The 57068-nt window shown below is 68.8% G+C and carries 49 protein-coding genes (1 of these 49 only partly in view); 12 read left to right on the forward strand and 37 right to left on the reverse strand.

All coding sequences use genetic code 11. From position 1 onward, the window contains the following. Positions 1 to 865: 865 nt before the first annotated feature. A complete protein-coding gene (locus tag ACZ6YV_RS38570; RefSeq protein WP_465514337.1) occupies positions 866 to 4276 on the reverse strand; it encodes a M28 family peptidase in 3411 nt (1136 codons plus the stop codon). 304 nt (positions 4277 to 4580) lie between these two features. Between ACZ6YV_RS38570 and ACZ6YV_RS38575 the strand changes: the two genes are divergently transcribed. Continuing rightward, entirely contained in the window at positions 4581 to 5480 is a 900-nt protein-coding gene (locus ACZ6YV_RS38575) for a hypothetical protein (protein WP_465514338.1), read from the forward strand. A gap of 61 nt (positions 5481 to 5541) precedes the next feature. Here the strand turns inward: ACZ6YV_RS38575 and ACZ6YV_RS38580 are convergent, their stop codons facing one another. The 4 genes from ACZ6YV_RS38580 to ACZ6YV_RS38595 all read right to left on the reverse strand — a co-directional run bounded on the left by ACZ6YV_RS38580 (position 5542) and on the right by ACZ6YV_RS38595 (position 8309). After that, the gene (locus ACZ6YV_RS38580) at positions 5542 to 6351 is read right to left on the reverse strand and encodes an ESX secretion-associated protein EspG (RefSeq protein ID WP_465514339.1); all 810 of its coding nucleotides are present in this window, start codon (positions 6349 to 6351) and stop codon (positions 5542 to 5544) included. A gap of 67 nt (positions 6352 to 6418) precedes the next feature. Continuing rightward, a complete protein-coding gene (locus ACZ6YV_RS38585) occupies positions 6419 to 7456 on the reverse strand; it encodes a proprotein convertase P-domain-containing protein (protein ID WP_465514340.1) in 1038 nt (345 codons plus the stop codon). Further along, the gene (locus ACZ6YV_RS38590) at positions 7453 to 7629 is read right to left on the reverse strand and encodes a helix-turn-helix domain-containing protein (protein WP_465514341.1); all 177 of its coding nucleotides are present in this window, start codon (positions 7627 to 7629) and stop codon (positions 7453 to 7455) included. Before ACZ6YV_RS38590 ends, ACZ6YV_RS38585 begins: the two co-directional genes overlap by 4 nt. A 107-nt stretch (positions 7630 to 7736) precedes the next feature. Next, positions 7737 to 8309, reverse strand: a complete 573-nt coding sequence (locus ACZ6YV_RS38595) for a snapalysin family zinc-dependent metalloprotease (protein WP_465514342.1) — start codon at positions 8307 to 8309, stop codon at positions 7737 to 7739. Between the two features lie 380 nt (positions 8310 to 8689). Between ACZ6YV_RS38595 and ACZ6YV_RS38600 the strand changes: the two genes are divergently transcribed. After that, complete coding sequence (locus ACZ6YV_RS38600) at positions 8690 to 9694, forward strand: phage baseplate protein (RefSeq protein WP_465514343.1); 1005 nt, start codon at positions 8690 to 8692, stop codon at positions 9692 to 9694. A gap of 34 nt (positions 9695 to 9728) precedes the next feature. After that, on the forward strand, positions 9729 to 10709 hold the full coding sequence (locus ACZ6YV_RS38605) for an RNA-binding protein (RefSeq protein ID WP_465514344.1): 981 nt from the start codon (positions 9729 to 9731) through the stop codon (positions 10707 to 10709). An 11-nt stretch (positions 10710 to 10720) separates the two neighbouring features. Here ACZ6YV_RS38605 and ACZ6YV_RS38610 read toward each other — a convergent pair whose 3' ends face one another. The 3 genes from ACZ6YV_RS38610 to ACZ6YV_RS38620 are packed head-to-tail and all read right to left on the reverse strand — an operon-like array spanning position 10721 to position 13828. Further along, positions 10721 to 11488: a hypothetical protein gene (locus ACZ6YV_RS38610; RefSeq protein WP_465514345.1), complete on the reverse strand. Its 768-nt coding sequence runs from the start codon at positions 11486 to 11488 to the stop codon at positions 10721 to 10723. An 18-nt stretch (positions 11489 to 11506) separates the two neighbouring features. After that, positions 11507 to 12274: a class I SAM-dependent methyltransferase gene (locus ACZ6YV_RS38615; RefSeq protein WP_465514346.1), complete on the reverse strand. Its 768-nt coding sequence runs from the start codon at positions 12272 to 12274 to the stop codon at positions 11507 to 11509. Positions 12275 to 12304: 30 nt separating this feature from the next. Further along, entirely contained in the window at positions 12305 to 13828 is a 1524-nt protein-coding gene (locus ACZ6YV_RS38620; protein ID WP_465514347.1) for a nucleobase:cation symporter-2 family protein, read from the reverse strand. 165 nt (positions 13829 to 13993) lie between these two features. Here ACZ6YV_RS38620 and ACZ6YV_RS38625 point away from each other — a divergent pair, with 165 nt between their 5' ends. The 4 genes from ACZ6YV_RS38625 (at position 13994) to ACZ6YV_RS38640 (ending at position 17088) form a co-directional block, all read left to right on the forward strand. Beyond that, positions 13994 to 14434 (forward strand): hypothetical protein, encoded by a 441-nt coding sequence (locus ACZ6YV_RS38625; RefSeq protein WP_465514348.1) that lies wholly within the window; start codon positions 13994 to 13996, stop codon positions 14432 to 14434. 125 nt (positions 14435 to 14559) lie between these two features. Next, on the forward strand, positions 14560 to 15300 hold the full coding sequence (locus tag ACZ6YV_RS38630; RefSeq protein WP_465514349.1) for a hypothetical protein: 741 nt from the start codon (positions 14560 to 14562) through the stop codon (positions 15298 to 15300). 231 nt (positions 15301 to 15531) lie between these two features. Then, positions 15532 to 16407, forward strand: a complete 876-nt coding sequence (locus ACZ6YV_RS38635; protein ID WP_465514350.1) for a hypothetical protein — start codon at positions 15532 to 15534, stop codon at positions 16405 to 16407. Between the two features lie 168 nt (positions 16408 to 16575). After that, positions 16576 to 17088: a hypothetical protein gene (locus ACZ6YV_RS38640; RefSeq protein WP_465514351.1), complete on the forward strand. Its 513-nt coding sequence runs from the start codon at positions 16576 to 16578 to the stop codon at positions 17086 to 17088. Here ACZ6YV_RS38640 and ACZ6YV_RS38645 read toward each other — a convergent pair. Continuing rightward, complete coding sequence (locus ACZ6YV_RS38645; protein ID WP_465514352.1) at positions 17078 to 18295, reverse strand: cytochrome P450; 1218 nt, start codon at positions 18293 to 18295, stop codon at positions 17078 to 17080. The two genes, ACZ6YV_RS38640 and ACZ6YV_RS38645, sit on opposite strands and share 11 nt — an antisense overlap. Before the next feature lie 202 nt (positions 18296 to 18497). On the opposite strand from ACZ6YV_RS38645, the gene ACZ6YV_RS38650 reads away from it, so the two are divergent. Then, positions 18498 to 19067 (forward strand): VOC family protein, encoded by a 570-nt coding sequence (locus ACZ6YV_RS38650; protein WP_465514353.1) that lies wholly within the window; start codon positions 18498 to 18500, stop codon positions 19065 to 19067. 14 nt (positions 19068 to 19081) lie between these two features. Here ACZ6YV_RS38650 and ACZ6YV_RS38655 read toward each other — a convergent pair whose 3' ends face one another. The 15 genes from ACZ6YV_RS38655 to ACZ6YV_RS38725 all read right to left on the reverse strand — a co-directional run bounded on the left by ACZ6YV_RS38655 (position 19082) and on the right by ACZ6YV_RS38725 (position 41432). Beyond that, positions 19082 to 19744 carry a hypothetical protein gene (locus ACZ6YV_RS38655; RefSeq protein WP_465514354.1) on the reverse strand — a complete coding sequence of 221 codons (663 nt, stop codon included), beginning with the start codon at positions 19742 to 19744 and terminating at the stop codon, positions 19082 to 19084. Between the two features lie 23 nt (positions 19745 to 19767). Continuing rightward, positions 19768 to 23019: a hypothetical protein gene (locus ACZ6YV_RS38660; RefSeq protein WP_465514355.1), complete on the reverse strand. Its 3252-nt coding sequence runs from the start codon at positions 23017 to 23019 to the stop codon at positions 19768 to 19770. Then, positions 23016 to 23981, reverse strand: a complete 966-nt coding sequence (locus tag ACZ6YV_RS38665) for a hypothetical protein (protein WP_465514356.1) — start codon at positions 23979 to 23981, stop codon at positions 23016 to 23018. Before ACZ6YV_RS38665 ends, ACZ6YV_RS38660 begins: the two co-directional genes overlap by 4 nt. Continuing rightward, the gene (locus tag ACZ6YV_RS38670) at positions 23978 to 24898 is read right to left on the reverse strand and encodes an AAA family ATPase (RefSeq protein ID WP_465514357.1); all 921 of its coding nucleotides are present in this window, start codon (positions 24896 to 24898) and stop codon (positions 23978 to 23980) included. Before ACZ6YV_RS38670 ends, ACZ6YV_RS38665 begins: the two co-directional genes overlap by 4 nt. Then, positions 24895 to 26208, reverse strand: a complete 1314-nt coding sequence (locus tag ACZ6YV_RS38675) for a toll/interleukin-1 receptor domain-containing protein (RefSeq protein ID WP_465514358.1) — start codon at positions 26206 to 26208, stop codon at positions 24895 to 24897. Before ACZ6YV_RS38675 ends, ACZ6YV_RS38670 begins: the two co-directional genes overlap by 4 nt. Positions 26209 to 26211: 3 nt before the next feature. Further along, positions 26212 to 27099 carry a DUF4231 domain-containing protein gene (locus tag ACZ6YV_RS38680; protein ID WP_465514359.1) on the reverse strand — a complete coding sequence of 296 codons (888 nt, stop codon included), beginning with the start codon at positions 27097 to 27099 and terminating at the stop codon, positions 26212 to 26214. After that, positions 27090 to 28802 carry a hypothetical protein gene (locus ACZ6YV_RS38685; RefSeq protein ID WP_465514360.1) on the reverse strand — a complete coding sequence of 571 codons (1713 nt, stop codon included), beginning with the start codon at positions 28800 to 28802 and terminating at the stop codon, positions 27090 to 27092. Before ACZ6YV_RS38685 ends, ACZ6YV_RS38680 begins: the two co-directional genes overlap by 10 nt. Then, on the reverse strand, positions 28799 to 29995 hold the full coding sequence (locus ACZ6YV_RS38690; protein WP_465514361.1) for a TRAFAC clade GTPase domain-containing protein: 1197 nt from the start codon (positions 29993 to 29995) through the stop codon (positions 28799 to 28801). The genes ACZ6YV_RS38685 and ACZ6YV_RS38690 overlap by 4 nt, the downstream gene beginning before the upstream one ends. Then, complete coding sequence (locus ACZ6YV_RS38695) at positions 29992 to 31017, reverse strand: hypothetical protein (protein WP_465514362.1); 1026 nt, start codon at positions 31015 to 31017, stop codon at positions 29992 to 29994. The genes ACZ6YV_RS38690 and ACZ6YV_RS38695 overlap by 4 nt, the downstream gene beginning before the upstream one ends. 2 nt (positions 31018 to 31019) lie before the next feature. Then, entirely contained in the window at positions 31020 to 33191 is a 2172-nt protein-coding gene (locus tag ACZ6YV_RS38700; RefSeq protein WP_465514363.1) for a hypothetical protein, read from the reverse strand. Beyond that, on the reverse strand, positions 33188 to 36346 hold the full coding sequence (locus ACZ6YV_RS38705; protein WP_465514364.1) for a tubulin-like doman-containing protein: 3159 nt from the start codon (positions 36344 to 36346) through the stop codon (positions 33188 to 33190). Before ACZ6YV_RS38705 ends, ACZ6YV_RS38700 begins: the two co-directional genes overlap by 4 nt. Positions 36347 to 36370: 24 nt before the next feature. Further along, positions 36371 to 38677: a vWA domain-containing protein gene (locus ACZ6YV_RS38710; RefSeq protein ID WP_465514365.1), complete on the reverse strand. Its 2307-nt coding sequence runs from the start codon at positions 38675 to 38677 to the stop codon at positions 36371 to 36373. Between the two features lie 723 nt (positions 38678 to 39400). Continuing rightward, entirely contained in the window at positions 39401 to 39802 is a 402-nt protein-coding gene (locus tag ACZ6YV_RS38715) for a hypothetical protein (RefSeq protein WP_465514366.1), read from the reverse strand. 75 nt (positions 39803 to 39877) lie between these two features. Continuing rightward, positions 39878 to 41086 (reverse strand): peptidoglycan-binding protein, encoded by a 1209-nt coding sequence (locus tag ACZ6YV_RS38720; protein WP_465514367.1) that lies wholly within the window; start codon positions 41084 to 41086, stop codon positions 39878 to 39880. 34 nt (positions 41087 to 41120) lie between these two features. Beyond that, on the reverse strand, positions 41121 to 41432 hold the full coding sequence (locus ACZ6YV_RS38725; protein WP_378242078.1) for a hypothetical protein: 312 nt from the start codon (positions 41430 to 41432) through the stop codon (positions 41121 to 41123). A 241-nt stretch (positions 41433 to 41673) separates the two neighbouring features. On the opposite strand from ACZ6YV_RS38725, the gene ACZ6YV_RS38730 reads away from it, so the two are divergent. After that, complete coding sequence (locus ACZ6YV_RS38730; RefSeq protein WP_465514368.1) at positions 41674 to 42291, forward strand: C39 family peptidase; 618 nt, start codon at positions 41674 to 41676, stop codon at positions 42289 to 42291. Here the strand turns inward: ACZ6YV_RS38730 and ACZ6YV_RS38735 are convergent. After that, positions 42288 to 42965: a DNA-binding response regulator gene (locus ACZ6YV_RS38735; protein WP_465514369.1), complete on the reverse strand. Its 678-nt coding sequence runs from the start codon at positions 42963 to 42965 to the stop codon at positions 42288 to 42290. The two genes, ACZ6YV_RS38730 and ACZ6YV_RS38735, sit on opposite strands and share 4 nt — an antisense overlap. Positions 42966 to 43060: 95 nt before the next feature. On the opposite strand from ACZ6YV_RS38735, the gene ACZ6YV_RS38740 reads away from it, so the two are divergent. Beyond that, on the forward strand, positions 43061 to 43969 hold the full coding sequence (locus ACZ6YV_RS38740) for an oxidoreductase (RefSeq protein ID WP_465514370.1): 909 nt from the start codon (positions 43061 to 43063) through the stop codon (positions 43967 to 43969). 7 nt (positions 43970 to 43976) lie between these two features. Here ACZ6YV_RS38740 and ACZ6YV_RS38745 read toward each other — a convergent pair whose 3' ends face one another. Beyond that, positions 43977 to 44528, reverse strand: coding sequence for a PadR family transcriptional regulator (locus ACZ6YV_RS38745; RefSeq protein WP_378242074.1), 552 nt, complete (start codon positions 44526 to 44528; stop codon positions 43977 to 43979). Positions 44529 to 44574: 46 nt separating this feature from the next. On the opposite strand from ACZ6YV_RS38745, the gene ACZ6YV_RS38750 reads away from it, so the two are divergent. After that, positions 44575 to 45147, forward strand: a complete 573-nt coding sequence (locus ACZ6YV_RS38750; protein WP_465514371.1) for a peptide deformylase — start codon at positions 44575 to 44577, stop codon at positions 45145 to 45147. A gap of 5 nt (positions 45148 to 45152) precedes the next feature. Here the strand turns inward: ACZ6YV_RS38750 and ACZ6YV_RS38755 are convergent, their stop codons facing one another. Continuing rightward, positions 45153 to 45731, reverse strand: coding sequence for a hypothetical protein (locus ACZ6YV_RS38755; RefSeq protein ID WP_465514372.1), 579 nt, complete (start codon positions 45729 to 45731; stop codon positions 45153 to 45155). A 46-nt stretch (positions 45732 to 45777) separates the two neighbouring features. Between ACZ6YV_RS38755 and ACZ6YV_RS38760 the strand changes: the two genes are divergently transcribed. Further along, positions 45778 to 46161, forward strand: a complete 384-nt coding sequence (locus ACZ6YV_RS38760) for a winged helix-turn-helix transcriptional regulator (protein ID WP_378242071.1) — start codon at positions 45778 to 45780, stop codon at positions 46159 to 46161. Here ACZ6YV_RS38760 and ACZ6YV_RS38765 read toward each other — a convergent pair whose 3' ends face one another. From ACZ6YV_RS38765 to ACZ6YV_RS38810, 10 genes are all read right to left on the reverse strand, one after another. Next, positions 46162 to 47238: a 3-deoxy-7-phosphoheptulonate synthase gene (locus ACZ6YV_RS38765; RefSeq protein WP_465514373.1), complete on the reverse strand. Its 1077-nt coding sequence runs from the start codon at positions 47236 to 47238 to the stop codon at positions 46162 to 46164. A gap of 219 nt (positions 47239 to 47457) precedes the next feature. Continuing rightward, entirely contained in the window at positions 47458 to 48255 is a 798-nt protein-coding gene (gene dpgD / locus ACZ6YV_RS38770) for an enoyl-CoA-hydratase DpgD (protein WP_465514374.1), read from the reverse strand. Then, positions 48252 to 49478, reverse strand: coding sequence for a (3,5-dihydroxyphenyl)acetyl-CoA 1,2-dioxygenase DpgC (gene dpgC, locus ACZ6YV_RS38775; RefSeq protein WP_465514375.1), 1227 nt, complete (start codon positions 49476 to 49478; stop codon positions 48252 to 48254). The genes dpgD and dpgC overlap by 4 nt, the downstream gene beginning before the upstream one ends. Next, the gene (dpgB, locus tag ACZ6YV_RS38780) at positions 49475 to 50104 is read right to left on the reverse strand and encodes an enoyl-CoA-hydratase DpgB (protein ID WP_465514376.1); all 630 of its coding nucleotides are present in this window, start codon (positions 50102 to 50104) and stop codon (positions 49475 to 49477) included. The genes dpgC and dpgB overlap by 4 nt, the downstream gene beginning before the upstream one ends. A gap of 26 nt (positions 50105 to 50130) precedes the next feature. Continuing rightward, entirely contained in the window at positions 50131 to 51231 is a 1101-nt protein-coding gene (dpgA, locus tag ACZ6YV_RS38785; RefSeq protein WP_465514377.1) for a 3,5-dihydroxyphenylacetyl-CoA synthase DpgA, read from the reverse strand. A gap of 273 nt (positions 51232 to 51504) precedes the next feature. After that, positions 51505 to 52122, reverse strand: coding sequence for a dTDP-4-dehydrorhamnose 3,5-epimerase family protein (locus ACZ6YV_RS38790; protein ID WP_465514378.1), 618 nt, complete (start codon positions 52120 to 52122; stop codon positions 51505 to 51507). Positions 52123 to 52145: 23 nt separating this feature from the next. Then, a complete protein-coding gene (locus ACZ6YV_RS38795; protein ID WP_465514379.1) occupies positions 52146 to 53255 on the reverse strand; it encodes a DegT/DnrJ/EryC1/StrS family aminotransferase in 1110 nt (369 codons plus the stop codon). Then, complete coding sequence (locus tag ACZ6YV_RS38800; protein ID WP_465514399.1) at positions 53252 to 54223, reverse strand: NAD-dependent epimerase/dehydratase family protein; 972 nt, start codon at positions 54221 to 54223, stop codon at positions 53252 to 53254. Before ACZ6YV_RS38800 ends, ACZ6YV_RS38795 begins: the two co-directional genes overlap by 4 nt. Before the next feature lies 1 nt (position 54224). After that, complete coding sequence (locus ACZ6YV_RS38805; protein WP_465514380.1) at positions 54225 to 55631, reverse strand: NDP-hexose 2,3-dehydratase family protein; 1407 nt, start codon at positions 55629 to 55631, stop codon at positions 54225 to 54227. Positions 55632 to 55850: 219 nt separating this feature from the next. Beyond that, a protein-coding gene (locus ACZ6YV_RS38810) for a cation:proton antiporter (protein ID WP_465514381.1) crosses the window boundary here: on the reverse strand, positions 55851 to 57068 show its 3' portion. 132 nt of this gene lie beyond the right edge of the window; the window shows 1218 of its 1350 coding nt (coding positions 133–1350); the start codon falls outside the window, past its right edge — the gene reads right to left on this strand; it ends in the stop codon at positions 55851 to 55853.

The raw sequence follows: 57068 nt of genomic DNA on the forward strand, positions 1-57068 counted from the left end.
CACGAAATCTCCCATGTGGAGCACTCCACAGGCCGAGACGATATAGCCGATTTCCGGCAACAGCTACGCGACGAAGAAGCGCAGCACCACGGACACGGCAATCGGGGTCGTGTCTGGCCAGCGCTCCCGTCGCCGCTATTCGACAACGCCCCAGAACGGTGACGGTTCGCCGACAAGGTCACTAACGGACGCAGCCCTGCCAGGCACGAAATCTCCCATGTGGAGCACTCCACAGGCCGAGACGATATAGCCGATTTCCGGCAACAGCTACGCGACGAAGAAGCGCAGCACCACGGACACGTCGACCGAAGCGTGCCTGGCCAACGCTCCTGTAGCCGTCTTTCGGCAACGACCCAGTACAGCGGCGATTCGCCGACGGTCCCTAGCGGACGCAGCGCTACCAGGCGCGAGATCTCCTCGCAGGGACTGCACAGGCCGAGACGGTGTAGCCGATTTCCGGCAACCGTTCACGACGAAGAAGCGCAACACCGCGACCGAGATCGTCTCCAACCAGCACTCCCGTCGCCGATTTCCGGCAACAACCCAGCACAGCGGCGGTTCATCGTCCTGGGGTGCCGTCGGGGGCAAGGGTGCAGATCCAGCCGGGTCCGCCTTCGAGGCGATGGTCACGGCAGCAGAGGTCAGCAGCGTCGGTATGGCCACCGAACTGCCACGTCACCGAATGATCGAGATCGCAGACCTGCGCGACGCGGCGGCCACCGGTTCTTCGGCACTACCGGTCCCGCCCGAGGTCGAGGACCTGCCCGATGATGCGCCGCAGCACCGTGTCCGCGCCCGTCTCCGGGACACCGAAAAGAGCCGGCCGCACGAAGCGACCGGCTCTCTTCCCCTCCCCTGGGGAGCCCTACAGCGTGATCGACCAGGTGTCGAGAACTCCGTAGTCACCAGGGCCGTAGTCGGTGATTCCCAGCCGCCAAACGCCGCCGGCGGCGGAGTTGATGTTCGGCACGGTGAAGGTCTTCTGACCACCGAACTCGGTGCACTGGTAGTTGCCGACGCCGGAGGTCTTCAGGGTGTAGGCCATGCCGTTGGGTGCGAGCAGGCTGATCCCGAGGTCTTCCGAACAGGTGTGGTTGATCGTCACCGAAACCTGCACCGGCCGGGCGGCGGCGCCACCCGCGTTGGACATGATCGGGCTGACGATCTGGTTGTCGCGGATCTGGTAGTCGGCGCCGTTGGTGAACGTGCGCCCGGTCGGCGGGGTGCCGTTGACGGTCAGGGTGTAGGTCGTGGTGTGCGCCACCGATCCGGTGCCGGTGACGGTGATCGTGGAGGTGCCGGGGGTCGCGTTCGACGCCACGGCGAAGGTCACCGTGGAGCCGGATCCGGACTGCACCGACGACGGGCTGAACGACACGGTCACGCCGGACGGCGCTCCCGAGGCGGTCAGGTTCACCGTCTGTGCGTTCCCTGCAGTGGTGGCCGTGCTGACGGCGGCCGTCACCGAGGAGCCCTGGTTCACGTTGCCGGAGACCGGGCTGACCGACACCGAGAAGTCGTTGACCGGCGTGGTCGTCCCGACAGCGAGTTTCCAGATGGCGTAGGCGATGCCGTCCGCGCCGCGGTCGAGGGCCGTGGCGTTGACGTTGCCGGTGGTGTCGCAGGACTGGTGGTAACAGGGGTCGTACGCCGCTTGCGAACCGCCCCATTTGCTCACCTGCGCGGCGGTTTTCCGTGCGCTGGCACCGGTGGCGTACCCCGACGTCGGGATGCCCGCGTTCTTGAACGAGGCGTCGTCGGAGCGGCCCTGGCCTTCGACGTTCTCCTCCGGCGAGAGGTTGAGGGAGTCCCAGTACGCCTTCAACGGGGCCGCGGTGGCCGTGGTGACGTTGTTGATGAAGTAGCCGGCGTTCTTGGACGCGATCATGTCGAAGTTGTAGTAGCCCTTGATCGCGCTCTTCTGGGCGGCGGACAGGGAATTGACGTAGAACTTGGAGCCGTTGAGGCCCTGCTCTTCGTCCGTCCACCATCCGAAGCGCACGTGCTTCGTCATGGTCGGGGCGGCCGCCGCGAGCGCGAGGGCGTTCTCCAGCAGCGCCCCGGAGCCGGTGCCGTTGTCGTTGATACCCGGACCCGCGGACACGCCGTCGAGATGCGCGCCGAACATGACCGTGTTGTTCGTGTCACCGCCCGGCCAGTCGGCGATGAGGTTGTTCGACGGATAGGTGCACGAGGTGCAGTTCTGTTCGGACACCGTGAAGCCCGCCGCCTGGAGCTTGCCCTTCACATAGGCCAGCGACTGGGTGTAGCCGGCCGAGCCCGCCCGGCGGTTGCCGCCGTTCTGGGTGGCGATGGTGTTGAACTGGGTCAGGTGCGCCTGCACCTTGGCGACGTCGATGTCGGGGACGCCCGGGTTCGGGCCGGTACCGCCGACGGTCAGGTTGTAGGTGGCGGTGTGGCTCGCCGAGCCGGCCCCGGTCACCGTGATCGGGTAGCTGCCCGGCGGGGTGCTCCCCGAGGTGGAGATCGTCAACGTCGACGAGGAGCCGGACTGGACCGAGGACGGGCTGAAGTTCGAGGTCGTCCCGCTCGGCAGGCCCGAGGCGGTCAGGTTCACCGTCTGCGCGCTGCCCGAGGTGGTGCTCGTGGCGACCGTGGTGGTGACCGCGGAGCCGGGCTGGACGTTCCCGGAACCGGGGTTCAGGCTGAGGGTGAAGTCGTTTCCGGGCGTCGAGGTGCACGTCGTCTCGCCGGACTGGGCGGGCAGGGTGACAGCGTCCCAGGCGGCCTTGGTCTTGGCGAACAGGCCGCAGGTGCTGTCGAGGTTCTTCGCTGCCTGCAATGTGGCGATCCGGTACTTCTGGTACGTCATGCCCGAGGTCTTGAGCAGCATGGCGTTGTAGAAGATCTTTCCGGCGTTCTGGATGCCCACACCGGTCAGCGAACTGCTGTTGCAGGTCGGGGAGGTCGGCTTGCCACCGCCGGGGGCGTTGCCCTCGGCCAGCAGGTAGAACCAGTGGTTCAGCGGACCCGCGGCGATGTGCGTCTCGAGGTTCGGCACGGACGACGAGTAGCAGTTCGGGCTCGATCCGTCCTTCGACGGCTCGTACATGTACCGCAAGGGTTTGCCGTTGCCGGTGAAGCTGATCAGCTCACCGGTTTCGTAGTCGGGTACGTCCACCGAGCTGTTGATGTAGTGCTCGGTCAAGGCGCCGAAGATGTCACCGGTGCCCTCGCCGAGCCCCTTTCCCGTGGCGGTGCCGCCGGGGGTGTTCTCGTCGAGACCGTGGCCGTTCTCGTGTCCGATGACGTCGATCTCGGTCAGCCACTGTTTGGCCGAGTTGTAGCCGTACAGCGCGGCATTGGGCACGTAGTCCCAGTACGCGTTGTTCTCGGTCAGCCCCACATACGACGGCCAGCCACCGCCGTTGCCGTCGAAACCGTTGCGGCCCAGCCAGTTCTTGAGCATGTCCCACTCGCCGGCCTTGGCGTACATCACGTCCACACAGCCCGAGACCTTGTCCGTCTTGGACGAACTGCCCCACACGTCGTCGGTGTCGGTGTAGATCGCTCCGGCACTTCCCGAGTAGTTGCCGCAGCTGATGTTTCCGCGGGTCGGGTCCTGCAACCGGTAGTTACCGCTGGAGCCCGACGTCGGGATGTTCAGGTTCGGCCCGCTCCACACCCCGGTGCCGGTGCCCGCGTGGATCTCCTCCTCCGCGTGCGCGACCTTGCCGTTGGCGGCGTCGACGTAGACGTTCTGCCGGCTCCGCTGGGTCGCGGACGTGCCCGAGACCTCCACGTGCCAGGCGAGTACGGGCTTCGGCTGGTTCAGCGTGAGCACCACGAGGTCCGGATCCATGGTCTTGTCCACTTTGGTCAGCAGAGCGCGGGCGGCCGCGGTGGCCTGCCCGGCGCTGATCCGCGGGCTGGTGCCCACGGTGATCGTGGTGTCGCTGCCGGACACCGTGCTCAGCACTTTGCCGTCGGCGTCGGTGGCCACGACGGCGTCGCCGCCGACCACCGGCAGTCCCCGGTAGGTGCGGTCGTAGGACACGTAGTACAGCGTGTTCTTGCCAGGGTTTCCCCCGGTGTAGACGGCCTTGCGGTCGAACTGTTCGTCCGGGCCCTTGCGCAACGCGTCCAGTCCGCTGGAGGCGGCCTTGTCTGCGGCGGCGACGGCCGAATCGACGGGATCGGCCAGTTCGGCGAACGCTCGCGTCACGGGCGTCCAGGGCAGCGCGACGGCCGTCCCGGCGAGCAGGGCGAGGGCGAGCCCTGCCACCGCGACCGATAAACCGGTTCTGCGTTTCATGGGTACTCCATACAATGCGGGGGGACACATCCATGGGGAAATGGGCCGGAATACCGGCACTTTCAGATCTGTGTGATTTCACCGAAGCGCTTCAGTGTCCGGCTGAGCGTAATGACGGTTTCCGCCACGACAAGAGACTGAATGATCACTGCCGGTAATCTCTGAACGGCCAGCGCGGTTCACCCCGGTCAGACGTCCCGATCGTGGCCGAAAAGTGCCACATCGGGACTTCGGTTGAAAAACTCGGGAATTTCAGAACCCGACGAACCCGACATGTGCGACCATCACGGACTGGAGGTCGACCATGCGATCACGGGCACACATCACCTTCGAGACCGCGCTTCGAGCCGCGGTCGTCGACAGCGGATTGACCCTGCATGCCCTTCAAAGCCGCCTCGCCCGCCGTGGCATCCAGGTCGCGATAGGCACCTTGAGCAACTGGCAGACCGGCCACAACCGCCCGGAACGACCGGAGTCCCTGCGGGCGGTGGCCGCGCTCGAAGAGCTGTTCACGCTGGCCCCCGGCGCACTGACCACCCTGCTCGGCCCGCGCCGCCCTCGCGGCAGGCTGCCCGCCGGAGGCCTGGAGAACCTGCGGTTCGACGCCGTACCGGGCGGTCCGGCACTCGCGAAGATCATCAGTGAGATCTGCCCCGAAATACCGAACGACGTCAAGGTCCTGCATACCGAAGAAGAGGTGGTCCTCGCACCCGGACGGGTTTTGCGTGAGATCCGGACCCGGTTTCTCGCACAGGCGGGCGTGGACGGCGTGGACCGGTGTTTCGCGGTGAATCTCGCCGACCGCGCACACGACCTCGACACGGTTCAGGTGAAAGCCCTTCAGAATTGCCGGCCCGGCCGGGTCCGCAGGGACTATTCCCGCTGGCTCGTCGCCACCGAACTACTTCTCGACCAGGTCTTCAACACGGGCGAGACATTCCTGATCGAGTACACGGCGGTCATTGACCAACCGGTCGACGAAGACGAATACTTTCGTGCCTTCGCCAGGTCTGTCGGGCTCTATGTATTGCGCGTCCAGTTCGACCCTTCGGAACTTCCCGTCCGCTGCTACCAGTTCCAGACCACCCACGCGGGCCAGCCTCGCACCGAACAGGAAGTCCACCTGTCGAACGCGCGCTTCGCCCTCACGGCGACCCAGAACCCCAAGCGTGGTGTCGCGGGCATCCGCTGGGAATGGGAATAGCGCGGCCCGGTCCCGCGGGGATACCGCGGAACCGGGCCGGGTTCATCGAGTGTTGCGCGGATCAGCGCAGGTGGCTGAACACCCCTTTGTCGCGGGGAGGCCGGCTTTCGATGAAGTCGTCGTTCGCGAGCCCTCTGATCCGGGCCGCCAACGCGGCGTTGTCGGCGGGCATGAGCGTGACCGATCCGTAGCTCCGCACGACGACGTACCGGCCATCGTTGCTATCCACAAAGGACAGTGGCCGGATGGCGGTCAGCGTGTTCCCGGCGATTCCCGATCGCGTCGCGGTCGCCTGGCCGGTCGCCCGCGCCCGCGACAGGACACGCAGGAGCCACTCGGCGCTGTCAGGGGCCACCCCGTACCCGATCAAGGATCGCGTCCCGTCACTGAGCAGTCCTGACCGCCGCCACATCCGGCCCGACCGGTTGAGGGCGAGTTCGGTCACGCGGAGCGGGCGCCCGCTGCCCGGCTGGACCTCGGGCAGCGCCTCCAGCATGCCTTCCGCCATCCTCGTCGCGTTCAGCCAGCCCAGTTCCACGGTCTCGTTGCGCACGATCACGCGCAGCGCCCGTCCGGAGGGCTGGGGAAAGCAGCCGATCGCCATCCGTCCGTAGGCGTCGTCGTAGCGCAGCGACAGCACGAGGTCGCGGTCGTCCATCGCCCGCAGGGCCTGCACCAGATCGCCGTCGAGGTTGCCCGCGTCCCCGAGGCTGTTGGAGGTCAGCCATCGGTGTGCGCGATCAAGACACTCTCGTCGCTCCTCGTCGTCGCGGCCATGGCGGCTCACCACGAGAGGGGACGGCATGGGTCCGAGGCCGAGCCGCTCCCACAGCACTTCGTAAACCAGCACAGGAAGGGTGGGAAGCGTCATCGTCACCAAGTTGCCGATCACTTCGACACCCCCGTCTGCCACGTCTTCCGGCGTTGGTTCATGTCGATCAGAATTGCAGACTCCAGGCCTCGATGTGACCCGTGTCGCGCTGCGAGACGTCGCTCGCCCGCAATTGCCAGATCCCGTTGGCCCGTTCGGCCGAAGCGTTGACCGTGTACGTGGTGATCACGTCGGCCGCGGAATCCGTCGCGTCGGTGTTCTTCAGCCGGTGAGCCACGCCGGAGGGCGCGACCAGGTCGAGCACGACGTCACCGCGGTAGGTGTGCCTGACGTCCACGTTCACCCGTAGCGCGGCGGGTGCGTTGCCCGGCTGCCCGGTGACGGTGACCGGGCTGGTGACGGCGGCGCCGTTGTCGGGGATGGGCACGTTGCCGGTGTTCTCGAACCGGCCTCCGGAGGGCGGAGTGGTCGTCGGCGAGGTGCCGGTGAAGTTGAGGACGAAGTCGTAGGTACCCACCCGGCCGCCACCGGCGTTGCTCATCCGCATCAGGAGCCGGGGGTCGTAGATGGTGTCCCTGCCGTTGCCCGGTTCTCCGGGGAAGTAGAGCTGGGTGGTGAGGATGGGCCGGTTGGGCGCCTGCACTTTGACGTGCAGGTGCCGCGTACGGCCCGGGTAGAGACCCGGCACGATGGTGCTCAGCGTGAACTTGCCCGCGTTGTCCGTGTAGAAGTGCCCGCGCAGCCGGTATCCCCGGTTGTCGTAGTTGCCGCCGTTGTCGGCCTGCCACCAGTCCATCAGCGCGTTCGCCACCGGAGTGCAGTTCCGGGTGTAGACGAAGCCGGTGACCCGCAACCGGGTGCCCGCCATTCCGGGCTCCACCAGTTCGGAGCGTTCGGGCGAGCCGGGAGTGAAGTACGGGCCCTCCGTCTGTGCCACGGTCGGCTGGTCGCCGTCGTGGCATTCCGGGGTGGCCGGCAGCAGACCGTCCTCAGCAGGACCTTCCTGTGCCGCGCTCACCCCGATTCCCGCGGCCAGCAGGATCGGGACCGGGGCCGCCATGGCCGTCATCTTCAGCATCTTCTTGCGGGTGATCTCGCCGTCCGTCGCGCCGGCGTCTGCTCGGTCGTCGTTCTCGATGATCATCGGAGCTCCTGGTTTCGTGTGGTGGCAAGCTGTTTCGGCCCGGCTGAAAACGCGCGAGAGCATGATCCTCGACCGGTCTTCTGAGAGACTCCGAGGTGTTTGGCGGCTCGGTTGACACTGCCGGCTTCCGCGATGGCCGCGATCACGCGCAGGTGCCGGACTTCGACCTCCATCGTCTTTCTCCGTCCAGTCGGGCGGGTGGTGACCGGCGAAGGTGGGTGTGGGGACTCGCAGTGCCGTCCACACCCACCTCGCCGTGTCTGACTACGAGCCCAGTTCGTCAGTGTCCGGACGACCACTCGGTCGCGATTTCCTGCGTGGGCGAGAACACCGCCTTGCCGTTGGCGAAGCTGCGGTTGACGGTGTCCGCCTCGACGGCGCTCGGATTCACGTTGCGGCAGCTCGTGCCCGCGGTGCCACCCGACATGAGGATCGCGCAGTCGCCGTTGTAGTTGTCCCGCAGGCCGAGCGAATGCCCGAGTTCGTGCGTGACCACGCGAAGTGGCGAGTAGCCCTGGTTGATCTGGCCGCGGTCCAGGAAGATCTGCCCGTATCCGTGGCCGATGGTGGCACGCGAGCCACCTCCGGTGCCGACCGTGATCGTGACGTTCCCCCGTCCGCTCACCTGCACCATCCGGATGTTGGGCACGTGGGAGTTCCAGATCTCGGCGGCTTGGGGAACGTAGGAGGCGTATTCCGCCCCGCCGCTGACGGTGACGGTCCGCACCGCCACCGACTGGGAATCCGCGACCGGCACCGCGGGCGCGGCGACGGCGACCGCGGACGTGGCTGTCAAAGGCATGACGACCATGACGGTGCCGACGGCCGCCGTAGCAAGCTTTCTGAAGAGCACGCAGATCTCCGATCCCTGGTGGATTGACAACCCGGCGGCGAGTGACAGAACCGCACTCGCGGCTGGGATTCATCACGCTATCGAGACGACTTCCCAGGGTGAACCACGATTCGAGCACTGTGCGTATTCGATGAACCGCCCGGCGTTAACCGTTTTCCATGAACCTTTTCGACGGCCCGCCGAATTCTTATCTCTGAAAGAACTCTGAATTTCCCGAGTGGGTCATCGCCGGGGCCGCCCGCACGCGCCGACAAGTGGAGCTACTCCACTCGGGCTAACCAGGGTTGGCGAATGCCGGTCGAGGTGTGCTTTGTACGAATCGTGTACGCGCTTGAAGAATTTTCGATCGGACCGCGCAACTCCGACGAAGGCGAGCGCTCATGTCCGAGCAGGTGCCCCCGGATCTCGTCCGATCCACGTTCTCCCGACGTTCACTGCTGCGCACCGGTGGCGGTCTCGCCGCGACGACGGCTCTGCTCGGCACCGGCGCGATGTTCGCCGGACCGGCTTCGGCAGCGATCACCGCGGTGCCGGCGTCCCAGCGTTTCAACCTCACCGAGCCGTCCTACGACGAGTTCCGCAGCAAGATCCTGCACGAGTCGCACCACGTGATGCAGGGTTTCGCCTTCGACAACCAGAACGTGCGCATCTTCATCGTGAACGCCCGCAACGGCGGGACCGGGGACGACCTGTGCGTCACCCAGGTCAACTTCTCCGGCGAGATCCAGGGCTCGATGCACCTCGACAACGCCGGGCACGGTGTGTCGATCGGCGTCGAACCGGTGGGCACCGATTCCTACATCTGGATGGAATGCGACTCGAACGGGCCCACCGGCGACGGTCGCGGGACGGCGCTGGCCAGGTTCAAGTTCGTCAACGGTGGCACACCGTCGGTGAAGAAGTTCCTCACCGGCAGCGACACGATCACCTGTGCCACCGATCCGGTCCACAAGCGGATGGCGGTACGCCGCAAGGAAGGCGGCAAGATGTTCATCAGCGTCTACCCGCTCGCTTCCGCCGCCGCCGGGAACTTCAGCGCGCCGCTGGCGCACTTCCCGCAGCCCGCGCTGGCCGAGAACACGGTGACATTCCAGGGATACACGATCTACGGCCAGTATCTGTACACATTGGACGGTACGGGCCACGAGAACCCCGCCGACATCAACTCCTACGTCACCTGCATCGACATGAACACCGGCAAGGTGAAGAGCCGCGCGCTGACCAAGGCGGGGAAATCGCTCGTGTACCGCGAGCCGGAGGGCCTCGGGATCTACCGGAGCCTGGCCGGGGAGACCCGGCTGTACATGGGTTTCGGGTCGCGCAGCAGCATGGGCGATGTCAACCGCTACGCGAACCTGTTCTACAAGAACGTCCTCATCGACTGAGACCATGTAGCCCGGCGAAGGTCGCTGTGTCCGCATGAAAGCCGAGAAGGGCTGTGACGTGCTGCTTCATGTCCATCGGGTCACCAAGTACGACCCGGCTGACCGGGACGAGCATGGTCACTACGCCGGGGCCGAAGACAGCGTCAGTGACCATGGCCCGGTCGAAGCGGCCTATCTCGCCGCCGTGGTGGCCTTCGCCGAGGACACCGGGGTCACCCACCTCACCGTCCGAGATCCACAGGTCGCCGGCTTTGTCGGCTTCGGGCTGGAGGCGCCGATCAAGGGGCACGGGCTGGACGCATTGTTCCCGCCCGACCTCTCCGGCTATCACGACGGCGCGGAGGTGCCCCTCGCCATCGGGCTCGGCCTGGTGCGGGCCATGGTGCGCGGCAACGGCGCGTGGTGCCGGCTGGAAGTGGACCACCGGTTCTTCGTCCACGTGGGCTACGACCAATACCTGTATCTCGGCAGTGCCCAGCCCTGTGAGCGGGCGATCGCGCACACCCGCTCACTCGGGCTGTTCCCGGAAAGCCTTGACGCCTCTCCCTACGACCCGTCCTTTGACGAGCCCGCCGAACCGTCGCGTCCCGCTGACGACGCGTTCTGGGATGAGCTGACCGAGCTCGCCACTCGCCGCGGCACCGTGCTGCTGGAAGAGTGCTACGTCGGCAATGCCTCGCGCTGGCATCGCGTCCGCCCCGGCGACGCCCTCGCGATCCGCTCCCGGCTCACGCCGCGGGCCGGGCTGCTCGTCTGGCCGGACCTGTCCGCGGACGTCGCGGCCGTACTCGACGCGCTTCCGCCCGACGGCCTGATCGAGCTCGTTTGGGAAACCGAGGACGGGCGGATAAGCAGCTCGATGGCCGACGAGGCGATCTTCCCGAAGCTGCCCGCGCTGCTGGCCGAGGCGCGTGCCGCGATGGCGCTGTCCGGGTACGCGGACGACCGTCACCCACTGCTCACCGCCGTACTTCCCGACGGCGACGGAGTCGTCCGCGCCCGCTGGACCCCCTGACCGTCAGATCGCTACTTCGGCTGGGCCATCCGGGTGCGCAAGGCCTCGGCGGCTTGCCACGCCTCGTCGATCGGCACGATCCACTCCTCCTGGAGATCGATCTCCTTGTCGTCCACCCGGATGCGCAGGGCGGGCCCGGCACTGGGCGTGACGGTGTACGCCAGACCGATCTCGACCTCCTCGCCGCCGGGCAGGTCGATGACCTCGACCTCGGCGATGCCCGGGAACGGGGCCGAGGCGTCGTGGTCGTCGTCGAGAGCACGGCGGGCCTTGCGCCGGATCCGCACGGCGACCTCGTCCCGACGGATCAGGAACCAGCCGTCGGCCTCGTCCCGGAGTGCGAAGGACAGCTCGGCCACCGCGCCGACGAGGGCGCCCTTGGGCGCGGCCAGCACCGAGGCCGACGCGCTCCGCACGGCGAGCCAGGGCACGAGCGAGAGCACGACCACCACCGTGACGGCGATGAGCAGCCGGTTCTCCGCGTCACGCCAGGTCAGCACCGCGACCGCGCCATAGACCCCGGCCACGACCCCGCTGATCGCCGCGACCCGGTTCCAGCGCACGGGCGAGTTCCGCCGGACGTACCCGAACAGGAGCAGGATCAGCGCGAACGCGAGCAACCCCAGCACCGGCAGGATCGAGCCCCGGCTCCGTGGCCCCACCAAGGAAACGAAGCACAGCGCCACCAGCATGATCGGGCCGAGCGACATCGCGATCAGGTACTTGCGCCGGGCACGCGCGAACGCGAGCTCACCCTCGGGCGCGGATGGTGTGGTCATGCTGCTTCTCCCCCGTGGCTAAAGGTCCGCTTTCAGCGTCGCGTTGGCGTCCTTGACCAGCACCATCACGTCCTGATGGAGATCCCACGCGGCCTCGTCGTACCCGGCGAGGCGCAGATCGGGCGCCTCCAGCGCGCGTTGCACCGCCCAACCGGGCGAGCTGAGCGAGATGCCGTACCCGTCGTTGCCCGCGTAGTCGTTGTAGCCGAAACCGCAGGCCTTGTACGCGGCCAGCACGCGATCGGTGGCACGCGCGTCCAGCCCGTAGTCCTTGCCCGCCTCGGCACGCATCGCCATCCGGCGGCCGTGCGTGGTGACCACCGCGACCCCACCGGGAGCCAGCGCACGCGAGAAGTACCGCAGCAACGGACCCCAGTCCGGGGCATCGAGATGCGTCAGCACCGAACCACACCACAGCAGATCCACCTCGGTGACCTGCTCGATCCGATCGACGTCCGCGGCACCGGCGACAGCCCGCGCCCCGAACGCCTCGGCACAGCTGGCCAGTGCCGCCGGATCCATGTCGCACGCGATCAGCTCGGCCGACGGGAAGGCGGCCCGCAGCGAACGCATCACCCGGCCGTAACCACACCCGAAATCCAGAAGCCGCTTGGGCTCCGGCCGCCCGGTGACCTGCAGCGCGGCGAGCACCGCACGCAACGCGTCCCTCGACACACTCATGTAGTGCCCGAGGTTGTTGCCGGCGAACATGCTGTCGCCGTCGGCGATCCTCGTGCTCACTCCCGCCATGATGCCCGCGACGGTGTCGTCCAGCGTCTCGCTCATCCGCTCCCCTGATAGATCAGTCCCCGGCCGTCAGTGCCCTTCCGGCTCGGAGCCGATGCGGTACTGCACGGAGCGGCCGTCCGCGTCCCGCACCGGGACCTGCTTGCCTTCGGCGTCCACGATTTTGCCATCGACGATCTTGTCGCCGTTCTCCAGCCGGGAGAAGGCCTTGAGGTCGGAGTAGTCGATCACGCGGCTCGCCGTCGCGAACACCGACGGATCACTGCCCGCCTTGCCCGGCTTCAGATGGTTGAACACCAGGTTCAGCACGACGGCCGTGAGCGCGGCGGCGCTGATCCCCGAATGGAAGATCGTGCCGACCCACGAGGGGAAATGGTGGTAGAAGTCCGGCACCGCGATCGGGACCATGCCCAGCCCGACCGAGGTCGCGACGATGACCAGGTTCAGGTTCCCGTCGTAGTCCACTTTGGACAGTGTCTTGATGCCGGACGCCGCGACCGTGCCGAACAGCACGAGACCGGCGCCGCCCAGGACCGGGTACGGGATCGCGGCGACCACCCGGCCGAGGACCGGGAGCATGCCGAGGACGAGCAGGACCACCCCGCCGGCGGTCACCACGAACCTGCTCCTGACCCCGGTGATCGCGACCAGGCCGACGTTCTGGGCGAACGCGCTCTGGGTGAACCCGTTGAAGACCGGCGCGATCGCCGAGGACGCCATGTCGGCGCGCAGGCCGTCGCCGATCCGGCGCCTGCCGACCCGCGTCCCGACGATCTCCCCCACCGCGAGGAGGTCTGCCGTGGTCTCGGTGAGAGTCACCAGCACGACGATGGACATCGACACGATCGCGGCGATGTCGAAGGTCGGCGCACCGAAGCTGAACGGAGTCGGCAGCGCGAAGATCGGGCCGTCCCAGACCTTGGAGAAGTCGGCCTTGCCGAGCACGGCGGCCAGCCCGGTGCCCACCACGATCGACAGGAGGATCGAGAGCCGGGAGATCGCCGGGACGGCGACCTTGCTGAGCACCAGCACGATCGTCAGGGTCATCGCGGCCAGCCCGATGGTGGAGACCGAGCCGAAGTCCGGCGACTTGTCGTTGTTGCCCATCGCCCATTTGGCCGCGACCGGCATCAGGCTGAGCCCGATCACCGTGATCACCGTCCCGGTGACGACCGGCGGGAAGTACTTCACCAGCCGGGAGAACACCGGCGTGACGAGCAGGCCGAGCAGTGAGGAGGCGATCACCGCGCCGAACACCGCGGGCAGCCCGCCGTCGGCCACGATCGCGGTCATCGTCGCCACCCCGGCGAAGGAAGTGCCCTGGACCAGCGGCAGCCGGGAGCCGAAGAAGGGCACGCCGTACGACTGCAGGATCGTCGCGAGCCCGCCGATGAACAGGCACGACGCGACGAGCACCCCGATCTCGGCGGGTGAGACTCCCGCGGCGCCGCCGATGATCAACGGCGGCGCGATGATCCCGCCGTACATCGTCAGGACGTGCTGGATGCCGTAGGTGAAACTCTTGCCGACCCCGAGTCGTTCGTCCTCGGGCCCACCCCTCGCGGCCGCTGCGTCCTGCGTCCTCTTCACCATGGATCCGCCTCCCGGTAGAAGCGAGCGATGCCGGGTAATTTCAGTCTGCGGAGGTTAGCTTCCACATAGCAGAATTAGCAAGGACGAACCTGGAGACACAGCCCGGTCCCGGACGTACGGGGTGTGCCGCACGGGCAGGCGGGCGCGGCAGGCTAGTTTGCCCGTGTGAGTCTCCTCGATGACGTGGCCGAACGCGACGGTTGGCGATGCTGGGTGTGCGACGAACCGGTCGACCCCGACATGTCGGTGAACGACCCGCGCGGACCCAGCGTCGACAGCCGGACAGCCGACCGGAAGGCCAAGATCGCCGAACGGCTCGCGCACCGCGGGTGCAACACCCGCAAGGGCGCGGTCAAGGTCGTCATCGCCTGGCCGGACCGCCTGCACGTGGTCGAACCCGCGCCGCTGATCACCGTCGCCGGGCGACTGGAACGCAAGGGCGGCCGCGAAATGGTGGCCCGCTGCCCGACCAAGCCCGACGCACAGGAGGCGGCGGACTGGCTGGTGGACCGGTTCTCCCGGCTGGTACCGGGCCTGCCGGTGACCGCCGCCGTCGAACCCGGTGGCGGCCAGTTCCTCGTCATTCTGGCCGCCGGCCGCCGCTGACGTCCCCAAGGGAACGCATTCTGCGGACGAAATGCGGGAGAAGACGGTTCCGGCCCTGGCGTTTCATCGGTATTTCATCGGCGCTCATTAGCGTTCGGCGGGAATACGACAGTGGGGAGAAACCGATGAGAAAAGCCGGAGCACGTTTACTCGCGACCGCCGTCCTGTCCATCGTCACCCTGACCAGCGCGATCGCCGGTGCGGGGGCCGCACAGGCGGCGCCCGCCCGGAAGGACGGCGCGTGCGGGCCGGTCATGTTCGTCGTGCCGGGGTACCGGGACGGCGGGGCCCAGAAACTCCTGGACCCGGCGCTCGCGCCGGGTGGCGCCAACCCGGTGCGCATCCCGTATCCGAACAGCGAAGCGGACATCAACCTCTACACCGACGTCGACGCCGGCGTCGCCAACCTCAGAACCGCGCTCTACAACCTCTATGTCACCTACGGCTGCGATCTCGACACCAAGGTGTACATCGTCGGGTTCAGCCTCGGCGCCCTCGTCGCGGGCACCGTGCTGGAGACCGAGCCGCCCGGACGGACCGTCCAAGGGGTGCTGTTCGCCGACGGCAGGCGGCAGCCCGGCGAGTCGAACTGGCCGGGTGACCCCGGCGGGCTGATCGGGCACCTGCCCGTCCCGGGCCCCGGTGGCGTCGGTTTCCGGCCGCTGGACTCGTTCCGCTACCCGACGCTGAGCCTGTGCAACGGCCCCAATTCGGGCGGTGGCGCGGACTTGATCTGCTTCGGCGGCACCAATCTGGACAGCTACTTCAGCTCGCACCCCTTCTACAGCTTCGAAGTGGGCAACGAGCTGAACATCCACGGCGAAGGCCCGTACCCGAACAACCTGCGCAACCGCGTCATCCCGTAACCCGGCACCGGTGCGCCGGCAGGGCACGCTCTGCCGGCGCACTCTGTTGACGCAATCAGCCAGCTGCTCAATCGGCGAGGTTGCGCAGCCCTCCGAGGTCCTGCCCGTGGGGACAGGACGGTCCGGACCTTCGGGCAACTCTGCGCCGTACAGCCCTCTCGAAGCAACCCGATTCCGGTCCCGGCGTCTTCCGGACATAGCTTCGACAAAGGACGCGAGAGGGGCGCCGAAATGAAATTCACCGCTAAGAAGACAATCAAAATGGCCATCGTGGGCGGGGCTGTCGCCGCCACCGCACTCCTTTCCGCGTGCAGCGGAAACAATGCGGCGGGAATCAGTTCTCCCGTGAAGAACGCGGCGGAGACGGCGTTCGCCGAGCAGGTGCCGGAAGGCGGTGGCCAGGGGGCGGCCACCGGCGGTTCCGGGGCCGCCGCCGCGTCGAACGGCGACGTCAACTGCAGCCTGCACGGCGGCCAGGTCGGCGCGCCGGGGCGGCAGCAGATGGATCTGATCGCGGTGGCCGCCACCGACGGCACCACGCCGGGCTGCACCGAGGCGTACAACGTGATCACCGAGTACTTCCAGAAGCTGCCGCAGGCCGAAGGCCCCGGCGAGCGGGTGCTCGACGTCCAGGGCCGGTGGACCTGCGCCCGCCAGGCGGACGCCGCGGGCAGCCAGGGCGCGGTGGTCTGCGGCGTGCCCAACGATTCCCTGCAGCTGGAGACCCGGCCTGCGGGCGGCACCGGGAAGGCGCCCGACCAGCAGGTCCGCAAGTTCCCGAACAGCACCCAGTCGGTGCGGTTCACCGGCTACGACGCCGGGGTGCGCATGGTCCGCTTCCAGCTGATCACCCGCCAGGGCACCGAGTCCACGCCGGTCGACGGCAGGACCTACCGGCTCCCGCTGCAGAAGGGCGGCAAGGTGTTCAGCGCGGCCACCCTGTGCCCCGCCGAATCGGTCACCATCGACGACCAGGGCTACGGAAACCGGCCGTGCGGCCAGGACCAGCTGATCCAGCAGCTGAAGGACGGCAACCCGGTGCTCGCGCAGATCAGCGTGAACGGCGACGACCGGATCGCCACGGTCAAGGAGATCTACCACCCCTGAGCCGGGGAAACCACGAGCAGGCAGCCGGGATTCCTCCCGGCTGCCTGCTCACTCTCGGTTCGCCCACTTGGTCATTTGAGGTGATCCTTTCCCCGGAGTCCCCGAATTACGGCGGTCCGTGCTTCCCTTGAACTGATCGTTTACTTCGAAACCGGGGGGGGGTTGTCGATGAACGGGAACCGGATCCGTTTCCAAGGGATTGTCTGGACATCCGGAGAGCGCGAATTCGCGACGCTCCTGATGGACGGGCATTCGGCACACGAGGCGGACAGCGCACCCGACGCGCTGCTGCACGCGTCACGATCCCGTGGGTTACCGCTGACCACGGATCTCCGGCGCGTTCCCCTGACACTCGTCCCCGGCTGGCGGATCGAGGTGACTTTCGAGGGCCTGGAAGCCCGCCTCACCGTCCACTGGCCGCGCGTCCGCCCCCTGCTCAGTCACACCGGCGTCGACCTTCCTCAACGGTGGCAACAACTCGCGGTCACCCAGCGGGTCGTGCTGCTGCTGATCGGCCGCGACCTCGTCGCCGGGGATACCGCGTTCGACCGCGACCTCGCGTTGCCCGCACGGGTGACCCGCCTCGCGGAATCCGGATCACTGGCCGCCGGAATCGTCGCGTTCCGCTCCGGAAACCTCCAGCAGCCGCGCGCCGCCCGCGCTGTCGCCGTCACCAGGTGACGGGAAATTCCCGCACCGTATAGAAAATCGCGTTCTCGTCGTACGCGAGCTCACTCGGCGGGGTCGCCGGTTTCAGGGTCGGTACGCGCCGGAAGAGCGTGCTGAAGACGACCTGCAGCTCCACCCTGGCAAGCGGGGCACCCAAGCACAGATGCCTGCCGTAGCCGAAAGCGAGATGGTGGCGGGCGTCGCGTCGGACGTCGAGCGCGTCGGGCTCCGGAAAAGCGGAGTGGTCCCGGTTGGCGGTGCTCTTCACCGCGATGATGCCGTCGCCTGCCCGGACGATCCTGCCGCCGATCTCAAGGTCTTCCCGCGCGACACGGCGGGCTTCGGTGTGGGTGATGGACAAGTAGCGCAGGAGTTCTTCCACCGCACCGGCCACCACCGCCGGATCGTCGCCGTCCCGGAGCACGCGGAGCTGATCGGGATGGGTCAGGAGCGCGATCGTGCCCAGCGTGATCATGCCCGCGGTGGTGTCGTGCCCGGCCACCAGGAGAAGCTGCCCGAGCGTGGCGATCTCGCGGGAGGTCATCGCGCCGGTCCGGAACTGCTCGACGGCCAGCATGCTGAACAAGTCGTCACCGGGCCGGGCGTTCTTCCGGGCCACCAGGTCTTCCAGATAGGCGTTCAGCTGCTCACCCGCCGCGAGGGCCTGCCCGGGGTCGCTTTCGTCCATGACGAGCGTGCGCGCCACTTCCTGGAAGAAGGCGCGGTCGGCGTAGGGCACGCCGAGCAGCTCGCAGATCACCTGCGAGGGGACCGGCAGCGCGAAAGCCTCGATCAGATCCACGGGCCGGGGGCCGGCGAGCAGTTCGTCGAGTTGGTCGTCGACGATCAGCTGGATCCGGGGCCGCAGAGCCTCCATCTTCTTGACAGTGAATTCCGGCGTCAGCAACCGTCGCTGGACGGTGTGATCCGGCGCGTCCATCTGCATCAACGTTTTCATCCGCGTATCGCGGGCCTTGCTCACCGCGTTGGTGTGCGGGAAGCCGGGCTGGGTGGCATCGACGCTGACGCGCGGGTCGGCCAGTACCGCGCGCACGTCCTCGTGACGCGTGATCAGCCACGGTGTACTGCCGTCCCACAGCCGCACGCGCGACACGGGATCGCCTTCGGCCAGCCGGGTCAGCTCCGGCGCCGGATCGAGCGGGCGATCCGCCGCGCGGGCCATCGGAAACGACAGCGTCACCGTTTTGTCGTCGGTCATCGAATCTCCTCGTCTCGGCCGTTCCTGTCTCGTGCGCAGCATGCCGGTGCCGGAGACCCCGGTAATCGGACAAAAGGGATGTGATCTGTGTCATATTCTTGCGCAGGGAGGTGGGCGAACGTGTCCTGCCTGGCGAACCGCTTTCCCCGCATCGGCGGGTGCGAGTGTCCCGAGCGCCATATCTCCCAAGAGAAGGTGCACCATGGACAGCGAGGGGGCCGACTTGCCGAAAGGGACAGACCAGGGAAATCCGTCTCCCCGGGACATCGTGCGCGCCTGCCTGATCGAGTCCGCGACACGGCGCACGATCACCGAGGACACCTCGACGTCGATCGAGTTCTTCACCGGGCTTTTGCGGACAGCGCAGGAGAACGGGGACGTGGCCGCCGACCGCGATCCGATCCACGAGGCGCATCCGCTGTGGAGCATGACCGGCTCCCCGCGGGCGTCGTCCGCCCTCGACTACCACCTGGACCGCCTGTTCCGGCCGCGCCCGAAAATCGCCGTCGTGGTGGTGGACTGCCCGGATCCGCAGGCCCTCGCCCCCTTCTACGAGGCACTCCTGGGCGTGAGCCGGACCAGGGACGGCGCGGACCACGTGCGCCTCCCGCTGGGCGGCGAGCAGCCGGAAATCGCCCTCCATCGCACCGATCACCACGTCCGCCCGGACTGGAAGTCCGGCGAGCCCGCGCAGCAGATGCACCTGGATCTGCTCGTGGCCGACCTGGACGAAGCGGAGCAGGAGGTGCTCGCCCTCGGAGGGCTGGGCTGACCACCGCCACGTCGTCAGCCGAGCCCGAGTACGCCCCGCAGAACCCGGCGAAGTTCGTCCCGGTGCCCGACGTTCACGAGATGTGTCAACGGGGAACGTGCGACGAAGGTGACCCACGGGTCTCCCGGGCCGGTCCGCGCGTCGGTGATCCTGTCTGCGGCGCGGCCCGTCCCGCCCAGGACGACGATCGGGATGCCGCGGAGAAGGCTGTGCGCGACGTCTCCGAGCGTCACCTCTCCCCCGTTGATGACGAGCGTGGCCACGGGCGCTTCCTTCGCGATCACGCCGGCCACGCTGAACAGCCAAGGCGATTCGTCGCCCCATTTCTCGCCCGGCACCGACACCAGATGCGTGTGATGCGGTTCCAGCACCGCCGAGCCCAAAGTCCCTTGGGCGGCCACTCCGACAAGCGGGAAGTCCGCGCGCAGGGCGGCTCGGGCCAAGCCCAGCGCGCGCATCACCCCGGAATCGGTACCGCCGTCAACGACCGCGACTCCCGCCGCGGCCACGAACGGGATCACGACGCCCCGAAGCACCGCGTCACTCGCTTCGCGGTGCGCCTCGGACATCCCGGAGGCGCCGCCCACGACCACCAACACCCGGGCGCCACCGGGGAAACCGGCTTGCCCCAGCACTTCGGGCAAGGCGGCGAGGCTGTCCACGGAAACGTGGTCCACGCTCCCGCATTCTACCGGCCCGCTCACCATTCGATGCCGAGCGCGGCCACCCGCCGCCGCTGGAGGTCGGTCGCGATGGAGGTGCCCTCCGAAAGGGTCCGCAGCACCGACACCGCCGCTTCGGCCGCCGCGCGGCGATCCGTTTCGTCGCTGTCGGCCCGGAACAGGAGTTCGGCGTGCCGCAGCCGCGCCTCGGCCACCGCGGGCCGGAAGCGGCCCGGCGACGCCTTGGCCACCCTGTCGAAGAGTTCCACCGCCCGGTGCGATTCGTCGAGGGCTTCCCGGATGCGGTCCGTCTCGGCCAGCCTCGCGGAGTGACACTCGTGGGCACTCGCCAGCAGGTGCTGATGCGCCCACGGATTCACCTCCGTCAGCTGACGGCAGTGCTTCACCGCCTTTTCGGCCTGGGCCAGTGCCTCGGTGTGGGCACCGGAGGCGGCCAGGGCGTCACTGAGCACCGGCAGCGCCGCGGCGAGATCGGGCCGGTAGTTCAGGTCGTTGTCCACCAGGCGGGTCAGGATGTCGACGGCTCTGCGCGCGTCGGCGAGCGCCGGTGCGCCGTGGTCGCCGCGGATCTCGATCTTCCGGGCGGCCAGGTTGGCCAGTGCCGTCCCCGAATTGACCCCGACCGTCGACTCCTTGAGCTCTCGCACGCGCCGCTCGGCCTCCGCGGCGAGTTCGTAGGCTTTCCGGGTTTCGCCGAGTTCGCCGTGGATCCGGCTGCAGGTGATGAGCGCTTCGCACAGGGCGTCGGCGTGTTTCACCGCCTTGGCGGCGTACTGCCATCGGTAGCCCTCCACCGCTTGCGTCACGGCGGCTTGCGCGGCCCGCAGGTACCCGGCGCGGTGCTGGGCGACGCCGAGCCGCAGCTGAAGCGCCGGGTCGGTGCGCGCCGTCCGCCGGAGCGCGTTGTTCACCAGGAGGGTTTCGAGCCGGAGGATGGCCTGATCGAGGCTGACGTCGCAGGCCGAGGGCGCGGGCAGCGCCGAGCGGATCCTGTCGAGCAGGGCGAGGTCCATGACTTCGTCCTCGGCGAGCCCGACGACCGCGCCCAGGCCCTCCCCGCCGTGACGGCAGGCGAAGCCCGGATCGTCCTGCAGCAACGGCTTCACCCAGCCGAGATAGAACGGGTACGAGTCCGTCGAAAGCCGGGCGAGCATCACCAGGGCGTTGGCCATCGCGGTGCTCATGCCGTCGTTCCGCTCCCCCGTGGCGGGCAGCCTGCTCAGCAGGCCGGTCGCCCAGGCCGCGTCCGGCTCGCCGAGCTCCGCGTGGCTCCCGCTCAGCGAGTGCAGGACGAGCGCGTCGGCCAGCTGCGGCGGGCCGGGGCGGGGCAGGAACCCGTTCTCGCCGGGATAGAACGAGCGATACCGGTCGGAGAGCGCGGTCCACTCGGCCGGTTCCCGGATGAGTCCGTGGTCGAGCGCGAGCTTCTGCGCCACCTGGTGCGTGCAGGGTCCGACCAGTGCCGTGACGAAGCACAGCCGGGAGAGGACGGCATCGGTCTCGCTCGGTGTCTCCCCTCGCCGGTACCGCGCCTCGTGGTCGAGCACCGCGACGACCGCCCGCCGGGCGTCGGGCAGTGGCCCGGCCGAGGGGGCGAGCACGGCGGCGACCGCGATCAACGGGACTTCCGCGACGGAGAGCTTGCTGACGGCCGGTCTCGCCGGGGCCGGGCGAGGCGCGTCGGGAAGGTCCTCCCGCATGACGTCGAGACAGCGCGCGAACACCATTTCCGGAGTCGGGTCGAGGACGTCCCTCGTGGCGATGGCCTTGCGCGTCGCGTAGACCCGCCGCTGGGCCCACCGGGTGTGGCACTCCTGCCACCACGCGCCCGCGGTGGGGGCGATGATGAGCACGCGGAGCGGTCCCGCGGCGGTCCGCTGGAGCACGTCGACCAGGCCGACCAGATGCTGCGGATGCCACGTGTCGGCGCGGTCCACCACGACGAGGATGCCGTGCGGGCCACCGCCGGGCAGCTGTTCGATCAGCGACGGCGCGGTTTCGGGGTCCTGCCGCGCGCGGAAGACCGTCCAGTCCGCGGCTTCGCATTCGGCGGCGAACCGGTCGGCGAGCTGGATGCGGGTCGCGTGGTCTCCCCCGCTCAGCAGCATGACCGCGGCGGCCATGGTCCCCTGCTGCCACGTCCGCAGTTCTTGGTGGACGTACGGCCGGGACGTCGCCGCCCGCAGCGCCCGGTTCAGCAGGACCGAGGGTTGCCCACGCCGCGGCGCGGGGCTGTCGCGGTAGCTGACGGGCTGGAGCCAGTAGGAGCCGCCACGCCCTTCGGCCACCGCGATGGTCACCAGCACCGGGGAGGCCTGCACGGTCGTGCCGACCGGCCGGGGCACCTCGAAACAGTCGCCGTCGACGGTGTGGACGACGACCTCCCGGCCCGCCGACCGATGCCGCCGAGGCGGACCGCCGCTCACGTCGTACCACCGGCCCGGGAGGCCCGGCGAACTGATCTTCAGCATCAACGGGGTGACGTCGTGCGCTTCGATGCAGAGGGTGGCGCCCTCAACGGTCCCCCCGACCAGCAGGTCGTCACCGTCCCAGCGCAGGGCGATCCGCCGGTCCGGGAACTCGCGGGCCACCGGTCCGAGCAGGGTCCGCACCCGGCGGCCCGCCACTTCCGCGCCGTCCTCGGCAGACAGCAGGTCGGCCGACAGCAGGTCTTCGACACAGGGCGCGGGGATCACGTCGTACGGGCGTTTGGCCTTCGCCATCAGCGTGAGATGCCACGCCTCTTCGCGTTCGAGGAGCGGCGCGGGCAGCCTGCGGCGGGCTTCGATCACCCAGTCCGCGAGCGGGTCGTTCTCCCCGTCCGCCAGGGACCGCAGGGGCCGGTAGAGCATCTTCGCCGCCCGGTTCAGCCCGGCGGCCGAGTCCGAGAAAGCCATCCAGGTGACGCTTTCCTCCAGCCGCAGCGCGGAAGGCAGCGAGCGGTGCACCACCGCGATGACCCCGCGGAGACGGCGGATCGGGTCATCCGCGGCCGCCCGGCGCAGGCGGCCCGCCAGCGCCTCGCGCAGACCGGGCAACAGTTCCTCGGCCAGCAGCACCGTGTCCGGCTGCCGCCTGCCGATCCAGGCGCTGAACCAGAAATCGGCCTCCGCCCCCACGTCGAGCGACGTCAGCACGCCCAGCCGGACGGCGCGGACGAGTTCCGGTTCGATCGTGGTCACGATGCTCAAGGCGACCGCGAGTTCCACGTCGCCGGGCCAAGGTTCTTCCTTGAGCGCCTCGTCGAGAAGCTCCGTGAGTTCGGTCATCGCGTGCCCGCGCCGACGACTCCGCGCACGGACGCCGCGGTCGTCGTGCGGTCCCAGGACAGGGTGGGCATCAGCTGGGTCAGCCAGCCCGGGATCCGGTTCTCCGGGAAAGGCAGTAGTGCCACGGGGGAAACGTCCCGCTCGCGCCACCGGTCGACGAGCCGTCGCCAGGCCCGGCGATCGCAGAAGGCATGCGAGAGGGTGTCGAAGCCCGAGACGACCAAGACCCGTGTTCCCGGCGGGCAGCGGAGTTCGAGGGCCGGATCGGGGAGGCTCGCGAAGAACCACGTCACCGCCGTGGTCCGGCCGGTGAGCGCCCGGACGGCGGCGATCAGCTCGGTCTGGTCCCGCTGGAACGGTGCCATCGCTTCTCCCCTGTCGAGCAGCAGCCGGACGCCGAACCGCGTGGTGGGCACGGGACGGCGCGGGAGCGCGCCGACCGGCCGGTTGGCGCAGATCCGGTCGATCAGCGCGGGGAGATCGATGTCCCCGCAGCGTTCGGGCCTGCTCAGCGCGGCCTGGAGGATGTCGCGCGCGGTGCGCTGGGCGAGAAGCGGTTCATGCGGCAGTAAGGCGGAAGGCGGCTCGTATCCGGGCTGCTGAAGCCAGATCGCGTCATGCCAGGGCGGCGGCTGATCGCCGAGATCCCGGTAGGTCGTGCGCAGCCTGGCCATAAATCCGTGCGAGCCGGTGGTTTCCGGTGCGGCGATGGTGTGGTTCGCGTCCCGCGCGGGCACCTGCGTGGGTTCGGGGTCCTCGGACCGGGCACCGGAGGGGGAACCGCCGGGCACCGGACAGGCCACCGCGTCCGCGACGGTGTCCTCCCGGTCTCCCCGCGACGGATCGGACGCGGGGCCGGAGGTGGGCAGGCCCAGGAGTTCCTTGATCCCGGCCACGTCTGCGGCTTCCGGGGCGAGAAGACGCACCGCGCGGACGAAGTCGCCCCACCAGACCTCGCTCATCGGGGTTCGCCGGCGGGCTTGTCCGGATCCTTGTCGAAGATCATGCCGATCAGCCCGGTGAAATCGTCGCGGACGTCGCCCGGCAGCCGGACGCAGGCGCGGACGGCGTCGAGGAATTCGGCCGTGCTCGGGGCCCGCCGGTGCTTGGTCTTGGCCGCCGCCTTCGCCGCGGACAGCCGGTCGAGCAGCAGGCCGATCAGCTCCTCCGGCGCCCGCGCCAGACCGTCACGCACGAGGTGCCGCTCGACGATCCGGCGGAGGTCGGCCTCATCGTGCCCTGGCAGGCGATGCACCACACAACGGCGTTCGAAGGCCGGGGGCAGATCGCGTTCCCGGTTCGAAGTGACGACGATGATGCTCCGGGCCTCCCCGCGTTCGGTCACTTCGAGACCGCCCGTCACGTCGGACACCGTGAACCTGCGGTCGGCGAGTGGCGACAGCAGACCGTTGGGCAGGTCGGGATCGGCCTTGTCGATCTCGTCGATCAGCAGCACGGCGGGCCGGTCCCGATGGCTGTCGTTCCAGTCCCCCACCGGTTCCTCGGCCCGTTTGATCCCCCGTGCCGACGTCCTGTCGAACGCCCACCAGAACACGCCCGGCACGATGTAGTCACTGTCGGGCGGGAGAGCGGCCTGGCCGCCACGGGCCTGTGCGTCGCCGAGCCTGCGGACGCTGTCGAACGACCACAGGAGATCCCGCGCTTGGGTGCGGGCGGTCGTCACGTGTTCGTAGTAGCGGTACCCCTCCGTCGCGGCGATGTACCGGGCCAGGCTGGACTTCCCGGAACCGGGATCGCCGTACAGCAGCAAAGGCCGTTCGGTGGCTTGAGCGACCCTGACGGCGAGCCGCAGCCGGGGCGACGGCAGATAACGCAGGCCCGCCTCGCTCAGGGAGTTCTCGGTCAGGTGGCCGGTCATCGGACTCCCCGCCTCTTCAGGTCGCTCTCGATACGGATCATCGTGGACTCGGCTTCCTTCTGCCGCTGCACCGGAACCAGCGGGATCGGGAGGTACCGGGCGCCCAGCCGGGCCGAAAGACCGGCGTCGAGCGGCAACTTCGTGCTCAACGCCAGGACGACGATGACCTTCCGGCACCGGTTGTGGATCTCCCGGACGGCGTCGATGGTGGGGTGCAGGGAATCCGCCACCGTCAGGACGTACTGAGGCTCGTCCTGCTCGCATTCGGTCCCGGCCTCGTGCACACAGGCCAGTTTCATCGCCGGGCTGTCCCCTTCCTCATCGTCGAAATCCAGGAACAGCCGGGCGACCTGGGCCGCGATCGCGTTCCGCCCGCCGTTGGCGATCGGGTCGAACTCGACGAAGTGATACCCGCTGCGGCAGTGGAACGCGCGGGCGAGGTAGTCCTTGACCAGCTGTTTGCGCGTGGAGTTCTTGTGGCTCGTGATCGCCGGGATCCGCGGCGAATCCCCCGTCACCCGGAGTTCGACGGCCTCGTCGAAGGTGAGCCAGGTCGGCGCGATGATCGCGACGAGCCTGCGGTCCGGCACTTCGGCCAGGCTCAGCTTGGAAACCGCGGACGCCACCTGCTTGCTGAGCTGCGCGCGGATGAGGAGTTCCGCCAGCCGTTCCCGGGTCTGCAACCGGACGGCGCCGGTGGTGTGCACCTCGGCGAGTTCCGGGAAATGGAGTCCGATCAGCTCGTCGGCTTCGCGGTCGTTCATCGTGAACAAGCCGGCGAGTTCTTTGATGGTCCGGTATTCCTCCCGGCTCCCGGTGTCGAGCGAGGGCAGCTGACCCGCGATCCACTTCAGGGCTTTGGCGACGCTCTCGCTGATTTTCCCGTCTTCTTCGCTTTCCTGGACTTCCAAGACCTGGAAGTCCAGGAGGTCACTGAAATGGCGGTAGTCGGGATTTTCGTCCAGCTCTCGCTTGGTGATCCCGATCAGCACGGCGAAGATCGCCTTGTGCTGCGCGGAAGCCCTGAGCCAGTTGTATTCACGGGCGGGCCATTCCTTGACGACGGCCTTCGCGTCGAGGAGCAGCACCCCGAAGTCTGCCGCCCTCAGCCAGTATTCGATCTCGGGCCGCCATTCCGTACCGGCACCGATCGATTTGTCGGTCCAGACCGTGTAGCTCGGGCCGAACGCCCCTTCGAGATCGCGGAGAAGTCGTGCGGCCACGCCCGCGGTCTTGCCCGCGGTCTTGTGCGCGGTCTTGCCCGCGCTGTGACTGACGAAGATCCGCCAGAGTGAGGATTCGTGGTTCATGGTTCACTGGTCTTTCTCCGGGGTTTCCGACCCGAGCCTGCGCAACCAGCTCTCGTTCTGCCGGGAGAGCACTCGCTCGCACGCGACGACGAATTCTTGGTCCGTCAACGACTTTCGGTCGGCAACCAGTTCTTCGAGCAGGTCGGCCGTGGCGCGGTATTCCGCCACCAGGAACTCGTATTCGGCCTGGGCTGAATGGGCGGCGAGGGCGGCGGCCACGGTGGTGACCACGCCGATCCAAGCGGTCAGCGAGTCGACGTGGACCACACTCGCGAAGGCGAGCAAGGCCGTCGCCACGGCGCCGAGGGTTATCTCGAGGGCGCGGTAGCCGCCCAGCGTCTTCACGTACTGGTCGGCTTTGCCGCGGAAGTACGAGATCTGCCCCTTGCCACCGGTGAGTCGCGAAAGGACATACGAATCGACACTGCCGACCTTCGGCAAGGGCTCCACGGTCTTGACGAGGGTCCCGTTCGTCAGGTGGTTGCCTGCCTTGGCGCACAAGGCGTTCGCGTCGTCGAGCAGCCGCCTGTCGGCGGTTCCGTGGTAGGGCGCGACACCGGCGAGGTACAGGAAAACCTGGGCTTTGAGTGCCTCCGAGACCGACCGGGCGGTGGCCCAGTCACTCGGCGAGGTGGTGACCATCCGGCCGCGGGCGAAGGAGCCCGCCCCGACGGCCATCGCGGCGAGCACGGCCAGTGTGGTGGCGGCCGGGCGCGAGACCGTCGAGAGTTGCGCCGCCGCGGTGCCCGCCACCGCCCCGACCAGCAGCGCGACGAGGACGGCCCGCCGGTTGCGTTCGACCTGGGCCTTCCCCTTGTCGGCGGTCAGGGACCAGAGTTTCTGCTTCTCCCAGACGATCCCCAGGTGATCGCGCGGCGCGTTCACGTCCACAGGACCACCATCACCGTGCCCAGCCCGATGAGCAGGCCCAGCGTGACGAGGACGATCGCCAGTACGAGCACCGACCACGTGATCTTGAGGATGGGGCCGATCCCGCTCAGAACGGCGTGAAGCCGCCCGATTCGTGTCGTCGGTGAAAGCTGTCGCGCGGTGCGGCGCTTGCTCACGGTCTTGTCGACGTAGATGGCCTGGGTGCCCTTGTCGAGCCAGTCCGTCAGACCGCGCGAGATCTCGTCCTGGATCGCTTTGTCGTCGGCGGTCCCGACGAGCAGGTCCAAAATGGCTTGGAAGCAAAGGTCTTTTTCGGCCTGGGGCAGTTCACGGAGGATGTCGTCGAGACGGGGCCCCTGCCATTTGTGCCAGATCCGCCATCGCTCGTCGATGGAAAGCGAAACCCGGCCGTTGCCCGGAATCGCCGCGGCGAGCTCCTTCGCGTTCCGGGCGTTCATGATCCGATACCACGTCGGATCGGGCGGTGGCGCGACGACGGGCGGTGGCGCCGGTTCCGAGGCGGTCTCGTAGGTCGAAGACGAACTGGGCAGCCCCTGCCGGGGCCGGCTGAGAGGCTCGTGCAGCACCGTGGTGATGGCTACGGTGGGCCGCTGGTCGTTTTCCACGGTGACGGACTCCGGTTCGTCGATTTCCGGGACGGGTTTCTCGGCCGGGTCGGGCAGCGTGCCGTGGACACCGCCCCGGGCCTCGTCGTCTTCCGCGGGCGGCTCGGTGGGCGCCGAGGTGGCCGCCGGTGCTTCCAGAGCCAGGTTCAGCCTGCGCGAGGCGAACTGGGCGAACCGGTCGGAGAAATCCTCGGCGCGCCCGGTGTGCTTGCCGATCTCGTCGCACAACTCGACCCAGTCGCGCACTCTCCGATGCTGATCAGCGTTCCCGGAATGCCAGATCTCACGCAGGCTGCCGTACAGCCAGGCGGCGACCTGCTGGTGCACCGCGCCCGTCGGCAGCGCTTCGCCGAGGTCGGCGACGACGCGGTCGCCGGATCCGCTCGCCATCTTGTCCGGCAGCCGCCGCAGGAAGACGAACTGGAGCGACCGGTGGGGGACGAAACCGTCCTCGAAACTGGAAAAGGTCCACGGCCGGGGCCGTCGTCCCACCGCCGTGGCGAGTTCCTTGACCGCCTGCAGCGCGGCGGGCACCAGTTCGGTGTCGATCCCCGCGACGTCGAGTGCTTGGCGCGGGTACCGGCAGACCAGCGCCAGCAGCCCGATCAGCTGCTCCCGCGGGATGTCCGCGGAGCGGCGGAGCAACTTTAGCCGGTTGCGCGTCGCCCATTCGGTGAAGGACGCGGGATCACTCGGCCGCAGGATCTCGTTGGAGTCCTCGGGCTGCAGCCAGCCGCGCCAGCAGGTGGCGGGGAGCGCGATTTCGTCCAGCGCGGAGACCGGGCCGACGACCGCGTGGCAGAAGTTCCGGCCGATCCCCGACCCACCGGCGATGCGGCGGAGCACCGCAGCCTGCCCGTCCTCGAGATGGGTGTAGGTGAAGGCTTCTTCCGGCGGGGTTCCCGTACCGTCCTTCAGCCGGTAGTGCGGTGCGAGCTGGTCACCCCACCACGCCTTGAGCGGTCCGGCGTTGGAGCTGGCGTCCATCGAGCTGTTGACGATGCTCATGCCGACGGAGCGGTCCTCGCACACCAGCACGTGGTGGACGACCTGGCCCGCCACGATTTCGCCGGTCATCGGCCGACCCGCTCGGCTTCGGCCCCGTCGAGCACGTCGGTCATCGCCAGCAGGGCCAGGATGGGCTGCAGCACGCGCATCGGCCGGACGCCACGGGGGTACAGCTCCCGGCCGCTGTCCTCCTCCGTCGTCGCCGAACCTCCGGTCGCGGAGACGAAATGCAGGGTGCACCGCGAAAACCGCTCGGCCACTTCGAGCATGGGTTTCGCCTGGTAGCGCTCAAGGACGGCGTAGACGTCCCGGCTCTCCGCCCGGAATTCTCCGGCCCGGAGCTCGCCCGACACGTCCTCACGCCGCAACCAGTGGTCGACCGGATAGTCGTAGCGCAGCTCGTCGGCCTTGGTCAGCGCGATCGCCGCCGGCACCCGGCTGCCGTCCGCTTTCCCGTGCAGGCGGGCGATCGCGCCGGCGAACGCGCGGTTGTCCTGTTGGGAGGCCTTGAGGTCACGCGTGCTCTTCGCGTTCGGCCGCCACAACGGCAGTCCCCGCGCCGGGTCGTCGACGAACAGCAGCGCGTCCGCCCCCAGGACGAACTGCGCCCGCCGCTCGCTGGTCATCCCCCGCTCGACGAAATCCTCGCCCTGGACGTCGAAGAAGATCAGCGGCCGGGTGGGTTTTCCCGGGCGGCGGACCAGCAGATAGCTGGTGAACGACCAGTGGTCGGCGTCGGTCGCGCCCAGCACGTCGCCCCGGCGGAGCCTTTCCATCTCCTGCGCCGATTTCTCGTGCTGGATCTTGTCGGCGACCTCGAAGGTCAGGTCGTGCTCGTGGAGGCCGCCGCGGAGCATTTCCGACAGCATCGTGATGAGCAGATGGGTCTTGCCCGACGTGCTCCGGCCGACGACCCCGATGACGATCGGCGCGCCGTAGTCGTCGTGCACGGCGGGCAGGTAGTGCGTCGGAGTGCCGTCCTGGGACGGATTCGGGCAGCGGACGTAGGCGCGGGTCCTCGCGTACTGGTACTTGTCCGGATTGGTCTGCCGGGACAGGTCGAGGGCTTCCCAGACGAGCTGCTGTTCCCGGACCGTCGGCCGGAAGAGCTGTTCCGGCCAGGGAATCCGGTCGACGCAGATCGGGCACAGCACGATCCGCCGGGGAGCGGGCCTCGGTTCGGGGGGTTTCGGGACGGGGAGTTCCGGAAGGGGAAGTTGCGGGACGGGGAGGTGCGGTTCGGGGAGGTCCGGTTCGGTCATGCGCTCATCACCAGCCAGATCGCGAGCCCGATGAGCATCGCCGCGCCGACCGCGACCGCGACGAACGCGGGGATCTTCCGATCGGGCGGGTCCGGTGGCGGCTCGGGCGGAACCGGCGGTGCGGTGATCACGGGGAATTCGTCGGTCGCGACGGGGTATCGCGTGTCGAAGGCGTGCCAGCCCCGGCGCAGCGCGTGGTCGACGTCGATGGGATCCGGCAGTTCGGCGTAGGCCCGCATGGCGCGGACGACCTGTTCGGCCGACGGGCGGCCCGCGGCCTCGATCGCGAAGGTGCCCCGCAGTTCGGTGTCCAGCCGCTTCTCCAGTTCGGTGGGGACGGCCAGCTCCGCTTCCGTGGGCGGACGGCCTTCGAGCCGCTCGAAGTAGGCGGCCCCGGCGGCCCGGATGTCGTCGGCGGGATCGGCGGGTCCGGCGGGCAGCGCCCGGTTCGCGAGTGTGATCGGACGGGACCGTGGCTGCTCACGCCGTCCGGCGGAGTGCTCGAAACCCAGCAGCTGGAAGCTGTCGGCACGCCAGCAGAGCGTGCCGAGCTGCACCGCGCCGTGGACCAGGTCCACCGCGTGCACCGCGGCCAGCGCACGGAACAGGCCCTCCCGGAACTTCCGCCGTTCGCTGACCATCAGGATGCGGCGTTGCTCGCCGCCGTCGGTCTCCGCGGCCTGGATGCTCGCCATCAGCACGAAGGGCTCGACAGCGTCGAAGTTGTAGCCGACCAGATGCGGCAGTTCCGCGGGATAGTCGTGCGCGTACCGGGCCCACAGCCGTACGAGCGCCCGGATCTCGTTGTCCAGCTGGCGTTCGGCGATCACGAGGTCTTCCGCGCCCCGTACTTCGGCGGGCAAACGCTTGCGCAGCAGGCGATCCTCGCCGGTCGTCTCGACCACGTCGATCCTGAGCAGGGAGGTCGTGTTGGCCACGTCCGCCACCGGCCGCACGCGCCAGCTGCCCGGATCACCCAGCGGGGTCATCCCGGTCAGTTCCCCGTACTCGTCGTCGTCCATGTTCATGTCTCCTCCGGCTGGATGTCTTCCGCCTGGCGGACGTACTTGGTGAAAAGCGGGACCAGCCGGAGCACGCCGACCGCGTTGCCGCCGGGGCGGAGCAGTTCGTAATCCGGGTTGAGCGCCGGATCGGGCAGGTCGGGCGGGGCGAAGTGCACCATCGTCACGTTGTCGAACGACAGGAGCCGGAGGTCGCGGGACCGGCACAGCTGCGGAAGGGCGCTGCGTGGCCCGGCGAGCAGGATGCGGCGGCTCTTCGCCGATTCGTGCCAGAGCTGACCGGCCAGGGCCTGACGGTGCTCGTCGTCGGTGCGGCCCGAGGGCGCCACGGTGATCCCGTGATGGTCGACGTGGTGGTTGTACCGCGCGAGATGGTCCCTGGCCTCGGCACGGCATCGCTGATCGTCGCCGGTCAGGGGTGCGTCGACGGCGACTTCCCCGAACACGGGCCGCAGCACGTCGGTGGCGATCCGCGCGAGATCCCGCCGGAGCACGAGCGTGAGGCTCCCGGAGCTGTCCGGGACCGATCCGGTCCCGGGGCCGAGCTGGTCGGCGGTCTCCGCGAACGCCTTCGCCACGCCGTCGAGCGCGGCGGCCACGGTGAACAGGGAGTCCGCCAGCCTGGTCAGGCCGGCGATCGGCAGCCAGCGCTCGGTGACCAGGCGGTCCATCGTTCCCGCCAGGTCCCGGTGTGCCGCGATCGCGGCGCCCAGCGGCAGGCGCGCCGTCCACCGGGACACCGCGTCCCGCCAGGCCAGCATCGCGACGGCCGAGGCCACCGCGGCCAAGAGGAGACCGAGCACGAGGGCCACCGGGAACACCGTGACCTCGCGCGGGAGCAGGCCCCGCATCTTGTGCCCGGCCGCCGTGCCGACCGCGGCCACGGCGACCGCGGACAGCAACAGCCGGGTGGCGTTGGCCGCCCGTTCAGGGCCGCCGTAGAGCATCCGGTGCAGCAGCCCGATCCAGAGCACCACCAGCGCCGGCCCGACGACGACACCGGACGGCCCCAGCGCCGCCCCGGCGGTACACGTCAGCAGGACGGCCGCGAGCACCGTGACCATGGGATGGGGCCAGACCGTGAACCGCGGCACCCGCCGGATGCGGTCGGCGGCCCGCGCCGCCGACTCGAACCCTCCGCGCAGGGCCGGATCGTCCGGGCGGATGAGCGCGTTGCCCTTCTGTTTCGCCTCGCCGGCGAGGCCGGGCAACGGCCGCCCGCCGACGAGACCGGCTTCCACCGCCTCCTCCAGTACGGCGGCGAGATCCCGGCTCCGCGGCGCGACCGGGGCGGGGAGCCCGGCGTCCACGAGCTTCGCGGTCTGGGGCGGCCCGCCCGCGGCCATGCCGGTGATCGCGCTCGCGATCTCGCCCGCGAGCCGCAGGTAGGCCGCGAGCGCGTCCCCCGCCTCGCGGAACACCGCCGCCGGATCCGGCCGCCGTCGGATCAGGGTCAGCGGGCGCGACAGCAGGTCGACGACGGCGCGCGCGGCCGCCAGCGCGGAGCCGGACGCCCCGCGGGCGCGGTCGAGCGCCGACCCCTGCCGGATCAGCGCGGCGGGGTCCCCCTGGTGTCCTTCGAGGAATTTGTCGATGGCCGAGTCGATCGAGCCCGCCGGGGCACCGCCGGAATCCCCTTCCGCCGTGGCGAGATGCCGCAGCGCGCGGATGCGCAGCAACCGCAGGGTGGAGTCCGGCACGGTCGCGTACTCGATGTCGAGCCCCGGGCTCACCGCCTGATGCGGGATCTGGCTGACGGCCTTGTGCACGCGGGCGAAGATCAGCGGCTGGCGCAGGGCGGTGACGAGATCGGCGAGCGTGACCTCCTCAGCCCGCTCGATACCCCGGTGCGAGGCGCCGTTCCACAGCACGCCGGATTCGTCGCCGACCCACAGCGTGACCCCGATACTGCGCAGGGCGGCCGGGGTGCGCAGCATCGAGCCGCCGTCCTCGGCGTTCAGCGGACCGGTCGCGACGAGCACGACTCCTTCGAGCTGGGAAAGGCCCGCGAGCTTCCGGAACGCGGCGTCGTGGGCGGGCAGATCCTGGACGGACGCGACCACGACCACGTACCCGGGATACAGCTCGGCGACGTCTTCGTCGGCGGCGTCGAGCTGGGTTCGGTCATGGCCTGGCTCGCGCACGTCGAGCACGAGGACCGGGTCACGGGTCATCGGCCGTAGCCTCCGTGCAGTTCGTCGTGGACCCACCGGTGAAGATCCGCGAGGTTGTCCTGGATCGGGTTGTTGACACCGCGGAATCCCAGCGCGAGCGCGTTCGGGAAGGTGCCGGTCCAGAACTCCCGCAACGCGGTCAGGCGGGTGCGGCCACTGGAGCCGGCCCGGTCGGCGAGCGTGGCGTCGATCTCGGCGATCTGCGCGGCGGGCAGCTTCATCAGCCGCTCGAACAGGGCCGAAGGCTGCCGCGGCGTGCGGTCGACACCGGCGGGCACGCAGGACGTCAGCTGATCACAAAGATCGCGGCGGATCTGCTCGTCGTCGGCGAGCACCCATTCCTCGTAGGAGGTCAGCACGCTGGCCCAGCTGGACAACCGGCCGTAGGGCCGCAGTTCCAGCCGCATGCTCACCTCGGCGGAGCCGACGCCGACGGTGATCAGCCGCGGCGACTCCTCGTCCTCGTCCGGGCCGATGCGGACCTGGTCGTTCCAGATCGCGCACAGCAGGTGGTGGAGGATCCGCTCGCGGTGCTCCGGGGTGGTCGCGAGGTGGCCGAAGTCGTATCCGAGGCGCTGCCGCCATTTCAGGAAGTCCTGGCGCTGCTCGTTGCGCAGCGCGTCCGACCAGTGCTTGAGCACCTCGCGGACTTCCGGCACTTCGGTGAGTCCCATCGAGGTCCGGAACAGCACCACGGCGATCGTCTCGGCGGCGATCGGCCGGAACTCCACGACCGTGTCGGCCGACCGGGGCAGCGCCACCTCCTGCCGCAGGTACTTCTCCAGCTCGGCGTCCTTGGTCGCCGCGGGGTAGGAGAACAGGATGCGCAGGCGGCCGGTGCCGCCCGGCGCGAACCCGCCGGGCACGAGACCGGCGAGCTTCTCCCGGAACTGCAGGAGATCGTCCTCGGCGACCGACACCCCGGTCCGGCCCGCCGCCGCCGCGAGAAGGTCCTGCAGGGCGGGCAGGAGCGGGCGGTACTGGCCGTCCCGATGGTCGAAGAGCCGCTTGACGGCCTGCTTCGCGCGATCGCGGACGAAGGCGACGGCGGCCGCGGGATCCCGGTTCGCCACCATGATCTCCCAGGCCTGACGCCAGCCCTGCTCACCGAGGATCTCGTTCAGCAGATCACCCGGGGTCGCCGTGGGACGCAGGCGGCCGTGCGCCGTGTGGTACTCGACGAACCGGCGGAGAACGGCTTGGTAGAAGGAATCCAGCTCGCCGTGCCGGGGAAGCAGGTAGGTGACGCCGACGCGCTGCTGGTAAAGCTCCTTCGCCCGCACGTGGAAACGCCGGGAGTCGGCGTCGGCGTGCCCGCGGAACGCCGAGACCAGGGAGGTGACGTCCCGGACGAGGCTCTGCACCTTGCCGTCCCACCGGCTCGACTGGTCGTTCCACGCCGCGTTCCACGCGCGTTTGGCCCGCCACGCGTACCACTCGTCCTGGCGGACGATCGAGGCGCGGACCGCGGGATCGGCCCATTTGAGCTGGCGCAACAACTTCTTCGTGATTCCCACCGGGGCGGGCGGGTTCAGGGTGATGCCCGCCGGGGCGGGTGGCTCGGCTCGGCGCAGGCCCACCAGCTTGCTGAACCCGACCGCGCCGAGGCCTTCCCCGTGTCCGTCGCCGAACACGATCCGGCTCAGCCGGAACACGTCGGCCTCTTCCAGCAGCGCGCGGACCGCCCGGTGCGGGTCGAAGTTCTGCACCAGTTCGGGCACCTGACCGGTCAGCTGCTGCTCCAGGGTGCGCAACGCGGACTCCATGGTCCTGGCCCGGGTCGCGAGCGCGTTCTGGATGTTCTCCGTACCGCTGGCCGCCGAGGGTTCCTTGATGGGCAACGGGGCCCGCAACCGGAGAGCGTCCAAATTGGACTCCGTGAAGAACCGCTCGACCAGGCTCCCGTTGCTCTCCGCCTGCCCGGGCGGCGCGACGGAAAGCTCGCTGACCGCGGCGGCGACGAGCCGCGAGGCGACGATGTCGGCGATGTCGTCGGCGGGGATCGTCATCGACGCGACCGAACTCGTCGACACACCGCGGTTCCCGATGCCCGTGGACGCGGGGGTCTCCCGTTCGACCGCGCTGTTGATGAAGCTGTCCGCGAACGACATGTAGTCGCGCCTGTCGCCGTAGCGCAGCGGATCGGTGTCGCCGCCGATGTCGGTGCCCACCAGGGAAAGCACCAGGGAGACGATCGAGCGGTGCAGATCGTCCCGCCGCACCCCGGCGCCCATACTGAACAGGAACGCGGTCTGCACGGTGGCCGCGCGCAGCCGGATCTCCGACTGCCCCGGGTAGCGGACGGAAAGTGTCCCGCTCACCCCGGCGTGGTCCAGTTCGGTGCCGGCCTGCTGGGCGTTCTGGTCGTCGACCAGCCGGAACAGGTCGAGCAGCGCGCGTCCCGCGTTGAGCCGGGCGGCCCGGCCGCCGCCGAGCCCTTCTTCGAACGCCGACGGCATGAGCACCAGCGGATAGATCCGTGCCCGGTAGTCGTTACGGCTGAACGCGTCGCCGATCAGATGCAGGTAGTCGTAGAACAGGCCGCTGCCGGTGCCGCCCGCGACCGAGAACGCCACGAACACGTCGCAGGACATCCCGCGATGCCCGCCGCCGAGGACGGACAGCTCGCCGAGGGAGTTGTTGATGTTGCCGATCGCCCGGTTCAGCGGGGCCTGCGCCGGCGCCATGCCCGCCCGGAAGGTCTCGAACAGCGCCGCCCGCCCGATCGTCGGCAGCTGCCCCGCGCCGCGCGAAAGCGGCCCGATCCGCGGTTCCCCCGCGGGCTGGGGCAGCCACTTCGAGACATAGCTGTCGGCGGACAGCCGCAGGCTGCGCGCGACCTCGGGATAGGTGTCGTGCTCCGGGATCAGGTCACGGACCAGGTGCATGGTGCGTTCGGCGGCGGACAGGTGCTCGGGATCCGGCACCACACGCCGTTCCAGGCCGCCGAACTCGTCCTCGCTCAGGTCCGCGTAGACGAACTGCAGACAGGACGGCAGCTGATACGGCAGGAAGTTCTTGCCCTGCATGACTTCCTGCAGCGCGGCGCCGTCGGGGCCGCACAGTTCCTCGCGCAGCCGCCGCTCCAGTTCCGCGCCGACGCGGCAACCGGTCCCGCCGAGGCCGACGAACATCATCGGCTGGTAGATCTGCATCAGGGTGGTCCTTTCTCGGCGTTCTCAGAGCAGGTCCGGGTAGCGAGGCGCGGCGCCGAACTCGGACTCGCCCTGCTCGCCTTCGCGCTCGGTGGCGAGCACCGTCGCGCCTTCGTCACGGACCTCGAGTTCGAGCCCCTCACCCGCTTCGCAGCGTTCGCCGTCGTGCAGGAGGTATCGCTCGCCGAACGGGGTCAGCAGGGTGAACCGGCGGCCGTCGCGGCCGAGCCGGTACACCTCCTCGTCGTCCGGGGCGGGCGGCGCGAGCTGGGGTGCGGCGCCGTTCGCGGAGCGCAGCACGAACGGGAACCGCGTCTCCCCGCCCGCCGGTGCCGCGATGTCGCTGATCTGGCGGCCGCGCTGGAACAGGAACACCGCGAGACCGCTGACCCGGCGCCGCCGGTGCCGGGCACGCGCCCACGCCGCGAAGGCGACGAACACGAGCAGGGCGCCGGGCAGCCCGAGGTACAGCCACCACGGCGTGGGCGGCGGCGGATAGCCGACCTGGATCGACAGGGGATAGTTCGCCAGCGTCTTCGCCGGGTTCGCGTCGTCGACCAGGCTGACGGTGAGACCGTTGGTCCCGTTCGCGCTGTCCGGCGCGAACACGACGTCGAACGGGAAGTCCGCCCGGCCGGTGGCGGGCACCTCGAACACCGTCCGGTCGCCCGGGATGCTGGCCTTGGTGCCCGGCGCCGGATCGGTGATCTGCAGCCGGACCTTGGCCCGGACCCCCAGCAGGCTGTCGACGGTGACCGTGCCGGACACGGACCGGCCGGGCTCCACCCTGGTAGCCGCGCCGAAGGTGATCTGGGCAGCCAGACCGGGACGGCCGTCGGACAGCGTCGTGATCACGGTCCTCGTGTCGCCGCTGACGCCGATACCCTGCACGCTGCCGATGAACTTGGCCGTCTTGTCCGTGGTGTCCGGGACGACGACGGAGCCCGTGTAGACGCCGTCACCGGCGCGGTCGTCGCCGTTCTCGCCGCTGTCGGACATCGGCACCTGCGACGTGGCCGCCCCGCTCGTCATGGTCACGCTGAAGGTCAGGCCCGCCAGCTGCGCGGGATCACGGATCGGCCGGTTGCGGGTCTGCAGGGTCAGCAGGACCTTGGCGTGCTGACCGCGTTGCGGGGCAGGCGGATCGACCGTGAGGGACGCCCGGACGGCGCCCTGCCAAAGCACGACAGCGCTCACTTCGATGTCGGGGAGCCCGGGCAGCGAAGTGAGCTTGACGGTCCAGTTCCCGGGCTCCGGATCGGTGATGCGGAGCGACTCGACCGGCCCGTTCGCGCCGCTGTCCTGGAAAGATGAGGCCCCCAGCTGTCCCGACTTCGGGACTTCGCGGCCGTGCGGGTCGAGGAAACTCACCGAGACCCGGGCGTCCTGCTTGACCACGACGATCGAGCCGTCCGTGGCGATCTCGGGCACGGTCACGGTGACCGACTCCGCTTCGCCGGCCCCGAGCTTGCGACGCTGGATGTCTCCGCTCCCGGCGCACCGAGCGGTGCCGAAAGCCTTGAGGAGGAACCCCGAAACGGCGGCGGCGTCGGCAGCGACGGAAGCGGCCGGACGAGGGACCGCCGGACCGCACGTGCCCTGGAACCCCCCGGCGGCGAAACGGTCGAGCTGGGTGCGGTCGACCTTGCCGAAACCCAGCGGCCAGACCTGGACGCCCGCCTTGTCCGCGGCGCGCAACGTGTCGTCGAGCCCCCGCGACGCCGCTTGGTTCCGCTGGTCCCCCACGTTGTCGGGGCCGTAACGCGGACTGTCGGACACATCGAGTTTGCCGTCGGTCAGCAAAAAGATCATCTTCGGTTTCGTCGCCGAACCGGGCGGGCCGTCGTCGAGGTAGTCCATGGCCTGTTGCATGGCCGCGTAATGATCGGTGCCGTCGCCCTCGGATTTGCCCCGTTTGCGGAGCTTGGTGAGACAATCGGCGAGACTTTGCTGGTCCTGCGCGGTCTTCACGGTGACCGGCGGGCAGACGACATCCACCGGGGACTGACCGCCGTTGTCGCTGGCGAAGCCCACGACAGCGACAGAGGAACCAGGGGCGAATTCGCCGAGCGCGATCGTCGCGGCGGCTTCTCGTTCACGCTCCAGATCGCCGGGACTGATACTGCCCGATTCGTCGACGAGAATCACCAGCTGCGCGGGCTGGACCTGCGGCGATTCTTGCTGGAGCCGACCCGTCGCCTCCGGGAATTGTGCCTCGGCGGGAGTGCCTGCGACGAGCGCCGCGAATATCGCCCACAGCGCGAGTACCCGCGCCGAGCGGGAAACGCTTTGCCCGTGCGCCCTCGTCCGGACGCGGTGGATGATGAACACGAAAGCACCCCGCGCGATCGATGTAAGTGTGAAGTGTCCTTGTCGGACACACGCAACTGTCGGCGACAGGACGACGTTCGTTACGCCTTACGGCCTACGGGAGTTTTATCGACAGAAAGCGCGGAACGGGCGTGTTCTTGTCCAACTTCGCGACCGGGTATCGCGGCGCGATTTCGCCATGGGGAACGCGGGACGTGGTGATCTTTTGTCCAAGATGGACTGTGACACCACGGTTTGTACTCGACTGGAATGTGTCGATTCTTCGAGGTGGTTCAAAGTTTGTCACTGATGTTGCGGAATCGACTTTCGCTACGACTGAATGGGTTGGGTGTGTCGCGAAAGCCACTTTCGGGACTTGTGGTGTCCTGAAAGTGGCTTTCGCGACGTCTTCGTTTCGGTCGCCGTGTCCGTGAAGGCCTCCTTGCCTACCCTGAGCCGAGGGAAGGGGTCCTTCACGTACTTGCCAGCGGCCAAAGCGGCGGTGACGCATCGGTCCAGCGGGTCGTGAGTGGCGCTGAAGAGACCGCGCCACCTGCCGCCGACCAGAACCATGACTGGCGAACGTGAGGCGTCACCCAGAGTGAGGGGTGTGTGGAAATAGGGACGCTCAACGTCCCTATTTCCACACACCCTCCCCAGCCGCCGAGACCGGACGCCTCACCAAAGCCCCCGAAACGAAAAGAGCGGCGCCCGAAGGCGCCGCTCATCCCGAAAAACGACCGCTCAGAACCCGAAAAGCGACTGCGGCGCCTCGTGCTCGTCCGGCCAGGTCAGCCACGCGACATCGGTCGGGCCGATGGCGTAGCGCGCCAGGCGCCAGGACCGCGCGTCGTCGTCGACGGTCGTCTCGCTGGTCTTCTTGAGCAGGGCGACGTAGACGTCGGACATGACGCCGTCGGCTCGCTTGTTCTCGTAGATGGTGCCGGCGTAGTACGGGCGACCGGCTTGGGTGCCACGCATCGTCCCCTGAAGGAACACCCAGGGACCGATCCGGTCGAGCTGTTCCACGGCCACCTGGACCTGATCGCCGAACTCCTCGTCGAGCCGGGCGGTGGCGGCCTGGAGCACCGCTTCCCGGATCGGGTCGCCGGGGTTCAGCGCTTCCGGGAACGATCGGGTGTACATCGAGCTACCTCCCACTGGCGGGACAGCGACACGGCCGCGTCAGCTTGCCCGGTGATGCTATGGCGGTCTGTCGGATCAGGTCGGCGGGGTGAGGATCTTCACGAGGCCGCCACCGCCGCCCATGCTGATCTTCTGCGAACCGTCGGGGTTGACGTTGTTCGAGCCGATGAACTGACCGTCGCCCGCGTAGAGCACGACGTGCCCGCCGTTGTTCGAGATCACCACGTCGCCGGGTTTCGCCTCGGAGAGCGGCACCGAACGCCAGCCGTCCGCTTCGAGGTTGGCCGTCAGGCCCGCGACAGAGGCACTGGCCTGACCCTTGTCGATCAGGCCGGACGCCTCCAGGCAGCCGGAGACGAAGTTCGCGCAGTTGACGTTGTTGGGCACCCACGACTGCATGGCGGGGAGTTCACCGCTGCCCTTGAGGTCGCCGGCGTTGCGGCCGAGGAACTGTTCGGCGATCTTGGCCGGGTTGTTGCCCTGGGCGTCGATGGGCTTGGCGGGCCGTCCGTCGCCCTGGACCCCGGCGACACCGCCGCCACCACCACCGCCGCCGCCTCCACCGCCACCACCGCCGCCGTCCCCGCCGCCGTGGCTGGGCACGTGGTTGACCGGGGTGGCGTGGACGCTCGACGCGGTGGTCTGGCCGTCGTCGGCGGGCACGAGCTCCAGGAAACCGCCCTCGATTTCCAGGCCGAGCGGTTTGAGAAGATCGTCGATCTGCTTCTCGGCGTCGTCGAGCGCCTTCTCGATCTCGTCCTTCTTGCCGTTCGAATCCTTCTCGTTGAGCTTGCGGAGCCGCTCGATGTCCGACGCGGCGGTCGCGATCTCGTTCTCGTCTTCGGAAGTGTTCTTGCGTCGCCGGGCCGAGTCGATCAGGGCGCGGTTGTCCGCGTCCTTGTCGTTGGCTTCCTGGGCGAGTTGCGCGACCTTCTTCTTGACATCGTCCAGGATCTCGGACACCCGCTGAAGGATGTTCTTGGCGGCCTCGGCCTTGTCGCTGACCTTGTAGCTGGCCTTGCCGAGCTTTTCGAGATGATCGGCGACGGCGTCGGCGTCCTTGCCTTCCCATTCGCGCAGCACGTCGTCGCGGAAGAGCTTGAGATCGTCCCCGAGATCGTTGGCCTTGGTGGCGGCTCCGCCGACCTTCGCGGCCTGGTCGTTGACCGCGCTCGAGTTGAGCTTCTGCGCCTGCTGGGCGTGTTTGTCGATGGCGTCCAGCGACTTCGGACGGTCGTGCAGCGGGTCGTCGAGCGTGCTCGGATTCCGCTCCGCGGTGGTCATCGGTAAATCCCCCTGAGTCCCGTCTTCAGTCCGGTCAATCCCGCTCGCGGTCGCCGCGGAGGGTGTGCACACCCGCGGCTTCGTCGTTCCGCATTCGCTCGGCGGCGTTGGCCAGCGCGTGGGACGCGGCGTCGACGAGCTTCGTGGCGGCCGTCAGATGGGCGTTCACACCTTGGTGGAACCCCTTCATCGTCTTGCCCGTGCTGGCCGCGTTGCTCAGGTCGCCGAACGCGCCGCCGGGGTCGCCGTCACCCAGGTCCTTGCCTGTCGTGGCGAAACCTTCCTTGAGCCCGCCGACCTTTTTGGCCAACGCCGCGATCTGCTCTGGATCGAATCGGCGAGTCATGGATGATCCCTCCAGTCCCGGCGCCTGCGCCTGTGGTCGTCCGCCCCGCATTGCCGTACTCGCGCACCTTATGAGCTCACGCCCACCCGTGCGCGCCGTTTCCCGAAACGCGATGACGCCGTTCGTGTACATCGACGCGCCCGGCCGCGTGTCGGTTCCCCGACGTCGGCCGGAAGATCTTACCTCTTTGACACCGGCTACTTTCGGTAACCGCTCTCGCGCGTGTGGAAGACTCGCGCCCATGTCCTCCCCGCCCGTTCCGTATTTCTCGCAATGGGAATCCCCCGAACTCGTCACGGCGATCGTCACCGGCGCGATGTCCGCGGCCGACGATCCGCGCTGGGCGGAATCCGGTGCCGATTCCGCGCGAGAGTACGAGTTCTGGTCGTGGCGGGTCTGCGGGATGGCGTGCCTGCGCATGCTGCTGGCTCAGCGAGGGCAAGAGGTTCCGCCGAGTATCGAGCTGGCGAAGGAATGCGAGCAGGTCGGTGGTTACGTGCGGCATGAGCACGGCGTGCGCGGCCTGATCTACGCGCCTTTCCTGAGCTGGGTCGCGGACCGGTTCGGGCTCGACGGCGACGTGCGGGTCGACCTCGGCGTGCCCGAGCTGCGGGACCTCGTCGCGCAGGGACATCCGGTGGTCGCGTCGGTGCATCAGGCGATCAGGGAGCCGAAGAGCGTTTCGCCCGGTCAGGGCGGGCATTTGGTCCTGGTCACCGCGGTGACCGAAACGGGGCTGGTCATCAACAACCCGTCGGGCCTCAGCTCGTACAGCCAAGAAGGCGCCCAGGTGGACGACGAGGACTTCGCGCGGTTCTACGCCCTTCGCGGCATGGTCTTCGGCCAGGACACGGCCTAAACCAGGCCGAGCTCGCGCGCCCGGACGCCCGCCTGGAAACGGGACTCGGCGCCGAGCGCGGACATCAGTTCGGCGACCCGGCGCCGGTAGGTCCGCACACCGAGGCCGAGGGTCCGGGCGGCGGCTTCGTCCTTGACCCCGCTGCCGAGCAGGTCCAGCACCGCGGGCGCGAGGCGGCGGATCTCGGCGACCTGCGCGTCGTAGACGGCGAGGTCGGTCGCCGCCCGCCAGGCCGTCTCGAACAGCGACATCACGCCCTGCACGGCTTCGGGCTGGGTGATGACGCTGTAGCCGCGTTGTCCCGCGGTGAGGTCGCCGGCCAGGATCACGAGCCTGCCGTCCATGATGATCGTTTCGTTGACGTCCTCGGCGCAGATGCGGATCCGGGCGCCGAACAGGTCGCCGATCCTCGCCAGTTCCCGCGCGGACCCCGGGTCGAGCAGCAGACCGGCCCGGTAGATCTTGCGGATCCGGACCTCGCCCGAGCGGCGCGCGGCGGCCGCGGTGAGTTCGTCCGACCGGCGGTCGGCCACCCAGGTCGCGAGGTCGTTGGCGGCGCACGCCAGGTCGGTCACGGTCGAGAACAGGTGCCCGACCCGCTGGTACAGCTCCTCTTCGCCGCGCACGACGGTGACCGAATCGCCCGCCCTGGTGAGGCCGTCACTCGTCCGCATGACGTCGATACTGCCTGAACCTCACGGCTCGCGACCACGTGGCAGGTTGTTGCCATTTCCTGACTTCGGGCAGGCCCGTCACGACGCTGGTGGCCATGACGAACCTTCACGACCACGCCCCCACCGCGGGCACATGGCGGCTCGGCGACCGCACCGTCAACCGCGTCGGCCTCGGCGCGATGCGGCTGACCGGGATGCCGTGGGACGAGAAACCCCGGAGCCGCGAGGACGCGATCACCGTCCTGCGCCGCGCGATCGAACTCGGCGTCAACCACATCGACACCGCTTCCTTCTACTTCACTCCCAGGCGCTCGGCGAACGAGCTGATCAGCACCGCGCTCCAGCCCTACCCCGAAGACCTCGTGCTCACCACGAAGGTCGGCGCGGGCCGGTCCCGCGACGGCGAGTTCTCCTTCGCGCGCCCCGACCAGCTCCGCGGCCAGGTCGAAGAGAACATCCGGCAGCTCGGCCTCGACCACCTCGACGTCGTCAACCTGCGCTGGGGCGCCGGGATGGGCAAGGAACCCGGTTCGGTGGCCGAGCATTTCGGTGCGCTCGCGGACCTGCGCGAGGCGGGCCTGATCCGCCATCTCGGCATCTCCAACATCGCGCCGGACCAGCTGCTCGAAGCGAAGGCGATCGCGCCGGTGGTCTGCGTGCAGAACCGCTACGGCCTGACCGACCGGCAGGACGACACCCTGGTCGACCTGTGCGCCGAGCACGGCATCGCGTTCGTGCCCTTCTTCGCGGTCACGACCTCGGTCCCCGGCCTCCAGCCGGACGACGGCGCCGTTCCGGGCCTGGCCGAGGTCGCGAAGGTCGCCGCGGCGCACGACGCGACCCCGGCCCAGATCCGGCTCGCCTGGACACTGCACCGCGGCGAGCACGTCCTCGCCATCCCCGGGACCGGCAGCCCCGCGCACCTGGAGGAGAACGTCGCGGCGGGCGGTCTCCGGTTGAGCGAAGACGAGCTGGCCCTGCTCGACGCCATCGCGCGCGGCTAGCGGGCTCTCAGCCCCCGTCCACTTCGGACAGCTTGTCCAACCGCGCGAGCACCAGCTCGTGCCACTTCAGCTCCGCTTCGATCCGCAGCCGCGCGTGCTCCACCACGAGGTCGTCGGCGACGGACTGGTCGGGCCACCTCCGTTCGCCCAGGTGACCGAACTGGGTCGCCTGGGCGGTCAACGCGGCGAGCCGGTCTTCGAGATAGCCCCGCAGCATCTCGCGATCGAGATCCCCGCTGACGACCAGCGCGAGGTCCACCGGATCGGGTTTGAGGACCACTTCGGCGAAAGCCTCGTCCCGCAGAGCGCGAAGCTCGCGGTGCCCCTCGGCCGTGATCGAGTAGACGGTTCGCGCCGGGAGCGCGCCGAGCTGCTCGGTCCGCACCGGCTCGATCAGCTTCTCGCCTTCGAGCCGGTGCAACGCCCCGTAGAGCGAACCCGGTTTGACCTGCGACCACAGATCGGTGCGATCCATCCGCGCCTCGCGGCGGAGCTGGTGGCCGTGCATGGGGCCGCGTTTGGCGAGCGCGCCGAGGATGAACAGTCGGGTCGGGTTCACCTCACCAGTACAACACGAGTACTCGCTTTTGAGTACTCTTCTTCGCATGACCATCCGACCCATCCTCATCCGCGGCGAGCCCGCGCTGGCCACGGCGGCGGTCCCCGTGACCGAGTTCGACGACGACCTCGCCCGGCTGATCGAGGATCTGTACGAGACCAACACCGCCGCCAACGGCGCGGGTCTGGCGGCCAACCAGATCGGGGATCCCCGAAGCGTGTTCATCTACGACTGCCCGGATGACACCGGGACCCGGCACCGGGGGCACGTCGTCAATCCGGTCCTGCGGACCTCCGAGATCCCCGAGACCATGCCGCATCCGGACGACGACCTCGAAGGATGCCTTTCCGTGCCCGGCGAGCTCTTCCCGACCGGCCGCGCGCGCTGGGCGGCCGTCGACGGCGTCGACGAACACGGCGAACCGAGCACGGTCGAGGGAACCGGGTACTTCGCCCGCTGTCTCCAGCACGAAACCGATCACCTGGCCGGGAAGCTCTACCTCGACCGCCTGGTCGGCAGGCACGCGCGCGGCGCCAAGCGGATGCTCAAGCGGAACGGCTGGACCGGGCCGGGACACACCTGGCTGCCCGGCGAGGTCCCGGACCCGTTCGGCCACTGATCAGGTCACCGGCGGATCCGGCGGTCCACGGCGATCCAGTTCGTCTCCCAGGTCGTCCCGCCGTCGGCCGAGAACGCCTGCTCGAACCTCGCCTCGTCCGGACCGGGCCGGAAGATCAGGAACCGCACCTTGATCGGCCGGTCGCCGAGCCTGTCGTCGCCCCGGAACTCGCCGACGCCGTCGCGGAACCCGCCGTAGACCGCCGGGGTGAGCAGGCCGTCGCGGATGTTGACGAAGGTCAGGCTCCACCTCCCCGCCTGCGGCTCGTACAGCCGCAGGTTGAGCGCTTCGATCCGCCCGCTCGGCCCCGAGACCTCGAACTCGAGGGCGTTCGCCCGCCGGTCCATGAGCGGGCGCACGGTGCTGGTGCCCGCGAACTGGAGCCACTGGTCCGCGGACTCCGAAAGCGGCTCGGCGAGGACCCGCACCGTGGAGCGCCACGTGCCGATCTCCCATTCGAAGGCTCGCGCGCCATCGGTGTCCGCGGACGCGGGCGCGGGCGAGGCGTCGCCCGACGCCGCCGTCGCGATCAGCATGAGGGCCGCGAGGCCCATGGTCAGGATTCGTCTGTATGACACGGTCATGGTCCGACTATCGGAGCGGAGAACGGCCATGGACAAGAAGGCACCTGTGGGTAACCTTTCGCGCCCCAACCCGCTGCCCGGCTGCCCGATGGCCGCGGCGTTCGCCGCGATCGGCGGGAAATGGAAACTGACCCTGCTGTACTGGCTGGCCCACGGCGAGTCCCATTTCGCCGGACTTCGCCGCCGGGGCGCGCCGATCACCCCCAAGGTGCTGGCCGAGCAGCTGCGCGAACTCGAGGCCGACGGACTCGTCGAACGCGTGGTGACCGGGCCGGTCCCGGCACGCGTGATCTACCGGCTCACCCCTTACGGGACAACGGTTCTGCCGGTGGTCGAAGGAGTCCGGGTCTGGGGTGAGGAGCATCTTCGGCGCACCCTCGGCGAGGCCGCACCGAACCCGGCGATGGGCTGCGCCGACGCGATCGGCTAGTCATTTGCCGCCGGCTCGGCGGGCGGCGGTCGCCGTGGCGAGCGACTGGAGGACTTCGTTGGTGGCGGCGATGTCGATGCAGGCGTCCGTGATGGACTGACCGTAGGTGAGCGGCCGGTCGGGGTGGAGGTCCTGGCGGCCCGCCTGGAGGTTGGATTCGAGCATCACACCGACGATGCCGCGCTGGCCGTTCTTGATCTGCCCGGCGATCCGGTCGGCGACGACGGCCTGCCGGAGATGGTCCTTGCGGCTGTTGTCGTGACTCGCGTCGATCACGACCCGGCGGGGCAGGCCGGCGTTCTGCAGCGTGGTGAGCGCCGCGCGGACGGACGCGGGGTCGTGGTTCGGCGCGGTGTTGCCGCCGCGCAGGACGAGGTGGCAGTCGGGATTGCCGACGGTGTGCAGGATCGCGGGTAGCCCGCTGGGGTCGACGCCGGGGACGACGTGCCGGGCCTCGGCGGCGCGGATCGCGTCGACAGCGACGGTGACGTCGCCGTCGCGGCGGTTCTTGAAGCCGACGGGCATGGACAGGCCGCTGGCCAGCATGCGGTGGTTCTGGCTTTCCACCGTGCGGGCGCCGATCGCGCCCCAGGAAACGGTGTCGGCGAGATACGCCGGGATGGTGGTGTCCAGCCATTCGCACGCGGCGGGCAGGCCACCTTCGGCGAGTTCGAGGAGGAGGTCGCGGGCGATGCGCAGGCCGCGGTTGACGTCGCCGGTGCCGTCGAGATGCGGGTCGTTGATGAGCCCTTTCCAGCCGCCGACGGTGCGGGGCTTTTCGAAGTACACCCGCATGACGATGAGGAGGTCGTTGACGAACCGGCCGGCGAGCGCGGCGAGGCGATCGGCGTATTCGAGGGCCGCGGCGGGATCGTGGATGGAACAGGGCCCGGCGATCACGAGCAGCCTGTCGTCCGTGCCGTCGAGAACGCGGAGGACGGATTCCCGGCCCTGCCGCACCGTGTCCGCCGCGGTGGCGCCGATCGGCAGTTCGTGGTGCAGCAGGGCGGGGGTGACCAGCGGGACCATCCGGTCGATGCGCTGGTTGTCGAGATCGACCGCGGTGATGGTTGTCATCACAGATATCCAGGGTTTCTGCCGGCACCGGGTGCGGGGAAAGCCGGGATTTCCCGGCCCGGCCGGCGGTCTCGGATGAACGAAGGAACAAAGCCCGGCATTACTCGTGGCGAGGAGATTTTCCGGTGATTTCTCTTACTCCGGAATCTCCCACCATCCTTCACTCAAGACAATGGGAAAAGCCCTGTCCAACTCCGCTGTAACTCGCCGTGCGGAATTCTATCGTCCGGTCCAGATCGGATCCCTTTTCTCCGCGAAGGCGCGGGCACCCTCGCTCGCGTCCGCACTCCGCCGACGTCGTTCTTCCCAAGGATACGAAGCCGTGAAAGCCTCTTCGAGCGGGAGGTCGAGTGAGCGCAGCGCGGCTTCCTTGATCGCGCGGACCGAAAGCGGCGCGGCACGCACGAGGCTGTCCGTCCATTCGGCGACACACCGGTCCAGCTCGTCACGCGGGACGACTTCGTTCACCAGCCCGTGGTGCAGTGCCGTCGCCGCGTCCATTCTGCGCCCGGTCAGCAGATAGCCCATCGCCACCTTCTGCGGAAGCTGCCGCGGCAGCCGGAAAACGCCGCCCGCCCCGGCGATCAGGCCGAGCCGGACCTCCGGCAGCGCGAAGACAGCCTCCTCCGAGGCGATGACGAGGTCGCAGGCGAGTGCCAGTTCGAAGCCGCCGCCGAGCGCGTAACCGTGCACCCGGGCGACCACCGGTTTCGACAGCGTGAACCGGTCGGTCAGCCGGGGATGACCGGGCTGACCGCCGCTGCCGAACGTCGAGGCTTCCACGCCGGAGTCGGTCAGCCGCGCGCGTTCCTTGAGGTCCTGCCCGACGGAGAACGCGCGCTCCCCCGCCCCGGTCAGGACCACCGCCCGGACGTCGTCGTCGGCTTCGACGTCGTCCCAGATCCCGGCGAGTTCGGTGTGCATCCGCCGGTCCATCGCGTTCAGCACGTCGGGCCGGTCCATCGTCACGTAGGCGACGTGGTCCTTTTTCTCGTACCGCACCCGGGTTTCGCTCATCGCGCTCCCACCGCGAAGCCGCCGACCTTGCCGATCACGTCCGCGCCGTAGATGCGCAACGCCTGCTGCAGCGCGAATTCGGCCATATAGCGGCGGAATTCCTCCGGCGGTTCCTCGGCCAGGTTCAGCATGCGCCGGTTGGCCACCACGGCTTCCCCGTCGAGACGGGCCAGCGCGCTGTCGATCGCCGCGTCCATCTCCTCCGGCGCGACGACCTCGTCGACGAGCGACCGGGCGTCCGGCTCGTCGGCCTGGATCCGGCGGCCGCCGAGGATCACCTGCCGGGCCACCCGCGGCCCGGCGATCCGCGAAAGCCGGAAATTGGATGCCCCGGGGATGATCCCCTCCTTCGCCGCGGGCAGGCTGAGGTACGCGTCGGACGCCGCCAGCACGTGGTCGAAGACCAGGAGGAGCTGAGTCCCGCCGCCGATGGCGAAGGAGTCGACGGCCGCCATCCACGGCTTTTCGGTCGACCGAGAATGCCACGAGCCGCCGGTGAGCAAGCCTCGGAAGATCTTCTGGAGGTAGCCGAGTTCCCGCCGCAGCAGGAAATCGACGAGCGGGATGTCGCCAGAGCTGAGCTTCTTGAGGTTGATCCCCGCGCAGAACACCCGGCGCCCCCGGTAGCGGGGATGGCTCATCACCCCGCCCCGCACCAGTCCTGTTCGGACGGACGGGTCCAGCAGCGCCAGATCGACCGCGGTCTCCATGTCGTCGACCTGCTGGGCGTCCTCGGCGTTCAGGCAGTCGTCGCGGCACAGCGTCAGGTGCGCGACGCCGTCACGGCGTTCCAGCCGGACGGCTTCCATCTGCACGACGCCGGTCTCGACGAAGCCGGGCAGCAGTTTCAGCGCCCGGGGAGTGGGCTGGAGCATGGCGTCGAGCAGATGCGGGCCGGCTTGCGGGGAACGCAGGATCCCGCGCAGGAAGATGCCCTGGTCGATCTCGCGCCCTTCCTTCTCCGCCTGCGGCCGCGAACGCTCGGCCGCCATCTGCTCTTCCGAAGGCACGAGACCGGGATAGGCGAGGGCCGCGGCCCGGACGAGTTCTTCGATACGCAGGTACCGCGTCCGGCCGCCGGTGAGTTCGTCGTAGATCTCTTCGGCGTGTGCCTCGACGAAGTCCGTGCGCAGCGCGCGGATGTCGTCGTCGACCCGGTGCGCCTCCCCCGCCAGGGCCCGAAGATCGAGCCCTGGCGAGAGAACCGGGTGATCCGTTGTCACGACTTGGCTTCCCGCCGCAGCGCGCGGTCCGCCGCGGCCAGGTGGGAACCGAGTGCCTCCTCGAAGGTGGTCGAGCCCGCTTCGAAGATCAGCTGCCGCCGGATCGCCGTCTCGGCTCCGTCCGTGACCTCGGCCAGCTCTGCCAGCGTTTTCGCCGGGTCGGCGGACACCTCGTCGATCAGGTCGAGCGCGAGCGCGCGATCGGTCTCGATCGGGGTCCCGAGCAGCACGGCCCGCCGGATGCCCGCCGCGCCCGCCTGCTGGGTGAGCCGGTAGACGGTCATCCCCGGCCAGGCGCCGCCGCCCGCCCAGGCCAGCCGCAACCGGGTCCCCGGCTCGGCGATCCGGACGTCGGCGGCGAGGAGGAGATCCAAGGCCGTCCCGGCGCATTCGCCCGACGCCACCGCGACTGTGAGCCTGCCGAGCCGCTCGAACCGGCGCACGGCCCGCTCCCATTTGGAGACCAGGCCGACAGCCAGCCCCTTCGCCCAGTCGGCGGGCGGGGCGCCCGTGACGTGGATGACGACCGGACCCGAGTCCCGCCTGTCCTCGGCACGATCGCAGAGGGCGTCGATCTCCTCGACAGCCGCGGCGGAAAGCGGCCGGGCACCCTCGAAACGCGGCACCGGTTCGCCATTGAATTCGTTACGCGTCACCATTGGATAAGCGCCATTTCGATAGTGGAGCCAGGCCCCATGGTCATGAGCACGCCGTAGTCCCCCGGCCGGGCGGCGTCTTCGTCGGCGAGCCGCTCGTAGGAGAAGAGGAAGGAGCCGCTGGAAAGGTTCCCGTAGTCGCGGAGCACACCGGTGGTGTGGCGGACGTCGTACCGGCTCAGGCCGAGGTTGACGACGACGGCGTCGACCACCTTCTTCCCGCCGGAATGCACCAGCCAGTGCCCGATGTCGCTGCGGCGCAGCCCCGTGCCGGACAGCAGCCTGTCGAGCACGATTTCGGCGTGGGCGCCGACCACGTAAGGGATCTGCGGGTCGAGGAAGAAACTGAACCGGTCCTGGTCACGGTCCCAGTCGTAGCGCATCGCGTCGACCGCGTCGGTGATGATGTAGCTCGCGAACTTCAGGACCCGGGGGCCGGGCACGCGCCCGTCGCCGGAGATGACGGCCAGCGCGGCGGAGCCGTCGCCGAAAAGACTGTTGACCACCGCGGTCCGCATCGTGCCGTCCAGCGCGTAAGCGGCGGAACAGGCCTCGCTGCAGAGGACGACGCCGAGCTCGCCCGGATGCGCCGCGGACCAGCCCGAGACCACGTTGAGCGCGTTCAGGCCGGCGTTGCACCCCATGCCGACGATGTCCGAACGGCTGCAATGCGGGTCGATACCCAGTTCGCGGATGATCAAGGCGCTCAGACCCGGGGTCAGGAACCCGGTCGAGGTGACACAGCACAGGTGACGCAGATCCGAAAGCGTCGCTCCCGCCGACTTCAGGCACGCTTCGAGCGCGCGGCAGCCCATGTCGACGGCGATCTTCTTGTGCTTGTCGAGCAGATCACCCTGCGGTTCCGCCGCGCGGGTGCCGCCGGGACCCTCCGGCGGCAGGGTGAGGAAACGCCGGTCGATCGCGCTGTTGAGGAAGATCGAGCGGATCTTCGGATCCTCGATGTCGAGGATTTCGAGGAGTTCGGTCTGCGAGTAGGACGACGCGGAAACCGCTGTCCCCACGCCGGCGAACCTGGTGATCTCGGTGAGTCCGGAAAAGACGGAAAGATCCTGGGCTGATTCGGCGAGGGCAGTCATCGATACATCCATCCCCATGTTCTCAACTTGCTTCGGAGTAGCTGCTTGAACCGCGCAGCGGACATCGATCGCACCTTTCTCTGAGTCGGGTGGACAATGAGGAAATTAAGCTCGGCGGATCACGGCGGTCAACGTCGTCCAACGTCGCCTGGCCGGTGGGTTCCGGCGCCCAGGTGCGCCCAATGTGGCATTGGGGACACTCAACGTCCCCAATGCCACATTGGGCGCACACCTCAACGACGTGACACGTTTGCCTTACTCCTCAAAGAGAACTCAGGTCGAGATCGGGACTTCGGACAACCGCCGGTCAAGCTCCACGCAAGTGGCATAATCCGGCAACAATCCCCTCCGCTCCGCCTCGGCAAGCGTGACGGCCACCTGGTCCCGATCGGACAGGATCGGCTCGACACCCGGATCAAGAGGCAGGCCGAGCGCCGGATCCAGAACCGAAAGGGCCAGTTCGTTCTCCGCCACATACGACGTGGAAAGCAGGTACCACATGACGGTGTCGTCTTCGAGCGCCACGAACGCGTGCCCGACGCCCACGGGGAAGTACATCGCCCGGTGGTGCTGCTGGTCCAGCACGACCGCGTCCCACCGGCCGAACGTCGGCGAGCCGACCCGGATGTCGACCACGATGTCCAAGGCCTTGCCGTTCGCGCAGTAGACGTACTTCGCGGTCCCCGGCGGCGTCGTGGTGTAGTGGACGCCTCGCACCACGCCGCGTTTGGACTTGCTGTGATTCGTCTGCGCCACCCGGAAGAGCGGGCTGCCGTGGGCCTCGGCGAAGGCCTCTTCCTGGAGCGGCGAGACGAACAGGCCCCGATCGTCGGGGAAGACCCGTGGGGTGAACTCGATCGCGCCCTCGACAGCGAGTTTGCGTGCTTGCACAACTGCTCCTGTGGTCGGGATTATCAGAGGCTGGACAACACTTCGCGGACCGCGTGGATGACCTTGTCCTGCAGGTCGGGGGAAAGCGCGGGGTACATCGGCAGCGAGAAGATCTCGGTCGCCAGCTTCTCGGTGACCGGCAGCGAACCCTTCTCGTAGCCGAGGTGGGCGAACCCGGTCATGGTGTGCACCGGCCACGGGTAGCTGATGTTCAGGTGGATGTCGTACGCCTTGAGCCGTTCGAGGATCTCGTCGCGCCGCGGGTGCCGCACCACGTACACGTAGTACACGTGTTCATTGCCGGGAGCGGTCCGCGGGAGCTTCAGTTCGGTGTCGCCGAGTTCCTGCACGTAGCGCTCGGCGATGGCCCGGCGGCCCGCCGTGTACGTGTCGAGCCGCTTGAGCTTGCGCCGCAGGATCTCCGCCTGGACCTCGTCGAGACGGCTGTTGTGGGCGGGCGTCTCCACCGTGTAGTAGCGCTCTTCCATCCCGTAGTACCGCAGCCGCCGCAGCCGTCGCTCCACGGCTTCGTCGGAGGTGATGGCCGCGCCACCGTCGCCGTACGCGCCGAGCACCTTGGTGGGATAGAAGGAGAACGCGGCCGCGTCGCCTGTGGTACCCGCGATGGTCCCGTTCTGCCGGGCCCCGTGCGCCTGGGCGCAATCCTCCAAAAGGGACAGTCCGTGCTTCGCGGCGAGCGCCTTCAGGGGGGCCATGTCCACGCACTGGCCGTACAGGTGCACGGGCAGCAGGCATTTGGTGCGCTCGGTGATCGCGGCCTCGACCTGAGCGGTGTCCATCAGGAAGTCTTCTTCGCGGACGTCGACGAAGACCGGGGTGGCACCGGTGCCGTCGATGGCGACCACGGTCGGGGCGGCGGTGTTGGACACGGTGATCACCTCGTCGCCCGGGCCGACGCCCAGCGCCTGCAGGGCGAGTTTGATCGCGTTCGTCCCGTTGTCGAGACCGACGCAGTGCCCGACCCCGTGGTAGGCGGCGAATTCCGACTCGAAACCGCGCAGGCTCGCGCCGAGCACGAGCTGGCCCGAGTTGAAGACCGTCTCGACCGCGTCCAGCAGGTCGTGCCGCTCCGCCCCGTATTCGGCCAGGTAGTCCCATACACGCGTGGTCATGTGCGAACCTTTCCGTGAACTGATGACGTCAAAGCGGCGACGGTGCGGCGCACTCCCTCGGACAGCGAGATCTCCGGGCGCCAGCCGGTGATCGCCCGAAAAGGCGTCGAATCGATGGTGAGGCTTCGGAAATCCGTCTCGGGCGCGTGCGACGGCGGTTCCACACAGGTCACTTCCACCGGGCTCTTCCCGGTGTGTTCGGACATCTCCTTCGCCACGAGGCGGAAGACCTCGCCCAGCCGGTCACCCCGGCCGGCACCGATCAGCCAATGCCCGCCCGCCAGGAGATCCGGATGTTCCAGTGCCGCGGTGAACGCGGCCGCGACGTCGTCGACGTGGACCAAGTCGCGGCGCACCGTGCCGTCGCCCCAGATGGTGAGCGGCAGGCCTTCGAGCGCCCGCCGCGCCATGGCGGACACCACCCCGCGGTCGTGGTTCGCGCCTTCGGTCGCTGTCTCGCCGAAGACCGTCGGCAGCCGCAGGCTGATCCCGCGCACCCGGCCGTCGGCCGTGGCCTTCTTGAGAAGCTGTTCCGCTTCGAGCTTTTGCACGTCGTAGGGAGTCGCCGGATGGTCGGGCTCGGTCCCGTCGAGCGGTTCCCTCGGCGGCACACCGACCTGCGAGGTGGAACCGCCGAACACGACCACCGGGGGTGGCCCGCCGCCGTCGCCGACGATCTCGACGAGGTCCCGGAGCACTCCCACGTTCACGCGTTCGGCGTCTTCGGCCGCCCGCCAGCCGCCTTCCCCCAGCAGCAGGTACACGACAGCGTCCGAGCCCGCGACCGCGGCGGCGAGCGCGGCGCGGTCGGTGAGGTCGGCGGCGACGACGGTGGTCTCGGCTTGGCCGGTCGGGGGCGTGACTCGCCTGCGCACCACCGCTCGCAACCGGATCGGCTGCCGCGCCAGCGCGCGCGTGACGGCCGAGCCGACGAAACCCGACGCGCCGAGGACGGTGATCGTCTTCACCTCACGCACCTCCCCGAGGCTGCGCTGTCGCGGCGTTGAGGCAGGCGAGCAGCGTGCGGGCCTCGACGTTGACGTAGTGCCCGTGCCGGGTGAGCGCGGTGAGCTGGGCAGGGGTGACCCAGGCGTAGCCGGGCGGCGGCTCGACCGTGTCGTCCGCCTCGATCACGAGATAACGGGCCCGGACACTGAGAAAGCGGCCGCCTTCTTCGGAATGTATTGCCTCGTAACGGATCCGCGATCGCGGGGCGCCGAGAACGCTGTCGAGGAAGGGTGGACGGTTCTCCGCGGGCAGATGCAGGTAGTTCTGGGGAGTGCACTGGACTGTCGGCGCCAGCTCGACGGTGTCCAGGAAACCGCCGTCCGCGCGGGCATGGACCAGCACGTGCGGCACGCCGCCGATCTCGCGCAGGAGGAAGGCGATGAGGCCCATCCCGACGGATTCGACCAGTGGCTGGGTCCAGGTGACCTTCTCGCGGTTACTGCCTTTCACAGCGACCGCGAGGACCTTGAAGTAGCGGCCGTCCTCGTGCTCGATCTCCTCGACGCCTTGCTTCCAACCGCGCACGTCCCGGAGCGGGATGCGGCCGGCGCGCACGTCGTGGCGTGAACGTTCGTTCGTGAACCACGAAAGGAGCTGGACGTCGGAGAACAGCGCGCCGGGAGCCTTGTCGTGGTACGGCAGGCACGACAGCACGCTCCTGGCGTTCATGTTGATCGTCTCGTCCTCGTGCATCAGCTCCGCGATCTGGCCGAGGGTGAGCCAGCAGAAGTCGTCCCACATCGGCACGTCGTCCACGGTCTCGACGATCATGTTGCGATTGGACTTCTGGAGGAACCACGATCCTTGCTCCGCCTGGAGAACGTCGACGATGACCCGCTCGGGGTCGGGCGGGGCGAAGTATTCGATCAGTTTGACGTTCGTGCCGCCGTGCGCCTTCGTGTAGTTGCTGCGGGTGGCCTGCACGGTCGGCGAAAGCTGCACCAGGTTGGGGTTCCCCGGCTCCATCTTGGCCTGCATCAGGAAATGCAGGACACCGTCGAACTCCTTGCCCAGGATGCCGAGGATGCCCACTTCCGGCTGTTTGATGACCGGCTGCTGCCACTCGCGGTAGGGGCCGTCGCCGTGCGGGCCGTCGGCCTCGACGACGTGCAGGCCCTCGATGGTGAAGAACCGGCCGCTCCGGTGCACGAGATTGCCTGTGACGGCCTCGAATCCCCACTGGTCGAGGTCCGCGAAAGGGATGCGCTCGACGTGGAAGACGCTGGCCGCACGGCGTTCGGTGATCCAGGCGCGGACGTCCTCGGTCCGCAGGTGCGCGCCTTCGGTGGTCGCGGCGGACAAGGCGATGCGGTCCGCGTGGTCACGGGCGTCACGGGGGCGCACCAGTGTCGAAGGACTCCTTGTCATGGCCGTCTATCCCCTTTGCGTGCCAACGAAATTCGTTCCCTTCGCGCCGCGCCCTGACAGAAAGGTAGCTTCGGTCCGGCGGAGCGGTCCAGATCGTCCAATCCCCTCTACCGGGGGCGGAGCGGTGTCGCGAAAGCCACTTTCAGGACATCAGACGTCGCGAAAGTGGCTTTCGCGACGCTCGAAGCCGCGGGTGAAGCGTCAGCGAGAACATCACGCCTAGAGCGGCTGTTCCTGCCCGCTCTTCGCCGGTTGCGAAGTCCACGCCCGGTGTTCGGTCTCCCGCACTTCCTCTTCGGCGGTCTGTTCCAGCCGCTTCATCGCGAACCGCAGGATCGGTGGCGCCATCAGCGAAGTGACGATCGCGACGAGGATGATGATCGTGTAGATCTCGACGCTGAGGATGCCCAGCCGCAGCCCCACCATGGCCACCACGATCTCGATGACGCCCCGCGCGTTCAGTCCCGCGCCGAGCGCCAGCCCTTCCCATTTGTTCAGGCCGCTGAGCCGCGCTCCGGCGTACGCGCCGACGAACTTGCCGATGATGGCCAGGGCGAGCACGGCCAGCCCGGTGAGCAGCACCTGCGGACGGATCAGCGCGGTGAGGTCCATCCGCAACCCGGCCGTGGCGAAGAAGATCGGCGCGAAGACCGACAGGACGACAGTGCGCAGAGGCGCGAGTTTGGCGGGATCGACCTTGCCCGCGGTGCTGATCAGGATGCCGCAGACGAAAGCGCCGAAGATCGCTTCCAGACCGAGGGCCTGCGTCCCGGCCGAAGCCAGGAGTATCAGGACGACGGCGGCGGCGACGGTGAGCCCGGGACCGTCGGATTTGGCGGCGGTGTGCAACACGCCCCGGACCAGTGGCCTGCCGAAGGCGAGCGCGAAGACGATGACAGCGGCCAGGTACGCGAGCGAGAGGAGCACGGCGCCGGCCGACACCGCGGTGACAGCCATCGCACTGACGATGGACAGCATGAACCAGCCGAAGGCGTCTTCGATCGCACCGGCGGCGAGCGTGAGCTGCCCGACGTTGCGGTGCAGCAGCTTCATGTCCATCAGGGTCTTGGCGATGACCGGGATGGCGCTGACGCACAACGCCACACCGAGGAACAGCGCGAAGACGGTGGTGTCCGTGCCGTCGGGAACCAGCATCTTGGGCAGGACGTAACCCGCGCCGATGCCCAGTCCGAGCGGAACGATCAGGCCGCCGAGCCCGACCCCCGCGGCGGCGGCGCGCCGACGGCGCAGCAGGCCCATGTCCATCTGCATGCCGGTGAAACCGACCAGCAGGATGACACCGATCTGGCCGACGGCGTCGAGAAGGTGGTACTGCTCGGCGACGGCGGGGAAGAGCCAGCCGTGCAGCCCCGGTGCGGCCCAGGCCAGCAGCGACGGACCGAGGATCACCCCGACGACCAGTTCGCCGACCACGGC

Source organism: Amycolatopsis sp. NPDC102522 (assembly GCF_055584485.1).

Coding starts and splice junctions, on each gene's coding strand:
- ACZ6YV_RS38750 (WP_465514371.1), top strand. CDS start 44,575: ATGACCATCCGACCCATCCTCATCCGCGGCGAGCCCGCGCTGGCCACG.
- ACZ6YV_RS38670 (WP_465514357.1), bottom strand. CDS start 24,898: ATGACCGGCCACCTGACCGAGAACTCCCTGAGCGAGGCGGGCCTGCGT.
- ACZ6YV_RS38635 (WP_465514350.1), top strand. CDS start 15,532: ATGAAATTCACCGCTAAGAAGACAATCAAAATGGCCATCGTGGGCGGG.
- ACZ6YV_RS38640 (WP_465514351.1), top strand. CDS start 16,576: ATGAACGGGAACCGGATCCGTTTCCAAGGGATTGTCTGGACATCCGGA.
- ACZ6YV_RS38695 (WP_465514362.1), bottom strand. CDS start 31,017: ATGGACGACGACGAGTACGGGGAACTGACCGGGATGACCCCGCTGGGT.
- ACZ6YV_RS38765 (WP_465514373.1), bottom strand. CDS start 47,238: ATGACAACCATCACCGCGGTCGATCTCGACAACCAGCGCATCGACCGG.
- ACZ6YV_RS38715 (WP_465514366.1), bottom strand. CDS start 39,802: ATGTACACCCGATCGTTCCCGGAAGCGCTGAACCCCGGCGACCCGATC.
- ACZ6YV_RS38585 (WP_465514340.1), bottom strand. CDS start 7,456: ATGATCATCGAGAACGACGACCGAGCAGACGCCGGCGCGACGGACGGC.
- ACZ6YV_RS38675 (WP_465514358.1), bottom strand. CDS start 26,208: ATGAACCACGAATCCTCACTCTGGCGGATCTTCGTCAGTCACAGCGCG.
- ACZ6YV_RS38590 (WP_465514341.1), bottom strand. CDS start 7,629: ATGGAGGTCGAAGTCCGGCACCTGCGCGTGATCGCGGCCATCGCGGAA.
- ACZ6YV_RS38660 (WP_465514355.1), bottom strand. CDS start 23,019: ATGACCGAACTCACGGAGCTTCTCGACGAGGCGCTCAAGGAAGAACCT.
- ACZ6YV_RS38575 (WP_465514338.1), top strand. CDS start 4,581: ATGCGATCACGGGCACACATCACCTTCGAGACCGCGCTTCGAGCCGCG.
- ACZ6YV_RS38620 (WP_465514347.1), bottom strand. CDS start 13,828: ATGGTGAAGAGGACGCAGGACGCAGCGGCCGCGAGGGGTGGGCCCGAG.
- ACZ6YV_RS38650 (WP_465514353.1), top strand. CDS start 18,498: ATGGACAGCGAGGGGGCCGACTTGCCGAAAGGGACAGACCAGGGAAAT.
- ACZ6YV_RS38580 (WP_465514339.1), bottom strand. CDS start 6,351: ATGACGCTTCCCACCCTTCCTGTGCTGGTTTACGAAGTGCTGTGGGAG.
- ACZ6YV_RS38685 (WP_465514360.1), bottom strand. CDS start 28,802: ATGACCGGCGAAATCGTGGCGGGCCAGGTCGTCCACCACGTGCTGGTG.
- ACZ6YV_RS38690 (WP_465514361.1), bottom strand. CDS start 29,995: ATGACCGAACCGGACCTCCCCGAACCGCACCTCCCCGTCCCGCAACTT.
- ACZ6YV_RS38755 (WP_465514372.1), bottom strand. CDS start 45,731: ATGACCGTGTCATACAGACGAATCCTGACCATGGGCCTCGCGGCCCTC.
- ACZ6YV_RS38700 (WP_465514363.1), bottom strand. CDS start 33,191: ATGACCCGTGACCCGGTCCTCGTGCTCGACGTGCGCGAGCCAGGCCAT.
- ACZ6YV_RS38730 (WP_465514368.1), top strand. CDS start 41,674: ATGTCCTCCCCGCCCGTTCCGTATTTCTCGCAATGGGAATCCCCCGAA.
- ACZ6YV_RS38645 (WP_465514352.1), bottom strand. CDS start 18,295: ATGACCGACGACAAAACGGTGACGCTGTCGTTTCCGATGGCCCGCGCG.
- ACZ6YV_RS38735 (WP_465514369.1), bottom strand. CDS start 42,965: ATGCGGACGAGTGACGGCCTCACCAGGGCGGGCGATTCGGTCACCGTC.
- ACZ6YV_RS38570 (WP_465514337.1), bottom strand. CDS start 4,276: ATGAAACGCAGAACCGGTTTATCGGTCGCGGTGGCAGGGCTCGCCCTC.
- ACZ6YV_RS38610 (WP_465514345.1), bottom strand. CDS start 11,488: ATGACCACACCATCCGCGCCCGAGGGTGAGCTCGCGTTCGCGCGTGCC.
- ACZ6YV_RS38740 (WP_465514370.1), top strand. CDS start 43,061: ATGACGAACCTTCACGACCACGCCCCCACCGCGGGCACATGGCGGCTC.
- ACZ6YV_RS38615 (WP_465514346.1), bottom strand. CDS start 12,274: ATGAGCGAGACGCTGGACGACACCGTCGCGGGCATCATGGCGGGAGTG.
- ACZ6YV_RS38605 (WP_465514344.1), top strand. CDS start 9,729: ATGAAAGCCGAGAAGGGCTGTGACGTGCTGCTTCATGTCCATCGGGTC.
- ACZ6YV_RS38705 (WP_465514364.1), bottom strand. CDS start 36,346: ATGCAGATCTACCAGCCGATGATGTTCGTCGGCCTCGGCGGGACCGGT.
- ACZ6YV_RS38795 (WP_465514379.1), bottom strand. CDS start 53,255: ATGACCACGCGTGTATGGGACTACCTGGCCGAATACGGGGCGGAGCGG.
- ACZ6YV_RS38600 (WP_465514343.1), top strand. CDS start 8,690: ATGTCCGAGCAGGTGCCCCCGGATCTCGTCCGATCCACGTTCTCCCGA.
- dpgD (WP_465514374.1), bottom strand. CDS start 48,255: ATGAGCGAAACCCGGGTGCGGTACGAGAAAAAGGACCACGTCGCCTAC.
- dpgA (WP_465514377.1), bottom strand. CDS start 51,231: ATGACTGCCCTCGCCGAATCAGCCCAGGATCTTTCCGTCTTTTCCGGA.
- ACZ6YV_RS38720 (WP_465514367.1), bottom strand. CDS start 41,086: ATGACCACCGCGGAGCGGAATCCGAGCACGCTCGACGACCCGCTGCAC.
- ACZ6YV_RS38805 (WP_465514380.1), bottom strand. CDS start 55,631: ATGACAAGGAGTCCTTCGACACTGGTGCGCCCCCGTGACGCCCGTGAC.
- ACZ6YV_RS38725 (WP_378242078.1), bottom strand. CDS start 41,432: ATGACTCGCCGATTCGATCCAGAGCAGATCGCGGCGTTGGCCAAAAAG.
- ACZ6YV_RS38665 (WP_465514356.1), bottom strand. CDS start 23,981: ATGAGCGAGGTCTGGTGGGGCGACTTCGTCCGCGCGGTGCGTCTTCTC.
- ACZ6YV_RS38630 (WP_465514349.1), top strand. CDS start 14,560: ATGAGAAAAGCCGGAGCACGTTTACTCGCGACCGCCGTCCTGTCCATC.